The following is a 57,437-nucleotide window of genomic DNA, read 5'->3' as shown; positions in this document are numbered from 1 at the left end:
GTCTCCTTCATTTCAACCGTTTTGTTGTTTCCGAAAATTGCGGAGGTCGCGGCACCAGGAGCAGATGTCTTGTCTCTCATCAAGCCGCAGTTTGAAGCCGGGAGGGATTCCGTTGGAAAAGGCGGAATTGTGCGTGACCCGGAGGTTCATTTTAGGGTTCTCTTGGACATGCTGGAATATGTGCGACAAGCAGGTTGGTCGGTGTTGGGACTTGACGTATCGCCGGTGACGGGTGGGGACGGGAACATCGAATTTTTGGGGTGGTGGCGGCTTTCTGGAGAGGTCGACCGTGGGTTTGACGACCTATCGGTTCGGTCACTGGTTCAACGTGCTTGGAAAGAGCACCGGTTCCAGAACGTGCTTGAAAACTGAGGTCAGGCGACGTTCCTTGTCAACGAAGTGAGGTCGATGACAGTGGTGATTGGCTTTCTCGGAGTGATGGGAAGCACACTAGTCTTCTGGTACGTTGCTCGAAACATCCGACTGCGACGCACTTTACGTCTGGCGTGGAGCGGGATGGATGGGCATCGTACCGCAGCCCGCCGATTTCTGGAGGCACAGGGATATGAGTTAATTCGGCAAACGGAGACGGCTGGTTGGATTGGTTATGCGGATATGCAGTCTCATGAGGAAAAATTTTTTGTTGATTTTATTGTAAGGAAAGACGGAGCGTACTATGCTGTGAAAGTAATCTGTGCCGAGGGTGAATCTGAGTCTACAGCCCATACGTTGTTGGCAAATTGTTTTCCTCTGTATTCCTTGCTCGATGTGAAGGGCATTCTTGTAGTCAATCTGCATCGAGAGACGCTCCATATCCTCGACTACGACGTATTCATTCCAAAATTCGTGCGGTGGCGCAGACGATTTCGACTGTCTGGTGTTTTTGCAGTCGGTGTGATGATTGGAATGGTACTTTTAAATCATCATTAATCTTGTCTAGCGTGGGAAGGAGACAAGAGGTGCGAAAGGCAGTTCTATTGTTCAATCCGGATAAGCCGAAAGCCTGTGCAGTCTTAGGCCGCGTGCAGGAGCTTCTCCAAGCACATGGATTTGATGTTTCCAGTTATCGGGCAGATGCAGACGCTCTCTACAACGCAACGTGGGATGAAGCTGAGTTGCGAAGTGCTGAAGTGGTTGTGGTTTTGGGCGGGGACGGCACGTTACTTGCCGTCGCTCGACAGCTGGCTGTTTACCAAGTTCCTCTGCTCGGAATCAATGTAGGTCACATGGGCTTTCTGACAGAGTCTCATCCTGATGAATTGCAGGAAGCAATTCGCCGCCTTGCGGACAAAGATTACGTCTTGGAAACGCGCATTATGTTTGAAGCGGTTGTTCGTCGGAGCGGCAAGTTGTTGACTTCTTTCAGTGGACTGAACGATATCGGGATCGCCAAAGGTACTTTTGGTCGCATGGCTACCATTGACGTGTATGTGGACAGCGTATTTGTAGACACATATCGCGGAGACGGGGTGCTGGTTTCAACACCAACGGGATCGACCGCATATTCTCTGTCGTGTGGGGGCCCCATCGTCGCACCCCATTTAGAGATTTTGTTAGTCACGCCGATTTGTCCACATACCTTGTCCGCCCGACCCTTCGTGATTGACAGTCGGCAGCAAATTCGGCTCATGGTGCATGCTGCTCACAAAGAAATTGGTCTCACGGTAGACGGTCAAGTAGGCTTTAATCTGGAACCCGAAGATGAAGTCCTGATTCGTCGCGCTCCACAAAGTACGACCCTAGTTAAATGGAGAGACCGCGAATTTTTTTCGGTGCTGCGTAAAAAGTTGAGAAATCCTAAGGATGATGCGGCAAGTCAAGAGGTGTGAAAACATGTTGGTCGAGTTGACCGTAGAACATATCGGCTTAATGGAGCGCGTGGAGTGGGTCATTGGTTCTAGACTTTCCGTCATCACCGGAGAGACGGGTGCCGGAAAGTCCGTATTGCTGGACTCGATTGGCTTTTTATTAGGCGAGCGCTTTTCTCCAGAAATGATTCAAACTGGCTACGATGAAGGTTTGGTCGAGGGAACGTTCCACTTGCCCGTCATGCCGGTTCTTCTTTCCTCGAAGTTGACTGAGTGGGGTATTGAAGTCGAGGCTGATCTCATCCTACATAGAAGGGTATCGAGAAATGGGCGGTCTATCTGCAAGCTCAATGGTCGGTCCGTGAACGTCCGAATGTTGCGGGAAATTGGCAGTTTGTTAGTCCAGCAGCACAGTCAGCACGAGCAACATGGTCTGCTGCAGCCAAGCGTTCAAATGCTCTTGTTGGACAGTTACGGTCACTTAGAAGACTTGGTAAATCGCGTTCGAAATTGCTATACAGAATGGCAGGAAGCCGATGAATTGGTCACATCCTTACATACCAGTAGTCGTGAGCGTCTCATGAAAATGGACATGCTTGCGTTTCAGCGTGATGAAATTGACCAAGCCGCACTCTCGGTCGGGGAAGACGATGCGTTACGTTTGGAGAGAAAACGGCTGCAGGCAGCAGACAAAATTCGCCATGCCTTTGATGAAGCGATGGTTGGTTTAGACGGAGGCACTGACTCGGGTGGAATTGTCGCCGAGTTGGCGCACGCCGAAACGACATTGTCCTCCGTGTGCGAATTTCATCCAGAATTGAATGAAGTCGTGGCGCTGTTGAATACGGCGCGTGTCCATGCAGAAGAGGCGGAAGTGACCTTGCAAAAGTTCGGAAGAACCCTGGAATTTCAGCCGGAGAGATTCCAAGAGGTCGAAGATAGACTCGCCGTGATACGTTCCTTGTTGAGGAAATACGGAAGCACTATCGAAGAGGTACTAGCCTATCGGGAACGTATCGTCGCCGAATTGGATGTCTTCAGCAATTTGGAGGATCGCATGGAGGAGGCTCAAAGACGCGCCTCTGAGCGCAAGCAAGCACTTCTTGAAGCGGCTGCACACTTGACGGAAGAAAGAAAGAAGATTGCCCATAAGCTGTCTGCCGAGACCGTTCGCGTCTTAAAGCAGTTGGACATGGACCACGCTGATTTTCAAGTACACTTTGTGCCCCGGGAGATAAGCCCCATGGGTGCGGAGCAGATTGAATATATTTTCACATCCAATGTTGGAGAAGAACTGCGACCGTTGGCGAAAACTGCTTCGGGAGGCGAGTTGTCAAGGACTTTGTTGGCACTCAAAGTGGTATTAGCCGAAGTCGATGAAGTCGATACACTGATTTTTGACGAGATTGATACTGGTGTAAGCGGGGTTGCGGCCCAGCGGATTGCCGAACAATTACGCATACTTTCTGAACATCGTCAGGTACTGTGTGTCACGCATTCAGCGCAGATTGCTGCTTCTGGACACGACCACTACATAGTCCGCAAAGAAGTCTTAGAAAACTCCATGCGGTCCACGGTGCAGTATCTGCATGAGACGGAGCGCATTGACGAAGTGGCACGTCTCTTAGGTTCGTCTGTGGCGGATTCCACAGCGCTAGAACACGCTCGAGCCCTTTTGAAAAGTTATTGTCAACTTTAGCGGCTGATTGCCGTGGCAGGCTCATTTTGAACGTCATATTGCCGGCTTCGTCGGGTACCTTAAGACCACGCAAAAGACGTGGAGGTGTCTGTCGAAGGGAGATGCTGCAATGTGTAGGTGGCTCAAGAAATGGGCGTACCTTGTTGCGCTGAGTTCATCTGTTGGAATTGGCAGTTCATTGTGGGCAAGCAGCTTACATGGCCTGGCTGTGCCCATGCACGGCCACGGTCAAGAGACAAACGCAGCATTACCTGTTCAATATAGTTCTGAATGGCTTCCTCACCATGTCGACGATAGTGCTTCCAGTACTCATCATCCACTGCTAGGTGTTCAGAGCATGTCATGGGAGTCCATGTTTTCTTCTGGGTGGTTGACGCATTTCATCGCTTCTGGAAATCGCCATGTGCATCCAGCAGATGCCGCGCCCCGTCAATACGTTCATATTGGTGGACAGTCGGTAGGCATTCGCCTGCAAGCAGATGGCGCTATGGTCGTAGGCTTTCAATCCCTCGGAGACGTTCCCTCACCCGCGAAGTCGTCGTCGATTCGGATCGGGGACATGATTGTTGGTATCAACGGTCACAAAATTCATTCGGCAGCAGACTTGGCATTACGCGTGGCGCACGCGACCCATGCGGTTCAAATTCAAGTTGACAGCCTCGGACGAGAAAAAATGTTGACCGTCAGACCCAAACTTGACGATCACGGCATATCTCATTTGGGACTGTATGTGCGAGACCGTGCTTCTGGTGTGGGGACTTTGACTTACTTCAATCCGACGACGCACCGATTCGGCGCTTTAGGTCATGTTGTGACGGACCTAGATACCGGACAACCCATCCACGGGCGGGGTTTCGTATATCCTGCGCACATTGTCAGTATTATTCGGGGACAGTCCGGAGAACCGGGCGAAAAGAGAGGACAGTTTTCCTCGCGAGGACGCCCGATGGGAGACATTGATAGCAACAATGATTTTGGAGTCTTTGGCAACGATGATGTTGACAGTGAGACTGGCCCGTTGATGCCCGTCGCTAAGCCTTCCGAAGTGCATGTTGGACCTGCCATCGTGTTTACAGTGTTGCATCAGCAGCGAGTGGAGTCGTTTCGGGTCAATATTGAGAGATTGGGTGACATTCGGCGGATCGAACCCAAGAGCTTTGTCATTCGCGTGGCAGATGCACGACTGTTAAAACAGGCAGGTGGCATCGTTCAAGGAATGAGCGGCAGCCCCATTGTCCAGGACGGGCGTTTGGTAGGAGCCGTGACGCATGTCTTTGTGTCCGATCCGACGCGAGGCTACGGAGTGTTTGCAGAATGGATGTTGGCAACAGACAAGAGCCATCCTGGGATGCGACTCGAGCATCGTACGGCACACGTCCATCGCTGACGACGTACGAGCGAATCGACGGAAGTGTGTCGAAATATGTCGAATAGCCTATGAACACGGCGAAAAGTATTGCATAGTATTTGGCAGGACTCCCCCCCGATTTGTCGAAAATGATTCACAGTGAATGCAGGGGGGTTTTCTGGTGGTCTTAGATGTGTTAATTGCGGATGACAACAAGGAATTTGCGGATGTGTTGGCGGAATTTATCTCAGCACAAGGCGATATGAATGTTTCTGGTGTCGCCTACAACGGTACGGAAGTGTTGGAACTGGTGCGCGAAAGAGTTCCCGATGTCATTGTGTTGGACATCATCATGCCTGTTTTAGATGGAATTGGGACTCTGGAACGACTGACTGAGATGTGCTCAAAGCTGCCTAAAGTTGTCATGCTCACGGCATTCGGTCAAGAACATGTCACTCGCCGTGCCGCAGAATTGGGTGTGTCCTATTTCATCTTAAAGCCGTTTGATATGTCGACGCTGGCCGAACGAATTCGGCAAATTGTCTATTCCTCGAATGCCCCAGTTGCGGCGACTTCTTCAAACAATCTGGCCTTATATTCAATGTCATCACAGGTGCCGGGAAGAAAAACGGTCGATGCACAAATTACGCAAATCATTCACGAAATTGGAGTTCCCGCGCACATTAAAGGGTATCATTATTTGCGCGAAGCTATCGGCATTGTGTTTCAGGATGTTGAAATTTTGGGCTCCATTACAAAGGTATTGTATCCGCGCATTGCGGAACGTTATAAGACAACGCCAAGCCGCGTGGAACGCGCCATTCGGCATTCCATTGAGGTTGCTTGGGGAAGAGGAAACATGGATGCCATTCGCACCATGTTTGGGTATACCGTGAGCGCCTCGAAAACAAAACCAACGAATTCTGAGTTTATCGCAATGATTGCAGACAAACTTCGAATGGAGCACAGAGTCGGTTAAATACGCCCTTATACGGGTAACACATGCTGGAGAGCGCAGAGGGTCAAGAAGACTGTAGCACGTAAATCGTCAAATCGCGTCGGCCAAAGTCGATGGCCTCCGTATAAGTGCTCACACAGATGTCAATTCGGTCACCGACAATGTCGCCGCCCGTGTCCGCAGCCACAAGCGTTCCAAAACCCGGGACGTAAACTCGGGACCCCAGAGGAATCACGGAGGGGTCAACGGCAATGACTCCAGGCTCTGCAGGTACTCCTGTCGCCGTGGTTCCTCCTGCCACATAGGCAGTGGCCAGAACCGAAATCGCTTCGGAATGTTCAAGCGGGGTCTCTGAACGAGAAGTCAGAGAGCGAGCGGTTGGCACATTGGTTGTGACGGACTTTATCCGTGTTTGTTTTTGTCCGACAAGAGTGATTTCCGGAATAGCTGGGATAACATGGACGGTCTCGCGAGTTGCGATTCGTTTGCCGGACAGATATACGATTTTCATCGACGTGATCTTTTGCCCCGGGCGACCTTTTTGAATCACCTTAATTTGCCCGGCTGGCATGGACACGGTAGGGCGTTGAATGCGCGGATAGGGTACATTTTTGCGAAGCAAAAAAGTCTCTACATGTTCTTCTGGATGGCTTGGCCCGTTGGAAATTCCGTAAACTGGGTGTGACTCGAGCTGGCTCCTAGCCCCGGATGGCCGATTTGCTCGCCGTTGGTGTCGGTGATAAGACACTTTCATGGTTAGATTTCGGGGGTGGGATGGGTCGGCTCTGTAGGGATTCATCGCGTGAATGGTCTGGACAGACTCAAGCAGATTGATTTGAGAAAAAACCAGCCGTTGGCCGAATGTTACCGGCGGCAACGGAGCCAGGTAGTCTGCGGTAAACGCAACGAGCGCCGCAGATGCCAATAACGGAGCTGTTTTTTGAGTACGCAAAGACTCACCCCTATCCTCTTTCTCATCCTCCAAATGTGTCCATGCAACTAAAATATGGAATTTTCATGAAAGAGAAGTGTCATGTCTTAATGCTCTGTATGTAAGCCCCCAACCGATTATTCTCCCAAAACTGCCACTAGCGTCACGCTCGTATGACGGAGTACACTCATGAATGGAGTCTTGCTCAAGGCGACTTGCAGGGAAGTGCTTGTTTGCCGTCAGGTGGTCTTTTGCAATCGATGATAAAGGAGAAAATCTTTATGCATCAAAGAGGGATGGTCTTGTTGCTTCTATTCGTGACGCTCGTTTGGGGAGCGACCTTCACGCTGACGAAGTCTGCCTTGCCTTACATATCACCTTTTGCGTTCTTGGCGGTTCGGTTTACAATGGCTGCTGTTTTACTGACGTTTCCAGTAGTACTCCAAAAATCGGCCAGAGCTGGTCTGACGCGTCGCAACGTGCTTGTGGGATTGGGCGTTGGTGTCGTTTTGTACCTGGGATATGCATTTCAGACTTTTGGCTTGGAGACAACATCCGCCGCGACCAGCGCTTTTTTAACGGGATTGTCCGTGGTGTTAGTTCCCATGTTGTCGCTTTTGTTGCGCCGTGCAAAAAAACCCGGTATGCGCCTATGGGGTGGTTCTCTATTCGCCCTCCTGGGACTGTTCTTACTGTGTGGGACACAGTTGTTCGGACTCAATGTTGGCGTTTGGTATGGATTGGCTTGTGCACTGTTCATGGCACTCCAGGTTCTCTTGATTGACCGATTTTCTCCCGACATACACCCGCTGACTTTGGCGTGGCTTGAGATTGGTGTGATGGCGCTGTTATCCTTTTTTTCGACGGAAGTTATTTCGGGAAATCATACGTGGTCTACAATTCCCTTCAGTCAACCACAGGTCATGATAGCGCTCTTAGTTAACGGGGTATTGGCTACAGCGTTTGCTTATTACATTCAAAATATCGGCCAACGAGCCATATCGGCATCGCAAATAGCTATTATTTTTACTATGGAACCAGTATTTGCTGCCGTGTTGTCCTGGTGGTGGGCTCATCAACGAATGTCCCTCGATGCTATGCTGGGCGCGGCGTTCATCCTTCTTGGTATGTGGTTTAGTGACTCCTCGATTCGCCTAAAATACCCCCGCAAGAACAATTATTCGTAAAATAATATAGTACGACTGTCAGAAATTGATTCGTTACAATTCACGGGTTTCATGATACTGTTCTAGCACGCCACTTCAGCCGAATCGTCTATGTTATAGATGTACGGGGGATTTTTGTTGCTGAGCGAAGCACTTGGCAAAGTTCAGCACTTGGGGTGAATTTGGTTCTTACCAAACAGGCGTTCTCGACCGCCTGAACCCGACAACTAACCTCGGAGGCAAACTGTGAGAGGGAGACGTGTTTAATCCATATGTTGAAGCGAAAACTTTCCGTTGCTATCGCCTCTGCATCCGCCGTTTTGCTGACCGGAGTCGTCACAGCTCAGGCAGCTACTTTGTCGACCGTGACCGTTCAATCCGGGCAGACTTTCTGGACTATCTCGCAGCAATATGGCGTGAGTCTGAATGCGCTCGAAGCAGCAAATCCTCAGGTACCTGCACTGGACATCTTGGTTGGCACGCAATTGAAACTCCCGAGCGCGACTGTAAACAATTTACCTGTCATGAACTCGATGGAGGCCAGTGTGTCTTCCCCTTATGATACCAGTGCGAATCTCTATTGGATGGCTCACCTCATTTCTGCTGAAGCACAGGGAACCAGTATGAGTGCGCAAATTGCGGTTGGCGACGTTGTTCTCCATCGACTTGAGAGTTTCGGATATGGAAGTAATGTGTATGACGTTGTCTTTCAACAAAGTGATGGATATGCTCAGTTCTCTTGTACGACAAACGGGTTCATTTATAATACCCCCGTTTCCTCTGCCTATACCGCCGCCGAGGATGTATTGGCGAAGCAGGTCGATCTCGTCCCTGGAGCGATGGTCTTCTTCAACCCGGCGCAAACGCCGTCAGGAAGTTGGGTATGGTCTCAGCCTCGAACGAACGAAATTGGTCCATTCATCTTCGCGAAGTGACATGACGTTGGCACAAGTTCGTTGACCGTAGTCATAGGGTTGCCATGAGAGGACTCCACTCCTGAGAGGATGATGACTTTGCGTTTCAAGCGATTGTCGCGATTTGGAAGTGCCGCAGCTATCTGCTTATTGGGTGTGCCTGGTGTGGGCACGGTTGCCGAAGCGGCTACGAATCCACTTTCCGTCCAGACCATTCACGGATATGTCGACTTTCATACTGCAGCCAGTCTTCAGTCGCCGCTCTACGGACGTTTGTTGCTGGGAGAAGACGCTCCGCTTGTCAGCAAAGTCAATCGCTATTGGTATGAGGTGGAATGGCAGCACCACACTCTCTATATCACGACGAATCCACACTTCACGCATTTAGTGGAGACTCAATCGAGCGCGCCGAGCACGAATGAAGTACCGAGCAAACATGCTCAAGCGGTCACTCATCCGACTCACGCTCATGCACAAGGGAGTAGTTTGGGAAATGGCACCACGTTATCGGCAACCGAACAACACGAGGCTGAGAAAGTCATTCAAGTAGCTAAAACTCAGTTGGGCGTACCCTATTGGTGGGGCCATCAGGTGCCAGGTGTCGGGTTTGATTGCTCTAATTTTACGGCGTGGGTCTATCGAACAGCGTTGGGAATCTCATTTTCCGGGTCGTCCGTCTATCAACGCTATCACGTGGGAACCCCAGTACCGCTATCAGACCTTCAAATGGGCGATTTGCTCTTCTTCCGCACATCCACCAATGCCACTGGCGGAGGGCACGTGGGTATTTATGCGGGTCACGGCATGGTCATTGAAGAAGGCGGCGGATATCGGAAGGTCGTCGAAGTTCCGTTGGCCACGACTTGGATGGGACGAGCCCTGGTTTTTGCTCGACAAGTCATACAATAGCGTGGACGCGGCGCGTTGTGACTCCATATGCGACAAGTAGCAACGAAATACGGTCGACGGAGCACCTTGAGTGACACCAACACTCAGGGTGCCTGTCTGTTCGACTGGACCGAATTCTGTCTATTTTGCATAGCCCAGAGGACCGTTATCTAGAGAACCAATTTAGACCAAGATTCATCAGTGTGCCTCCGAAAATCGCCATAGCGAAAGAAAAGACCGCTCGAAGTATGGTGAATCGAACCCCAAGAAAAGGAAACTCTGCAGGTACGCGGGGCAAAGAGACCAACTGCCAGGAAGTGAGAAACGCGAACACCGCCCCAGGGGACGCATCGGCCCCCAACAGTCCTGCAGCTAACGGATATACGGCCCAGCGAGATCCCGTTCCAACAAGTCCAAACAACGCACCGGTGACAATACCCATGAAGCCACTCTGTGGCCCTAAATATCGTGCGATGACGTGCGTGTCCAGTATTTGTGAGATTAAGCCTGCAGCGAGCATGGACACAATAATCCAGGGCGCTGCCTGCATGAGCATGGAGGCCGTCGACGCGATGCCCTCTTGTGCTGTGTGTGGTCGATAAATGCTATAACCGATGTAAGCCGCTGTGGTGACGGCGGCAACGCCGACGAGTACTTTGTCCATACAGACAGCAACTCCTTTCAGGCAATCGACTGACGCAGTTGATCGACGAGAGTCTTCCACGTGGATGGTGCAGACAGGGGAAGAGACCAGACGGCTACTCCGGCCAATCCGTCATTGTTCACCATTTGGAGTTTTGTCTGTAACGTCTTTTTTGAAGCAAACCAGACCTGCTCATAACCGCTGGCCACGGGATAGCGAGCATACATCAGACCTAGGGACGAGTCATAAGACGCTTTTGCGTGATGTGCAGTTAGGATATTCGGAACCATGTCGAGTGCGACGGCTTCACTCGTGATATATCCTTGTGGATGCATATGCCAAAAACGCGTGTAAAACGGTACGCCGAGAACTAATTTATCGGCAGGTACCCCGGTGTCCAATAAGTCTTGAACGGACTGCCGAACCCAAGGCAGCGATGCCACAGGACCGGCAACTGAATCCCCGCCCCAGTGCTCGTCGTAGGCCATGAGAATGAGTTGATGACAGTTTGCGGCCAGACCAGCATGAAAATATGCTGAGTTGTCGACAAGCGGCACAATGTCGGGGGTCACGTCTACGGACAGGTCGGCATGGATTGAGGTCAATGTTCGGTCGAGTTTACCTACAAACGATGTGTAAGCTGCCTGGTCAGCGCTGTCCATGTTTTCGAAATCCAAATTAATGCCATTCAGTCGGTCTTCAACGACAAGCGTCTTCAATTGTTTTATAAAGTGATTCTCAGCGGCGGACGACGAGAGAAACCGGGATGTCAAGTTGGAACGAAATTGGTTGGTGATGAGAACCCAAACTTGCACATGATGCTGATGAGCGAACCGAACGACACTGTTTTGAATTCGGCCTGTGATATCTCCCCGACTCGACCCGAGTTCCAGCCACGTTGGAGAGACCACATTCATACCGGGATTATCCAGAATCAATTGGTCACTTTCTGCGGCGGACTCTTGCGGCATCCAACCAAGGGCAATTTTGTGCGAGCTCGGTTGCCACTGGAAAATTGAGCTTAGGAGACTGGATTGGGAGCCATCTTGGGGTAAACGCCGAGCATTGGCGCTGGGTAATTGATATTCTAGCAATCGCCAAGGATGTATGAACGGCAAGTGGAGCGTCTCGGCAACCCATTGCAGTGGACTGTGCCTGGGCCCAGTTGAGCCTGGGTCGGTCGTCGCAGACAGAGCAATTTGAGAGACGCCGGCTAACTCGTTTAGCTCAATATCCGACAGACTCGTTGACTTCCAACCACTCCAAGCTGCTGAATCAGACTGGCCAAAGACCAAATCCATTCCCAATCGCGTCAATCCGACGAAGCAAGCGAGGCAAAACGTCCACAAGACTATTTTCTTTTTCAGACCATTCCATCCGGTATGTCGCATCGGTCCAAATCCTCACTTCCGAACAGGCTGTTCACGTCTTTGTGAGACACTGTCAGTCTATGAATCCTAGTGGACGTTTAGAAGTATTGTAGAATATAAGTTTGCCGATACAGCCGGAGCACAGTATGATGAAGAGGAAGTCATGACATTCGAAAAGTGGAACGCGAGGTGGATGAAATGAAGAACGACATCACAGCTGTTTCGGAGCGTCTCGATAGGACGGTTCATTGCATCAGCGTACCCACTGGACTGCCGGTCGGAGCTGTTAATGCATATCTCATCAAACAGGACGGGCAGGCAGTTCTATTGGACTGCGGACCGAATCGCAAGGAGTCGGAAACAGCACTAATCCAAGGATTAAGAACTCAGGGAGTTTACCATTATGGCGATTTGTCGGCGCTGATATTGACTCATGGGCATGTCGATCACGTTGGATTGGCGGGGAAAATTCAGTCCGAAGGAGTTCCTGTGTACAGTCATCCTGATGTTGCTTACTGGGTGGACGCCGCACTGCAGGGAGACCGATATCGCATGGACTTTTATCAGGCGTTGTATACCTTGTGTGACATGCCAGAGCATTTGCAGCAGAAAGCCATGAGCGAGTTTTTATTTTTGCAACAATTGAACGACCAGTCGGTAGTTAATGGCTCATTGATAGATGGCGACCGACCCGATTGTTTACCGACGATGAATGTTGTAGAAGTTCCAGGACATGCACAGGCAGCCATTGGGCTTTGGGAGGAAGCCACTGGTACTTTCTTCGGAGGAGACCAGTTGATTGGGCGCATCTCATCGAACGCTCTCGTCGAACCCGAACTTGGAGCTGCCTCAGGGGCGCAAGCAAAACGCACTCGAAGTCTCCTTGACTATCGCAACAACTTGCGCCGGTTACTGGAGCTTCCGATAAACGTCGTATTGGCCGGACACGGTTCACCCGTCGAGCATCCGCACGACCTCATCAAACAACGTCTGTTGGACCAAGAACGCAGACGCGACAAAGTTTGGGAGTTGGTGAGAACGTCACCTGGAGAAAGTGCTTGGTTTTATACTGCTCAGTACTTTCCGCATCGAATGGACCAACCGTCGCTCATCCTGTCGGAGATATTAGGATTTCTCGACTGGCTGGAAGCAGACGGGGCCATATGTTCCAAGACCGTGGATGGAGTTCTGCGATTCTTCATCGAGTAGTTGTCTATATTTTCCGGCTGCGGCGCGAGAAATAACGTTCTGTCATTCGTTCTCGCGCCACTCTGGTTGACCATCCACGTAGAATTCTTTTTTCCAAATAGGAACTTCCTTCTTTAATCGCTCAATCAAAGTGCGTGCTGCCAAAAATGCTGCGTCCCGGTGCGGAGAAGCAGCCGCACAAATGACGGCAATATCGGTCAGTTCTAGGCGGCCCAAGCGATGCCACATCAAAGTGCGCACTCCTGGATAATCCGCCTCCACTTGCCTTTGCAAATCTTGCATTTGTTGAATAGCCATGGAGCGGTACGCTTCGTACGTCAAATGAGACGTTTGCTTTTCTCCCGTCCACTCCCGCACTGTCCCGCAAAAGAGCACCGTTCCGCCCCAGTTTGGGTGGATGAGTGCGTCATACGCACGTTGCACCGAGAGCTCCTTTTCCGTGAGAACGCAGTAGACGTTGTCCGTCGACTCTGCATCTAAGGAGTCCGTGCAGCCGCCGCCGACAGGCGGAAGAACGGCAACTTCCGCATGGATGGACAGCATGTCATCTTCACTGACAATTTGTTGATTTACAGCAAACACACATTTGGGAAGAATACTTCTCATACCGGGAAAATGCTCTGCCAGAACAGAACGAAGTGTGGCAATACTTGTAACGTCCGGCAGAGACACAACAACCTCGTCTTGGCCCACGGCTTCCTTCAAGTTTGCAAACAATTTTACGCGGACATCCATGACTCCGCCTCCCATCCTATGACGCGGCTGTTCAGTGAGTCTCGCCACAATTTGTAGTATGCTGTTTCTGCACCGTGGACGCAATCACTGAAAGCACGAGGTGCAAGAGACGCCCTGTATTTTAACATGTCGCACAACCCATCGCGAAGTTCATGGCCCATGATGACCGCGAAAGACAGTGCATCATGTTACATTCTACTTTTAAATTGTGCTTTTACATTGTACATAGAAGGAGACGAATTCTTTGAATCAAAACGGCGACACGTCAGTCAATCAAGGTCAACTTACCCATTTTGATGAACACGGCCGGGCAACGATGGTCGATATATCCAACAAAGAGGTGACTTACCGCGTTGCGACTGCGCGTGTGCTGATTGACATGTTGCAGAGTACTCGCGAGCAAGTAGAACAGAGATTGCTTAAAAAAGGGGATGTTTTGCTAGTCGCCGAATTAGCCGCCTCGATGGGAGCCAAAAAAACGCCGGATCTCATTCCACTGTGCCATCCGATACCTTTGACCAGTGTTCAGGTTGCGCATCATTTTCTCGACAGACAAGGCGAACGTGCGACACTCGAATTTCAGGTGACTGTTTCGGCACACTATCGAACTGGTATTGAAATGGAGGCGTTGACTGCGTGTTCGGTCGCCGCTTTGACGGTCTATGACATGTGCAAGGCGATTGACCGAGGTATGGTCATTCGAGATTTGCAGGTAGTACACAAGTCTGGTGGAAAAAGCGGCACCTTTAACGTGCCTATGGCATCGACCGACTGACGAGGAGGTATGTGATGAACCTGATTCTCATTGGAGCGGGTAAAGGCGGAGCCAAGGTACTCCATACACTGGCAGACTACCGAGAAGTTTCTATTGCTTGCGTGGTAGACATCGATGGGTCAGCGCCAGGCATCGCAGTGGCCAAGGAGAAAGGGATCCCAGTTGCAAACGATATCGACGCTGCCTTGCAGGTTGTTCGTTCTCAGATTGATGTCATTTTGGAGGTGACTGGAGACACTGCGGTCTACATGAGCCTGTTGCGCCGATTTCCTGTGGAGCCGATTGTCGTTCCGGCGTCTGCGTTAAAGTTCTTTCTCCTTCTTATGGGAGAAAAAGAGCGGTTGATTGGAGCAGCAAGGACACGTCAGCGAGATCTGCAGCGGATTTTGGACGCTACCCATGATGGCATGATTGGTATCGACTTAGGGACGCGTGTCACCTTCTGCAATGCGGCAGCTTCCAGACTGCTCGGCACACCAGAGCATGAAATTCGAGGCCGTAAGTCGACGAATTGGATTCCGGATGAAACGGTACGGCCTGTTCTCTCTGGGCATGACGGTCGCGTTTTGCAAATGACCTCCGACACGGGGACAGACTTAGTCGTGCACTGCCTGCCAATCGATGATGAAAATGGGAGTCGCATTGGAGCTATGGTCGTTCTTCGAGATGTCACGGAAGTTCGGCGATTGGCTGAAGAAGTCACCAATTTAAGGGAACTGCAACAGTGGCTTGAAGCGGTTATTCAAAGTACACAGGATGCCATTTCGGTCGTTGACAAGAATGGGATGGGACTTCTCATCAATCCGGCTTACACAAGATTGACGGGACTGTCCCCTGAAGAGGTCATCGGCCATCCGGCAGAAGTGGACATAGCGGAGGGCGAAAGTATGCACCTTCAAGTCCTGCGTACGGGCAAACCCGTTAAGAGCGTGCCTCTTAAGGTTGGTTTGCAGCGTCGCGAAGTGATTGTCGATGTTGCTCCGATTTGGGTAGAGGGGGAGTTGCGCGGTGCCGTTGGCGTGATTCACGACATTTCGGAGATTGCCCGGTTGAATGCTGAATTGAACAAGGCGAATCGACTCCTTCGCTCATTGTCTGCACGGTACAGTTTTGCTGACATTGTCGGTGGTAGCCAGTCGATGGTCGTCGCCATTGAACAAGCCAAACGCGCGGCGGCTACGCCAGCGACAGTTTTGCTGCGCGGAGAGTCGGGAACGGGGAAAGAATTGTTCGCGCACGCCATTCATCAGGAGAGTGACCGCGCTGGAAAACCTTTTTTGCGCGTCAACTGTGCCTCTCTCGGCGAGGGTTTACTCGAAGTTGAGTTGTTTGGTCAGGAACCAAGCACTTGGGAAATGAGTGCGCAAAAGCGCGTCGGATTGATGGAAGATGCATCCGGCGGTACGTTGTTTTTGGACGAAATTGGAGAGTTGAGCTTGGCTACGCAAGCCAAATTGCTTCGCGCCATTCAAGAGAGGGAGATTGTCCGGGTCGGCGGAAGTCGACCGGTGCCAGTGGATGTGCGTTTCATCTGTGCAACGCACGTGAATTTAGAACAGGCGGTGGCTCGTGGCACCTTTCGCGAGGATTTATACTATCGTCTGAATGTCATACCTATCTTTATTCCACCGCTGCGATACCGCAAAGAAGACTTGGCGCAGTTGGCGATAGCCATTGTTTCGCGCCATAATCAAACTTATGGTCGAAACGTCACAGAGGTTGATCCCGATGCAATTGCTGCCCTTTCACGATGGGACTGGCCTGGTAACGTCCGAGAATTGGAGAATGTGTTAGGACGGGCCATGATGGCGGTCGGATATGCGGAGACGAAACTTCGTGCGCATCATCTTCCGCCGCTCGGATTTCCGAATTTGGAGCAGACAACGACGGCCGAGGCGTTGCCGTCCATGCTCCCATTACATGGAACGCTTGCAGATAGAATGAAATCCATAGAAAAGCTTCTCATTCAGCAAACGCTCTCGGAGACGGGCGGAAATAAGACGGAGACTGCGAGGAGACTCGGCATTTCGGTGCGGTCGTTATACTACAAAATGGGTAGTGACGGACCGTGACTCAAAGTTTATATGAAAACGCTTGCTTGCAATATTTTGCACGGTGCGCAAAAAACTTCACACTGTTCTCTGGGAGAAAATACTGCGTTTTCTGTCTTTGGTAGTGGTCGTTTCAATTCGACTATACTCGGAAGTACGGTAGCGCTTTCTTCTCCGATAGCGAACTACGTAGATTCCTATGAGAAAGACGGGGGGACTATTAAATGGAATTATTTGATTATCTATCGGAATATGACTATGAGCAAGTGATATATTGTCACGACAAAGCGTCTGGTCTCAAGGCGATTATTGCCATTCATGACACGACGTTAGGCCCAGCTCTTGGAGGATGCCGGATGTGGCCATATGCTTCTGAAGAAGAGGCACTTCTGGATGCGCTTCGACTCTCTCGCGGAATGACATACAAGGCAGCCGCAGCCGGGCTCAACCTGGGTGGCGGTAAGACGGTAGTGATCGGAGACGCGAAGAAAGATAAAAGTGAAGCGTTGTTCCGCTCCCTCGGACGATATATCCAAAGCCTCGGCGGGCGTTATATCACGGCAGAAGATGTGGGCACCACGGTGTCTGATATGGACATGATTCATACGGAAACCACCTTTGTCACCGGCGTGTCGAAGGCCTATGGTTCCGGTGGTAATCCTAGTCCGATGACTGCTTTTGGCGTGTTTCGTGGGATGCAGGCCACTGCCAAAGTTGCACTTGGAAGCGACGACTTGAGCGGTAAGACGGTCGCCATTCAGGGCTTGGGTAGTGTGGGTTATGCCTTGGCGCAACAAATTCATGATGCCGGTGGCAAGCTGGTGGTGACCGACATTAATCCAGACGCGGTGATGCGCGCGAAGGAAGAATTCGGGGCTGAGGCAGTCGGCATTCAAGAGATATTTGATGTACGCTGCGATATTCTCGCTCCCTGTGCGCTAGGCGCAGTTTTGAACGACCAGACTCTGCCTAAATTGAAGTGCAAGGCGATTGCCGGTTCCGCAAACAATCAGTTGGGAGAAGCTCGGCATGGTGACTGGCTTCATAGCCATGGGATTCTCTACGCCCCCGATTACGTCATTAACTCTGGCGGACTTATTAATGTGGCGGATGAATTAGAAGGATATCAGGCTGACCGAGCGATGAAGAAAGTGGACAATATTTACAATATCATGCTCGAATTGTACGCTGTTTCAGAGCGTGAAAGTATCCCATCCTATGCGGCCGCCGACCACATGGCGGAGGAACGTATACAATTGATGCAACAAGTTCGTAGCACATTCGTTCAGGGAAGTCGCACGGTACTTCAGAAATAGCATCGCTTTACAGAGATAGGCCCTGTCGGTCTAAGAGAAAGGAGGCGCTAAGATGCCGGAAACAGAATTGGACTTGGTTGTATTGGGTGGTGGCACTGGTGGATATGTTGCTGCCATTCGGGCCTCGCAACTGGGCTTACGGGTGGCGGTGGTGGAGAAAGACAAGCTGGGAGGCACGTGTCTCCACAGGGGATGTATTCCCAGTAAAGCCTTGTTACGCAGTGCGGAATTGATGGCACAGATGAAAGAGTCTGCAGATTTTGGCATTGAAGTGACGGGCTTGGAATTTCAACTCACGACGGCCATGGCACGAAAGGAAAAGGTCGTCGCGCAGTTGCACCGTGGTGTTGAATTCCTCATGAAAAAACATGAGATACGCGTGATTCGAGGTATTGGTCGAGTTATGGGGCCGTCCATTTTTTCTCCACAGTCAGGAGCCGTTTCCGTCGAATATTCGGATGGGGAAACGGAAATTTTGTCTCCGCGGTTCACATTAATTGCGACTGGCTCTAAGCCTAATACGTTGCCCGGTCTGACCCTCGACGGAGTGCGGGTGGTTTCTTCTGACGATGCACTAGAATGGGCGGAATTACCATCGTCGCTTGCGATTATCGGCGGTGGTGCTATTGGCATTGAGTGGGCTTCGATGCTCTCCGACTTCGGAGTGGATGTGACGGTGCTGGAATTTATGCCGCGCATTTTGCCGCTTGAAGATGAGGAGATTAGCCGTGAGGTCCATCGTGCACTCAGTTCACGAGGTGTACACGTGGTGACCGGGGCCAAGGTACTCCCGGAGCAAATGCGGACTTCGGAGGTTGTTACTCTGGCCTATGAACAAAACGGTCAGACGGTGGAATTGAGTGTCGACAAAGTCTTGGTTGCCGTAGGAAGAACACCGGTTGTAGAGAACATCGGAATTGAAGCGACCGAGATCAAGCTCGAACGCGGCGCTATTCAGGTGGACACTGATTACCGAACTGCTGAGGAAAATATTTTTGCCATCGGCGATGTCATCGGCGGTATCCAATTAGCACATGTAGCAGCGCATGAAGGCATTCATGCCGTCGAAGTGATGAGCGGAAGAAGTCCTCGACCGCTCCTTTCGGAACACATCCCCCGCTGTACATACAGTCGGCCGGAGGTAGCCTCGATTGGATGGACGGAAGCCGAAGCGACCAAACGAGGTCACCGCGTCAAAGTGGGCAAGTTTCCCTTTCAGGCGATTGGCAAAGCGCTTGTTCACGGCGATGGTTCGGGATTCGCAAAAGTGGTTGCAGATGCAGAAACAGAAGACATTCTTGGCGTCCATCTGGTGGGACCCCATGCGACGGACCTTATTTCTGAGGCGAGCTTGGCGATGGTCTTAAACGCCACGCCGTGGGAGATTGCTCACACCATTCATCCTCATCCTACATTGGCGGAAGTTCTCGGCGAAGCTGCTTTGGCAGTCGATGGCCGCGCAATTCACGCCTGAACTTTCGTTGGCGAGTTGATTTGAACTTTTGTCTGAAGGAGGAGAGACAGATTGTCCAGTGAACTACCGCGACATCGAGAAGTTGGTTTGACGGACGAAGACGTTCTGGCAATGTATGAAAAGATGTTGCTCGCGCGGACCGTGGACGAGCGAATGTGGGTCTTGAATCGGGCTGGGAAAATTCCTTTTGTCATATCGTGTCAAGGCCAGGAAGCAGCGCAGGCAGGTGCAGGATTTGCGTTAGACCCCGCGATGGACCTGATTGCTCCCTACTATCGGGACCTTTGTTTGGTTCTTATTTACGGACACAGTGCGCGCGATGAGCTGCTGTCGGCATTCGCCAAAGCAGAAGACCCGAATAGTGGTGGGCGTCAAATGCCGGGCCATTTTGGAGACCGCCAGCGCAACATTCTCACAGGCAGCAGCCCCGTGGGAACGCAGATTCCTCACGCCGTCGGCATGGCTTTGGCTAGTAAAATGCGCGGAGAAAAGTCTGTGTCTCTGGTCTCCTTCGGAGAAGGTACAAGCAATCAAGGAGACTTTCATGAAGCTGCTAATTTTGCCGGAATTCACAAGCTTCCAGTGATCTTCTTTTGCGAAAATAATCAGTACGCGATATCTATTCCAGTAAAAAAGCAAATTGCTTGCGAGAATGTGGCCGATCGCGCTGCATCCTACGGATTTCCTGGTGTCGTTGTCGATGGAATGGACGCCGTTGAAGTCTATGCCGTGGTCAAGGCGGCGGTGGAACGAGCCCGACGCGGAGAGGGACCGACCTTGGTCGAGGCGAAGACATATCGCCTTGTTCCTCATTCCAGTGACGACGATGACAGGTCCTATCGCTCCCGAGAAGAAGTTGCCGAAGCCAGAAGAGGCGAGCCTATTGAGAGAATGCGCAGCTATCTTACGTCGGTTGGATTGATGGATGAGACCAAAGATGCGGAGTTGCGCGCGAAAATTTTGGCACAGGTCAATGAAGCAACAGAGTATGCAGACAAGGCGGCTCCTCCAGACGTCTCGACGCTCATGAAACACGTCTTTGCGGAAGGGGGGACTGAGACTAATGGCCGTTCGACAATTCATTGAAGCGATTCACGACGCATTGGCAGAAGAGATGAAGCGCGACGACCGCGTGTTTGTTCTTGGTGAAGATGTGGGAGTCCGAGGTGGAGTTTTCCGAGTAACAGCAGGCTTGATTGAGCAATTTGGAGAAGAGCGAGTTTTGGACACACCGCTCGCAGAATCGGCGATCGTTGGGGTGTCCATTGGTGCCGCCGCGCGAGGATTGCGGCCGGTAGCAGAAATTCAGTTTGCCGACTTCATCATGCCTGCTGTCAATCAAATTCTGTCGGAAGCAGCGCGTATGCGGTACCGGTCAAACGGGGATTGGTCTTGTCCCATCGTGATTCGAGCGCCGTTTGGCGGCGGCGTGCACGGCGCGTTGTATCATTCGCAAAGCGTCGAGACTCTGTTCACCCATTTTCCGGGACTGAAAGTCGTCGTGCCCTCGTCTCCTGCAGATGCCAAGGGCCTGCTGGTGTCTGCCATCCGTGACCCAGACCCTGTGCTGTTTTTTGAACATAAACGTCTCTATCGGCTCATCAAAGAAGAAATTCCTGAAGGAGAGTACAGTGTGCCCATCGGGTCCGCGAAGGTTCGCCGTGAAGGGGATGACGTGACAGTGATCGCCTACGGACTCGCCGTGCAATTTGCATTAGAGGCTGCTGCAAAACTTTCTGAAGAGGGAATTAGCACCCACGTACTCGATTTGCGTACCTTGCGACCTTTGGACGAACATGCGATTTGGGAGTCCGCGAGAAAGACTGGTAAGGTGCTCGTCGTGCACGAAGATAATAAAGTCTGCGGAGTGGGTGCGGAAGTGTCAGCAACCATCGCCGAACACTGTCTCTTTGACCTTGATGCACCCATTCAGCGACTCTGTGGGCCAGAAGTCCCAGCCATGCCGTTTTCCTCAGTGTTGGAAAAAGAGTACATGCTCTCGGCCGACAAAATCGCAAACGCGATTCGAACGTTGGCTCGTTACTAAACAGTTTTGCAAGGAGGTGATGGTCGATGGATATCAAAATGCCGCAATTGGGAGAAAGCGTAACCGAAGGCACCATTGGACGTTGGCTGAAACAAGTGGGAGATCCGGTGGCGAAATACGAACCATTGGCGGAAGTTGTGACCGATAAGGTGACGGCAGAGGTGCCTTCCGATGTCTCCGGAATCGTCGCGGAATTGCTGGTGGCTGAGGGCGACACGGTTGCCGTCGGCACGCTCATCTGCCGAGTGCAGGAAGCAGGTTCTGTGCCTTCTGAAAGTCTTAAGGAGGAAGCAGCGGATTCGCCTAAGAGCGTGTCCGCTACGACGGCAGAGGTGCCAGCCGAATCGAAGCCGCCGATGCCCGATAAATCTATGCGCGGGCGCTATTCTCCTGCAGTACTTCGATTAGCAGAAGAACATGATCTCGATTTGAACGAAGTCAGCGGATCGGGAGAAGGGGGACGCATTACGCGCAAGGACGTTCTTGCGCATATCGCGAATCCACCCCAGTCCACCTCATCCGTGGCATCATCGAGCCCTGTTGACGAGACGGTGGCAGCGCCAACAGACACAGAGTCAAAGCCAGCGGAGCGACTTTCACATACAGCGCCGAGTGGCGATTTTGAGGTAGTGAAACCATCTCCGATTCGGCGGACGATTGCCAAGAGGATGGTGGAAAGCAAACGTAATGCTCCTCACGCCTGGACCATGGTGGAGGCTGATGTCACCGGGTTGGCAACCTACCGCGACGCTCACAAGAGCAACTTCGAGCGTACTGAAGGTATCAAGTTGACGTTTCTTCCTTTCTTTATCAAAGTCATCGCGGAGTCTCTGAAGAAGTTCCCCATGCTTAATTCAGCGTGGGTCGGCGACGAGATTCGAGTGATGAAACATGTTCATCTGTCGATTGCCATTGCTACAGACGACGTTCTCGTCGTACCCGTCATCCATGATGCTGACCGGCTCAGTGTACGTGGTATCGCTCATGAGTTGAATCGCTTGGCGAGCGATGCGCGCACTGGCAAACTGACGGTGCAAGATATGGAGGGTGGCACGTTCACCGTGAACAATACTGGGGCATTTGGTTCTATCTTGTCTCAACCAATCCTCAATGCGCCGCAAGCGGCCATTCTTTCCGTGGAGTCCGTCGTCAAGCGCCCTGTGGTCGTGCAGGACATGTTGGCTATTCGGAGCATGGTGAATCTTTGCTTGTCTCTAGATCACCGTGTACTCGATGGATGGGTGGCGGGCCAATTTTTGAAGGAAGTTAAACATCGTCTTGAAACCACGGTAGACTGGTCTCAGTACTAGCATAGTCGAACACACCCGGTCGCTTGGACGTTGGAGCGGCTGGGCTTTTGAATTTATGGTTCAAACGGCTAAACTATGTACAGAGGGGCGTGAGAGGTGACATGGTGAAGTCACAATTTGCGGAGAAGCAGGCGGAAAAGGCGCGTATCATGCGCGAGCAAGCACTGTCACGGCCAGAGTGGCTTAAAATTAAACTCAATACGGGCGAAGAGTATCAAGAACTCAAACAACTGATGCGCTCTAAGTCGTTGCACACCGTTTGTGAAGAGGCAAAGTGCCCCAACATATATGAATGTTGGCAAAATCGGACTGCGACGTTTATGATTTTGGGAGAAACCTGTACGCGTGCCTGCAGGTTCTGTGCGGTTCATACTGGGCGTCCCACTGAGTTGGACTTGGCTGAACCCGAGCATGTAGCCGAGGCTGTAGAGCAGATGAACTTGCAGCATGTGGTCGTCACTTCCGTTGCACGCGATGATTTGAAAGACGGCGGTTCCTCAATTTTTGCCGCTACTATTGAGGCGATTCGCAAACGTGTACCAAGTTGCGGGGTAGAAGTCTTGATACCGGACTTCCAGGGCGACTGGAATGCGTTGAAAGTGGTGTTGGATGCTTCACCGGATATTCTCAATCACAACGTGGAGACTGTGCGGCGCCTGTCCGACAAGGTCCGGTCACGCGCCAAGTATGAGCGAACACTGGCGCTGTTGGAGAAGTCTAAGCAACTCCGGCCGGACATTCGAACCAAATCCAGCCTAATGGTTGGAGTAGGAGAAGACATCGATGAAATTTTAGAAACGATGGACGACCTCCGTTCTGTTCACGTGGATATTTTGACGATTGGACAATATCTGCAGCCAACCAAACGCCACTTGTTAGTGGAGAAATTTTACACTCCAACCGAATTTCTGCGCCTGCGTGGAGAAGGGCTTTCCAGGGGATTCGCACATGTTGAGTCTGGTCCGATGGTTCGAAGTTCTTACCACGCTCACGAACAGGTCTTGAGAGCAGATGGGCTGCCTCTGCAGTCGGCACAGTCGTCGATTTGACAGGGTGGCAGAGTGCATCGTTCTGGCGAAGAGGCTTGGGACAAGATGGGGGATTTCGCCGCAGATCGCATAGAGTCGAATATGGGGTGGTTAGATGCCAGAAGAATTTTCTGAACATGTGCGCTTTGTGGCGCTGAATCGCATGAACTACCGAAAGGCGTTGCAGATTCAGCAACAACGCGCAGAGTCGCTGTTGGCGGAGCAGGACGACTTGCAGACGGTCTACACTGTGGAGCATCCGCGGACCATCACGATTGGCCGGAACGGGTCGTCCGAACATATTTTGGCCTCGCCCAGCGATTTGAACGCGAGAGGCTTCGATGTGTTAGAGGTCGACCGCGGCGGAGATGTCACTTACCATGGTCCGGGACAGTTGGTTGTGTATCCCATTTTGCATTTGGGACCATTCGGAAACGACGTGGCGAAGTATGTTCGAAACCTAGAAGAAATGGTCATTCGCGCTCTCTCGGAAGTCGGAATTGTTGCCACACGGAATGAGGATTATCCAGGAGTCTGGGTTGGAGATGGGAAAATTTGCGCGGTCGGGGCGCGTATGAAGCGCCGCCCATCGGGTGAATTTGTCTCCTCGCATGGCATCGCACTCAATGTGACCACCAATCTAGAGGATTTTAAAACCATTGTGCCCTGTGGAATAACGGATCGAAGCGTGACGTCTGTGGCAAACGAATTGGGCACGGATGCGTCTTACGACGAGTGGGAAGAACGTCTCTACCGTCGCTTCGCAGAAGTGTTTGACGTCGCTGTTGAACGCGTTCCGAGCGACGCTTTGGAGGGAAGCTCACTGTGACGATGCGAGACGACTATGAGCGCTGGTTGGATTCAACGGAAGCCCAGGTAGCAAAACGCCCAGAACGCCAGACCGAATTTCGCACGACGTCGGAGATACCCGTAGAGCGTCTATATCTTCCAGAGCACGGAGTCGCAGACGATGAGTATGCGACAAAGCTCGGCCTTCCGGGTGAATTTCCGTATACGCGGGGCATACAGCCAACTATGTACCGCACGCGTTTTTGGACCATGCGGCAATATGCTGGCTTTGGCTCCGCCGAGGAGACGAATGCTCGCTTCCGCTACTTATTGGAACAAGGTCAAACTGGTCTGAGCACCGCGTTTGACCTTCCGACGCAAATTGGCTACGATGCGGACCATCCCTTTTCTAAAGGAGAAGTCGGGAAGGTCGGTGTGTCTATTTCTTCGCGTCTCGACATGGAATTGTTACTGCGGGACATTCCACTTGCCGATGTGAGTACGTCCATGACCATCAATGCACCTGCCTCCGTCCTGCTGGCGATGTACCTCGTGGTGGCCGAGAGTACTGGCGTTCCATGGAGCAAGTTGTCGGGGACCATTCAAAATGACATTTTGAAGGAGTATGTGGCTCGAGGGACTTACATTTATCCACCTAAGCCTTCGATGCGATTGATTACGGACATTTTTTCTTACTGCGCGTCCGAGGTCCCTAATTGGAACACGATTTCCATTTCCGGATACCATATACGCGAAGCGGGATCGACTGCGGTACAAGAAATTGCATTCACGCTGTCGAATGCCATCGCTTACGTTCAGGCAGCATTGGATAAAGGATTGAAAATTGACGACTTTGCGCCGAGGCTTTCCTTTTTCTTTAATGCCCATAACGATTTCTTTGAAGAAATTGCCAAGTTTCGGGCGGCTCGTCGCATGTGGGCGCACATCATGAAAGAGCGGTTTGGAGCGAAAAACCCAAAATCGCTGCAACTGCGATTCCATACCCAAACAGGGGGTAGCACCCTCACCGCTCAACAGCCTGACAACAATGTGGTGCGTGTCACAGTCCAGGCGCTGGCCGCGGTCCTGGGAGGAACGCAGAGCTTACATACCAATAGTCGCGACGAGGCACTGGCCTTGCCGACCGAGTCTTCGGCGCGAATTGCGCTACGCACTCAGCAGATTCTGGCATATGAGAATCATGTTGGAGATACGGTCGATCCGCTGGGAGGGAGTTACTTCCTGGAGTCGCTCACGAGTGATCTTGAAGCTCGGGCAACACAATACATTGAACACATTGATGCACTCGGCGGTGCGGTGGCGGCCATTGAACAGGGGTATATGCAAAAGGAGATTCATCATGCCGCTTATCGTACGCAATTAGAGATTGAGAATGGAACGCAGACAGTCGTCGGAGTGAACAAGTTCACGAGCGAAGAAGAGGAGGCGCCGGAGATTCTTCGCGTCAATCCTGAACTTGGTCGCATTCAGACAGAGCGTTTGGCGAAACTTCGCGGGGAGAGGGCGGTGGAACCTTGGCGCCAGTCGCTGGATGAGCTCCACAGAGCGGCTACTGCTACGGACAACCTGATGCCGTTCATCGTGCAAGCGGTTCGCAATTACGCGACGGTCGGAGAAATCTGTGACACACTGCGCGATGTTTTTGGCGAATATCGTCCCCCGCTTTATTGACTGGGAAACGCGAATGGAGGTGACAAGTTGGCAAATCCAATACGAGTATTGGTGGCAAAACCGGGTCTTGATGGTCACGACCGAGGAGCCTTGGTTGTGGCTCAAGGGTTACGGGATGAAGGCATGGAGGTTATTTATACGGGACTGCGACAGACGCCAGACCAAATTGCGGCGGTCGCAGTGCAAGAAGATGTTGCCTGCGTCGGCCTCTCGTCGCTGTCTGGAGCGCACATGGATTTATTTCCAGAGGTCGTGCAGGCTTTGCGCGCAAGAGGAGCCGGAGACATTCTCGTGATCGGCGGCGGAGTCATTCCCGAACAAGACATTCCTCTGCTTAAGCAGTCTGGTATTGCTGAGATATTTACACCGGGTTCGAGCATACACGGCATGGCAGAATACATTCGGCAGCACGTGGCGAAGGCATCAGTCTTGCCGCCCTTGACGGGGCGCATTGACCACATTGGCATCGCCGTAGACTCTATCGCCAAGTCCATTGCATTCTATACTGAACATCTCGGTCTTCCGCTGGTTCACGAGGAGACGATTCCAGACGATCACGTTAAGGTCGCATTTCTTCAAGCCGGCGAGACGTTTTTGGAGCTTTTGGAACCTCTGTCAGAAGCGAGCGCGGTGGCTACGTTTCTCAAGAAACGTGGGCCAGGAATGCATCACATCGCTTACGAAGTGGATAGTGTCGAAGAGGCACTCCTGCGCGCCCAGAACGCTGGCTACCGGCTGTTGGACGAAAAACCGAGGCGAGGTGGGCATGGCAAGCTCATCGGATTTGTCCATCCTGCAGCTTCAAACGGGGTGTTGACAGAGTACTGTCAAAGGATAAAGGAGCATGCACAATGATGGAGCGAAAGTTGACAGAGTTGGATGACAAACGCCGGAAAATTCAGCTTGGAGGCGGCGACAAACGCATCCTTCAGCAACACGAGAAAGGCAAATATACGGCCCGCGAACGCATCGAGATGCTTTTAGACGAAGGGTCCTTCCGAGAGTTGTTCGCTTTTGCTCACACGCGAGCGCCGTATCTGGGGATGGACTCCATCGATGCTCCAGGGGAGGGAGTAGTCACTGGCTACGGAACCGTCGACGGACGCAAAGTATACATCTTTGCGCAAGACTTTACGGTCTTTGGCGGAGCGCTCGGTGAGGTGCATGCACGAAAAATCGCCAACGTGATGGACATGGCGGTAGCAACGGGATCGCCCATTATCGGTTTGAATGACTCTGGAGGGGCGCGTATTCAGGAAGGCGTAGTGTCACTCGACGGGTATGGTCATGTATTTTATCGAAATGCGATTTATTCTGGGGTTATTCCGCAAATCTCTATTATTATGGGACCGTGTGCTGGTGGAGCAGTCTACTCTCCGGCGATTACCGACTTCATTTTCATGGTTGAAGGGACCAGTCAAATGTTTATCACTGGTCCGAAAGTCATTGAAACGGTCACCGGTGAAAAAATCACAAGCGAAGAACTGGGTGGCGCACGCGTGCAAGAAGCCGTCAGCGGGGTGGCACATTTTTCTTCTCCTTCGGAAGAAGAGGCGTTGGCGGAAGTGCGACGTTTGCTCAGCTTCTTGCCGTCATCGCACTCGGAAAAGCCGCCGACGGTGCCTTATGCGGGCTCATGGGAACCGGATGAGTCGATTCTCGAACTCATTCCAGATGAAGGGTCGAAAGTCTACGATGTCAAAGACATCATTGGCCGACTCGTCGATGATGGAGATTTTTTCGAGGTACAAAAGCTCTTTGCACGAAATGCTGTGGTCGGCTTTGGACGAATTGGTGGGCGTGTGGTTGGGCTCATAGCCAATCAACCCAAATTCATGGCGGGTGGACTGGACATTGACTCGTCCGACAAAGTGGCGCGGTTTATTCGGTTTTGTGATTCCTTTCAAATTCCACTCATCACCCTGGAAGATGTTACCGGATTTATTCCTGGAGTAAAACAGGAACTCGGTGGCATCATTCGCCACGGCGCGAAAATTCTCTACGCGTACTCGGAGGCCACGGTCCCGAAAATTACGGTGATTCTTCGCAAGGCGTACGGCGGTGCGTATGTCGCGATGAACAGTAAAGCGATTGGCGCCGACTTAGTGTATGCATGGCCAGCATCCGAAATTGCGGTCATGGGACCCGAAGGAGCAGCCAATATCATTTATGCCAAAGAAATTGCCGCGGCAGAGAATCCGGAACAAGCTCGGTCTCTGCGAATTCAAGAATATCGCGAAAAGGTTGCGAATCCTTACGTCGCCGCAGGGGCGGGAATGGTAGACGATGTCATCGACCCACGCGAAACAAGGCGACTTCTCTTTGAAGGGCTCGAGTTACTAGAACACAAGCAAGAAGCGCGCCCGCAGCGAAAACACGGAAACATTCCGTTGTAAGTGCGCCCTTTCTTCGACGACCGAATGGCTAACAAGACGAGTGTCGGGCGTCAACGTGCCAGTCAGTGCATCGCTTGTTTACAAAGGAGTGTGGACGGTTCATGGACATGAATGCGGAGTGGATTGAAAGAACGTTTCTGGAATTGGTGCAAATATCGAGCCACTCTCTCGAAGAAGGTCGGATGGCGCAGCGTTGCCAAAAAGAGTTGGCTGAACTGGGGTTTTCTATAACGTTTGACCAAGCGGGAGAACAACTTGGAGGCGAGACGGGAAATTTGATTGCCACGTTGCCGGGAGATTCGTCCCTTCCTAAAGTGCTGCTGGCAGCGCATATGGACACCGTTCAACCCGGTCGGGGGGTCAGCCCCCGCGTAGACGCTGGAGTCGTGCATAGTGACGGATCGACCGTTTTAGGTGCCGACGACAAGGCGGGCGTGACTGCAATTTTGTCTGCCGTGCGATACATTGTTCAGAATCGCGTGCCGCATGGACAAATTCAGGTTGTGCTGACCATCGCCGAGGAGATTGGGCTGCAGGGAGCCCGCCATTTGGATATGAGTCTAATCCACTCGGACGTAGGGCTGTCGCTGGACTCGGGTGGAGCGATTGGCACCATTCCTGTTGCCGGACCTACTCAGGTCAAGTGGGAAGCGACCTTTGTTGGCAAGTCGGCGCATGCGGGTGTAGCTCCGGAACGAGGCATCTCGGCCATTCGGGTTGCCGCGCGTGCGGTCGCGCAGATGCCGCACGGGCGGATTGATGAAGAGACGACCGTCAACATTGGCAGTTTTGTCGGAGAGAGCCCGACCAACGTCGTCGCCGAACGCGCTCGCTTGCTCGGGGAAATTCGCAGCCGAAATGCTGAGAAACTGGAGAAAATCATTCATCAGATGCAACAAGTCTTTGAGGCGACAGCTGCCGAGAACGCGGCACGCGTGGAATTTCGTCACCAGAAAATGTATGATGGCTTTCGATATGGTTCCGACTCTCCGGCGCGCCAGCGGATTGAAGCCGCGATGCAGAGGTTGGGGCATCAACCAGTGCCTGTAGAAGTTGGTGGTGGTAGCGATGCAAATATTTTGTCGGCCGCAGGTCTGCCCATTTTGAACATTGGCATCGGGTATGAAGAGATACACTCGACATCAGAGATGATTCGTCTTGAGGATATTGTGGAGGCTGCGAAAATCGCCACGACTTTCTGTACCTTAGAGGCCGGAGAGAAGTTGAGTTCTGATGGACAGTAACAGATGCGGCGGTCCTTCGCACCCAGAAGGAGAGACGTTGCTTCATACAGACCGCCTCTATTCGGGGCGAATCATCGACTTGGACCGCCTTCAGGTACAATTACCGAACGGCCGGGTGACCGACCGAGAAGTCGTGCGGCATCCAGGAGCCGTCGCCGTTTTAGCAGAGCCCAGCCCCGACCACTTGCTTCTTGTCCGACAATACCGCACGGCGCCCAATTGCTTTCTATGGGAACTGCCCGCCGGCAAATTAGAGGCAGGCGAAGACCCGACATCAGCCGCGATGCGTGAACTGCTGGAAGAGACCGGGTACGCCGCGCAATCGGTACACTTAATCCATGACTTTTACACGTCTCCTGGTTTTGCTGATGAACGGATTTGGTTGTTTCGAGCAGATTCGCTTCTACCATCTCAGCAGAAACTAGACGAGGATGAATTTCTCGCGGTCTCTATTTTTCCGCGGGAAGAAATCTTGCGTTTTCTTGAGCACGGGGAACTTCAAGATGCAAAAACTCTTGTTGGTATCTATGCTTGGCTGGCTATGCGCCGAGACGAATAAGCCCTTGATTCAGATGGGTCAAAGGGATGCATAGGTACTCTATACAAGCCTCTTCGGGCATAAAGTCTATCACCATCTCATAGATTGTGTCATGTACCTTCGAACGAGGTTCGTAGGAATGCAGACCTCTCTGTGAAAGGATGGTCGATCCCGATGACGCGTGATTGGCATTCGACTCGACTCATGGCCGTTGATTCTAAAGCCAATCCGGCTGCGAGACTCCACTTGTGGGGGAAATTTCTGCAGCGCGAGTGGAATGTGACCGTATTCTTGATGGCAGTGTCTGTGTGTGGTCTTCTTTTTGGAGGAATTGTTGCAGGGCAACTGTCTCCGGCAGAATCGTTTGTCTTAGTCAATCGGGTTCAAAGTCTCCTATCGGCCATACACACCCATCAGTTTCCGCCGAGCCAAGACGTTCTGTGGCAACGGTTGATTTCTGATGGTCGATTGCTGGCCTTGTTGTGGGTCTTGGGTCTTTCCGTGATTGGAATACCCTTTATTCTGGTGACGCTGTTTCTTCGAGCCTTTTCCATCGGATTCGCAATTGGATTCACAGTTCTCCATTTTGGGTGGAATGGGTTGTGGATTTCAATTTTGGGAATATTTACTCATCAATTTCTCGCTTATACCACCCTTCTCATCGCAGCTCTCATCGCTATTCGCTTCTCTATGCACATTCTTCGGCAGTCTTTCGCCCTACCAAGTTTATTGTTGCGCGTCTTCCGCTATACAGGTGCTTTTGTGGCATGCTTGGGCGGACTCGCTGTCGCCGACTTTGTCCAAATTTTTATTGCGCCACATCTTCTCGTAGGGCTGCTCCATTGAATACAATAAAAGAGAATACCGTTAAATCATCATCAAATCGTCCGTTGCCACTGTACCCCATATCAAAGGGCCCCGCGGTCGTTTAGGAGAGAATCATGGCGTGGTGAGTTCTAGATTTACCGATATCAATGAAAGTTTTGTTTGCGTTCAGTGCGGAGAAGCCGTGCTCCCATCCCATAAGTCCTGCCGAAATCATTGCCCGCACTGCTTACATTCGGTGCATTTAGATGTCTATCCGGGAGACCGCTCTGCCGACTGCGGTGGATTGATGAAGCCTATCGAAATTGTCTATCACTCGAAAAAAGGATACCAAGTGGTGCATCAATGCGAACGATGCAATGCTCTTTCAAAAAACATTCTCGATTTTGACGATCCGCTCCAGCCAGATTCTCTGGAAGCGGCTATGGACATCTTTCGGCGCAAGGGATAATATGGGTCTTTTCCCGACGAGAAGTAGGGGGCCCGATTGACCGGGCAAAGTGCCGAAACGGAGGAGGAATTCGAGTGCGGCCCCATTCGTTCTTTCGAGAGTTTCTGGACATGATTCTGTTTTTCTCGTTTCTGACTGTGCTGATTCTCCTCATCGTGCACCTGTCCAGAGTGTTTCAAAAACTGCCTCTACTGCCTCGGAATCGCCTTCCATCGCCACCCTACATTGCGGTCTTTGCATCTCATGCGGCACATGGGTATTCTGTAGATTGGACAGCCATTGGGGAAAATATCCTCAACACCATTCGCTTTGGACTTTTCATTCATTAATGGAAAAGATTCTAACGGGAATGACTTCAAGGCGTCGATTGAATGGATGGGAGGTCTTTTCATGACAGAACGTCGCTTTGTCTGGATTGTTCTGGACAGTGTCGGTTGTGGGGCAGCCCCGGACGCCGCTCATTATGGAAAAGCGGACGTGGCGTCGAATACGTTAAAGCATGTGGCACAAGCTGTGCACGGACTGCACGTTCCCAATTTACAGCGGATCGGACTTGGAAACATTGAGGACATTCCGGGCGTGGCGCCCAATCAAGCCACTCCCTGTGCTTATGGGAAAATGCGGGAGCAATCGCACGGGAAAGACACGACCAACGGTCACTGGGAATTCGTTGGCGTCGTCTTAGAGAAGGACTTGCCCGTCTACCCGCATGGATTCCCGGCAGAGGTCATGGATGCGTTCGAGCGTTCCATCGGTCGCAAAGCGCTCTGTAACAAACCGATGTCAGGAACGGCAGTCATCGAATTGTATGGGCCGGAACACGAGCTGACAAAATGTCCGATTGTGTATACTTCCGCTGACAGCGTATTTCAGATTGCGGCCCATGAGGATATTGTTCCGCTCACGCTTCTGTATGAGTGGTGTGAGAAGGCTAGAAGCATTTTGGTTGGAGAACACGGTGTGGGTAGGGTCATTGCCCGGCCGTTTCAGGGTCAGTCTGGACATTATGTGCGTACGACCCATCGGAGAGACTACTCTTTGAATTTTGGAAGAACCGTGCTGAACGAGCTTGCGGACCGTGACATCAAGGTAGTCGGTCTTGGTAAAATTCACGATATCTACGGTGGTTCAGGCATCACGGACGCGATTCATACAGAGGGTAATGTGGACGGCATGCACCGCTTAATCGAGACGTTGGGTAACGTGCGGTCTGGTCTTGTCTATATCAACCTAGTGGATTTCGATTCTCTCTATGGCCATCGTAACGACCCAGTCGGGTTTGCTCGGGCCATTGAACAATTCGACGTACAGTTGCGGGAAGTTCTGGACACTTTGACAGAACACGATTTACTTTGCATTACCGCAGACCATGGCTGTGACCCGACCACAGAAGGAACGGATCACACGCGCGAATGGGTTCCTCTCCTGTTGTGGTCGAAATTGTTGACAGGTATCGTCCCTCTCGGCGATAGGTCTACATTTGCCGATCTCGGTGCCACGCTTGCAGAATATTTTTCTGTCCCGCCCATTGGACCGGGGACAAGCATGTTGCCTCTGTTGGCAGATTGTTTGCCTTCTCTTCGCGCATGAGACATACCGCTACACCCCCATACTGAGCATGGGGGTGATACAAGATGCCAAAAGGGGTTCGCTGTTTGGTCGAAGAATGTAAGTATCACGAACGCGATGCATGTATGGCGCCCGAGATTGAAATCGGTACTACGGGCAATGCCATTGTTGGGACGTCGCGCGGGACGATGTGTGCCACTTATGTGTACCGAGACTTTAAGCCTCAAGACAAAACACATTCTCCGGACGCTCTACTTCCCATCCATTAACCCATAAGAATGGCGTAGCAAGCTGTGTTGCGGAGCAAAGACGAGGGACCTACGCCTCGTCTTTTTGCGTCGAAATTATTTTCATATTCCCATGGCCTTAGCGCACACTACTTCTTGATACGAGGGACAGGTCTTGTTGAGGGAGGGGCATTAAACCGATGAACTCAGGGAAGCGCATGATGCCAATAGCTTTTGCGGGAATTCTGTTATCCGGTGTGACAGTCGACCTTATCGGTAAACCGACTGCATTTGCAGATGTCTCCCAGCCGACGGTTTCAGAGACAGCCCATTTGGGACCACTGCAGAGGATGAGCGTCGAGAAGGTGGAACCACAATCCCCTGCATTGGCGAAACAAGCACGCTCGGCGGTGATTATGGAACCTGCCACTGGCAAAGTTCTGTTTGCTAAGAACGAACACACGCGGATGCCAATGGCGAGTATTACCAAAATCATGACTATGCTACTCGTCATGGAGGCTGTCGATAGTGGTAAATTAAAGTTGACAGACCGCGTTCGTGCCAGTGACTATGCGGCTAGCATGGGAGGGTCTCAAATCTTTCTCGAATCTGGGGAAGAGATGACCGTTCAAGATCTTATGAAAGGTATTGCCATGGCTTCTGCGAACGATGCTTGCGTCGCTTTGGCTGAGCATTTGTCAGGGACCGTCGACAATTTTGTCATGCGCATGAACGCGCGAGCTGCGAGTCTAGGTATGAAAGACACACATTTTGCGAATTGTAACGGGCTGCCTGCCGCCAACCACTACTCTTCCGCTTACGATATAGCCTTGATGACAAGAGCTTTGCTTGAGCACCCGCAAATCACGACATGGACATCCATATACAGTGATTACCTCCGCAAAGAGTCGGCACGGCCGCTGTGGTTGGTCAATACAAACAAGTTAGTGCGTTTCTATGACGGCTTGGATGGGATGAAAACCGGATATACGTCCGAAGCAAAATACTGCTTGTCCGCTACTGCGAAAAAACACGGGATGAGAATGATTGCGGTCGTCCTCGGGGAACCAAAGCCGACCGTGCGAAATGGTGAAGTGACGTCCATGTTGAACTGGGCGTTTGCGCAGTACGAGTTTCGTTCGCTCTATAAACGCGGAGACATTGTTGGTCAATGTCCAGTGAAAGGAGGCAGAGAGAGGGTCGTTGCAGGCATGGTCAATGCCCCCGTGGGGGCCATCCTTGAAAGGGGCCAAAATGCTGCGATTGAAAAGACGGTTGTCTGGAACGAAGTGCGTAGCCCTATCAAAAAAGGTGATCGCATCGGCACGCTGAATGTGAAGGTGTCCGACAGATGGGTTGGACATTATCCAATCTTTGCTGTACGAGATGTCGAGAAGGCGACCCTGATGTATCGAGTGGGGCGCGCTTTTCAATCATTTTTCAGTTTCGGTAAGACACCTTAGCCCTGTTGTCGAACAGCAGAGATTTCTGGCGATTCAAAAAGAAAAATCTTATTTCACCGGAAATGGTCTGTGACCATCCATCGAGAAAAACACCCATCGAGAAAACCACCAAACGAGCGAACAGGGGACCGTCGATGCGTCCCCATGCCCAGCTCCTAAAGTTCTCGTCTTATTTCAATTCAATGGCTAGTCTCGCCCGTCACTTTGCGACCCGTGGTTGGATGGACTCAGGAGACTGTTCGCATGGCTAATTGGATGACCGGAGCGGTGATTAAATCTGTGTCCGGACCATAGGCTTCTCTCAGCCATTGGAGCTGGTAGTGTACTAATTCTCCATATAACTCATCTCGGTCTGGTCCGAGGCAATCCATTGACTTGGTCAACTCTTCGAATGCAGAGGGCATGTTGCCAGTCTCTTTGTAAATTTGTGCTTGGAGGAAGTGTAGTTGGCAGAGAATGGTCGAATTGCTTCCGACCAGTTCGCGAGCTGCGGCTACATCTGCCGCTGCCTGTTCAATTTGCCCTAAGGCCAGATAGACTTCGGCTCTTTCGGTACGAGCATTCGCCAGCCGCATCGGATCGCGCATCGTCTCCTTAGCATCGACGATACCAGACAAGTAGAGCAGAGCGGCATCAAACCTCTTTGCGGAGCGCAGGGTGTAGGCATGATTGACCTGGCATTGGCGAAGTCCGCGTTCTTGATTCGACGCTTCATACATCTGCATCGCCAATTGGTTGTATTTTAGCGCTTCGTCAAATTTGCCCATCTCAGTGAGACAGTAGGCCAAACCATGGTAAGCTTTAGCCAAATCAGAAGACACTCCAAACTCCTTCGCCAGTACTTCGACGAGTTTGTACTCGTGATAGGCATTTGTGTAATCCATATGGTCAAGATAGAGGCGGGAAAGATTCGCGTGTAACTTGAGACTGACGGGCATTTTCAAGTCTGGATAATTTTGCAGAAGGAAGCAGCCTCTCGTCCAATACATTTGAGCCACAGACATGCGCTTGCGTCGGCGCTCTAGATTGCCCATGTTGTAGTATGCGTGAACGGCAGATGCGATATCTTCACGCTCAATGGATACCTGGACCACCATTTCGTAGGCTTCACAGGCTTTCTCAATTTGATTGAGCTTTGCATAGCAATCTGCGAGTAGCTGGTGCACGTTGTCTGCCTTGACTTGGCCGTCTCCGTGCTCAATCAATTGTTCTAAAATTTCTATGGCTTGCTCGTACTTCTCTTGGTCTATCAGCATTCGCGCTTTGCGCAAATATTGCATAAAATCGGTTAATGGATGGACGGTTGCATGCAAATCCTCCACGCGAACCCCTAACCGCTCTGCTAATTGTTCTACCAATTTTCCGCTTGGCAGTGCTCGATTGGATTCAATTTGGCTAATCATGCTCGAAGTGACGAGGCCTTCCGCCAATTCTTGCTGCGTCATCCCTTTCGAACGACGATGGTATCTCAAAGCATCCCCGATATTAGTCATGATTTTCCTCCTAGCGTGTTTCCTAGATTGTACTATAAATTCTCATTCTTTGCTGCGGAATTTTTGTCGGATGCTCGTGACTTTCAGGAGCTTTTGTCGACGAGCAGGAACCGTCTCTCGCGATTCGAATACGTAGACTTGAAACCTGCTGGCGAAAGGAAGAGTTCAATTGAGTGTAGAAACATTGGTGCATCAGGAAGTGTTGGTGGTAAGGCTGCACGGAGACTTAGACCATCATTCCGTTGAAAGCATCCGAAGCGAAGTAGAGAAAGCCCTCACCCTGGGGGGATACCGAGCACTCGTCATGTCTTTTGCGAGCATCGATTTCATGGATAGCAGCGGGATCGGATTGATTCTAGGAAGATACAAGAAGCTAAAAGAGATGCGCGGCGCGATGGCCTTGTGTGAAATCAATCCATCGTTAGAGAAAATTTTGAAAATGTCGGGCGTATACAGAGTTCTTCCCGTGTTTCCATCCGAACGAGAAGCTTTGGCGCACGTGAAAGGGGTGTTGTGACTTGTCAAGCCGGGTGAGTCCGTCCGTTGCTGTGGAAAATTATATTCGCCTGCAGTTTCCGAGCAAGTCTGAGAATGAATCATTTGCACGAGTTGCCGTGGCCTCTTTTGTCGCACAGTTGGACCCAACTTTGGAGGAATTGACGGAGATTAAGACCGCAGTTTCGGAAGCTGTTACCAACGCCATCATTCACGGCTACGAAAATTCGTTTGGAGAAGTACGTATAGAGTGTTCCATTCTCGACCATACCGTAAAAATCACCATAGAAGATGATGGTGCAGGAATCGAAGATATTTCTGTGGCTCGCCAGCCTCTTTATACGTCCAGACCGGATTTGGAACGTAGTGGAATGGGGATGACCATCATGGAAACATTCATGGATTTGATGGAGCTCGAATCGTCCCCAGGCTGTGGTACACGCGTGACACTGGTGAAAACTGTGGGAGATGACCCTTCCCAGCAACCGTCATAGGGGAATAGACATGATGGAACAGTCGAAGGATACATCTCAAAAGAGAGTGAAACTGTCTGACGAAGAGGTTCGTCACCTCATTCATTGCAGTCAGTCCGGAGACACAGCGTCTCGAGACACGCTGGTGCTCGGTAATCAGCGTTTGGTGTGGGCTGTGGTTCAACGTTTTCTCAATCGGGGGTATGACCCAGAAGACTTATTCCAGATTGGATGCATTGGACTCATGAAGGCCATCGACAAGTTTGATTTGAGCTACGACGTGAAATTTTCGACCTATGCTGTGCCGATGATTATTGGTGAAATCCAGCGCTTTCTGCGTGACGACAGTACCGTCAAAGTGAGCCGAAGCTTAAAGGAAACTGCAAAAAAAATCCGGCATGTACGCGATGAATTGGCAAAAACTTTGGGCAGGCAACCGCATATTGCGGAATTGGCCAAAGAGATGGACTTAGAGCCGTCGGAAGTCGTCTTTGCGCAAGAGGCGCTTCGGACTCCAGCCTCGATTCATGAGACGGTCTTCGAAAACGATGGCGATCCGATTTATCTCATGGACCAAATTGCAGACGAGGAGAACTCCGAATGGTTTGACCGCCTGGCGTTACATGAAGTCTTGAATCGATTGCCGGAACGCGAACGATTTATCGTTTATATGCGCTTTTTCCGAGACAAGACACAATCGGATGTGGCGAGTCTTCTCGGAATTTCCCAAGTTCAGGTGTCGCGATTGGAAAAGCGCATTCTGCAACAAATTCGTCAGCAACTCGAGTAAACACATCGCATCCACAACCAATCCGTCAGCAACTGGAGTAAACAGCGCCGGATCGACCGATGAAATACTCGCTGAAGTGAAAACACTTCAGCGAGTATTTTTTTACCACGACAAAGATGCGTGTCGGGCTGACAAACCGGACACAATACGTACAGGGAATGACAGGGGAGGTATGTGCGTGACGACCGCAACTCGAGACGAGCGAACTCAGTACCAAGCAAAAATCAAGAATCACCGACCAGCGAGACCGATTTTCCTCAATACGGTTCGCGCCTTTTTGATTGGAGGACTAATTTGTGAAATCGGACAAGTGGTGCAATGGTGTTTTTATCGATTTGCACACTTCTCCATTCAAGATTCGGGTAACCCAACGGTAGCCGTACTCATCTTTGCATCGGCCACTCTGACGGCTCTGGGAGTGTACGATAAATTCGCGAGTTGGGCGGGTGCCGGTTCAGCCGTTCCGGTGACTGGTTTTGCCAATACCATTGCATCTGCTGCCATGGAACATCGCTCCGAGGGTCTTGTCTCGGGAATTGGTGGGAACATGTTTAAATTAGCTGGCCCCGTCATCACTTATGGCGTGGTAGCTGCATTTTTCGTGTCCCTGATACACTACCTGGTGGTTCATGTGGCATGAGGAGAGATTCGTGGTGACAAAGTTAGGCCGACAATCTTGGTCCTTTGAACGTCCTATTGCACTTCGCGCCGTTGGAACTGTGGCTGGTCAATTGGAAAGTGAGGGACCACTGCAGAGTTTCTTTGATGTGAAACATACTAATGACCGCCTAAACGGAGAGACATGGGAAAAGAGCGAGCAACTGTTCTTTCAGCAGGCTACTGAAGTTGCGTTGCAAAAAGCAGACCTGCGACCGGAACAAGTCGGGATGGTCGTCGGAGGCGACTTGAGCGCACAGTTGACTTCCTTTTACATGGGCTTGAAAGAAATGCCAATTCCGATGTTGGGTGTCTATAGTGCATGCGCGACCATTTGTGAAGCACTGATTATCGCTGGTATGTTGGTGGAACATGGCTACGCGGAGTATGCCGTTGCAGGAACGTCTAGCCACACGAGCGCTGCCGAGCGTCAATTTCGATATCCGACCGAATATGGGGTGCAAAAACCGCCAACTGCTCAGCGGACGGTTTCCGGTTCGGGAGTGGCCGTGCTTGGTGGAAGTCCTCAGGACATCGTGATGACGCATGCGACCATCGGTCGAATTGTCGACTTCGGAGTGACCAGTCCATGGGAAATGGGTGCGGCCATGGCACCTGCAGCGTTGGATACACTGGTTAGGCATTTCGCCGATACGGGTCGATCTCCAGCCGATTACGACTGCATAGCCACCGGAGATCTCGGCCACATTGGTCATCAGATTTTACGCGAAATGCTCGAAGAGCGCGGGTTTTCTCATTTAACTCAACTGACGGACTGCGGTATGCTCATCTATTCGCCACACCAATCCGAAGTATTTTCCGGCGGAAGTGGCGGCGCCTGTTGTTCACTCGTCACGTTCGGTTATCTGCTGCACGAGTTAAAGCAAGGCAAATATCGACGAATTCTCGTCAGTGCCACCGGTGCTCTCCTTTCCTCCGTCAGCGCACAACAAGGCCAATCGATTCCTGGCATATCCCACGCCATCGTCCTCGAGCGAAAGGAGGCAAGCTCCTGATGAGTCCGTGGATATTCTTATTCGCATTCTTGGTGGGAGGTGGAATTTGCGCCGTTGGTCAACTCATTTTAGACTTCACAAAACTCACGCCTGGTCACATTATGGTGATTCTCGTCGTGAGCGGAGCGATTTTGGATGGTTTAGGGTTGTACGATCCACTCATCCGCTTTGCTGGTGCAGGTGCCACCGTTCCCATCACATCCTTTGGCAATGCGCTCGTACATGGCGCTCTGTTGGAAGCGAAAACGCACGGTTTGATTGGGATCATCACGGGAATTTTTGAGGTGACGAGTGCAGGCATTTCGGCAGCCATCGTCTTCGGTTTCTTGGCGGCGGCATTGTCCAGGCCACGCGGATGACAGCGGATCGTAAAAACGATGGTGGCGGTCGGCGCAGGGTGATTGTCGTGACGGACGGAGACAGTTTGGCACGGCGGGCGCTCCAAATGGCAGCGCGAAGAACCGGGTGCCGCCTCATTTCACGCAGTGCCGGCAATCCCACGCCACTGGGTGGTGTGGAGTTAGTCGAACTGATTCAGAGCGCCCGGTACGACCCGGTTATCGTCATGTTTGACGACAATGGGGATGCTTCTCAGAGTCACGCCGAACAAGCACTGAGTGTTTTGCTGACGCATCCTCAAATGGACGTCATCGGTGTTGTGGCAGTTGCTTCCCACACCGAGGGCGCCGTCGGAACCGCTGTCGATTTTTCTATTACGGCTGGTGGACAGTTGGTGCAGACAGCGGTCGACAAAGAGGGAGAGCCCGTTGCTGGCTATATCTTGTGCGGAGACACCGTGGACATTTTGGAGCGGTACACCATCCCGGTCATTGTTGGAGTCGGTGACATCGGGAAAATGAATGGGCGGGATGCGCCAGAGCGTGGTAGCCCCATATCGACGGCAGCCATTCAGGCCATTTTAAAGCGCGGCAAAGTTGGATTACAGGAGTCGCGTTAAAAGAGCCCACAACCCCAGGGAAACGGAGGCATATGTTGTAGCAAGGATTCTAGGAGGTGAACCGATGATCTCTATGTTGATGTTCCTTCCTCGCCTGTTTCGATACTTTGGCATGTTTCAAACGTTCATTGGCGTGGTGCGCCCGGTCTGGCCACACTTAAGCCGTTTTTGGCGTCGGCAGCCCAGCGCCGCATTGTCTTGATGAGGCGACGAGTGCTGTATCTGCTTTGCGAGCATCCTCTCTCCAGCCTATACTGGTCTTCAGGGCTGGAAGAGAGGGGGAGTGTCGCGTGGATCAAAATAATGTGCGGCCGCCATCTTTATACATACCGAGTCCAGATGTGGTGGAGCGACGACATATACGATACTTGCGCTTTGGGGATCACGGTGGTTGGCAAGGTGCCCTTAATTTGAAACATCCCTTGAGTCCCGTGTTTGCCTATCAGCGCGCTTTTCAATTCATACTTGAGTCGCTGGACCGACCTGTTACGGATTTCTTGTCACTGGGTGTGGGGACTGGCACAGCGCTCAGAAGTGTTCAACATCAGTTTCCGTTCGCAACGTTGACTGGGGTGGATATTCGACAAGACGTGATTCAGAAAGCCATCACTTTATTTGGAGCACCGACACAAGAGCAAGCTGCCTATTTTGTGAACGATGCTTTTGTCTTTCTTCAACAATCGAAATCAGTGTATGATTTGACGTTTGTCGATGTGTATCTTGCCAATTCCATGCACCCAACGATTCTCCGCCACTCTTTCCTAACTGCTTTGCGGGAACGACTTACTCCGAATGGTTACGCGATTTTCAATCTCATCGGTTATTTTCCGCCGCGAGGGCCACTGCGCCGATTTGTGGAAGATTCCTCGCGACTTTTTTCTTACGTGCACGTTCTGCCTGTAGGCGCGCCGCTCATAGAACAAAACACGCTCTACATTCTATCATGCGCGAATCATCCGCTGACCCTGACTGCTCTTCACACGCGCAATGGCTCGTGCCGCTGGAAGAGCGCCGTCGAACGAAAGATATGGTCTCTGCGCGGCCGTGTCTATACGAAAACTCACCCTTTTTCGCAACGACGATGAAGGTCTATGTACCGTCCAGTATTCCTTTTCTTGACCAATTTTTCATCCATTCGGTATAATCAACCGCGTAGGGGGACAGCTATGTGTTTGGGAATTTTACGGACCCACTATACATCATTCAAATTTTCGTCATTCTCGCCAGCTTGGTGATTCACGAATTTAGCCATGCTCTTGCTGCAGATTTGTTAGGGGACAAGACGGCTCGCAGAAACGGTCGTTTGACGCTCAATCCTCTCTCTCATCTTCAGCTTCTTGGCATATTGCTCATCTTATTCGGCCCCATCGGCTTTGCAAAACCTGTTCCTTTCAATCCGACGGCACTTCGCTGGCGGCGGGCAGGCATCATTGCGGTTGCTGCGGCAGGTCCCATCTCTAACTTTATTTTGGCGGTGCTCTGCTTGTTGGTTTTGCGTTTTACACCGCTCAGCCCGTATTCGTTTGGCGGTGAAGTGGTCTACATCGGCGTTTATATCAACGTCAGTCTATTCCTCTTTAATTTGATTCCTATTCCACCGCTGGATGGCTCAAGAATCTTGAGAAATATCTTTCCTCCTTCTGCGGAGCGTTTTTTCACTCCTATGGATGTCTACGGGCCCTTTATCTTGTTGTTACTGGTCTTGATTCCGGGCGTGATGAGTTCCATCTACATTCCCTGGATTCAAGCAGTTACGGGAAGTTTGTCTCGCTTGTTTGGTATAGCACCGTAGTCTTGAGAATCACATTGTACCTGCGAGGTGCTGAACACGTTGGACGAGCCAGACTATGCGATTCAATTGCCACATTTCACGGGTCCGCTCGACCTGTTGCTTCACCTCATTCGCAAGCAAGAAATGGACATACATGATATTCCAATTGCAGAAGTTACGCATCAATACATGGCTTATCTGTCGACGATGCAGGAGACCTACTTAGAGGTTGCGAGCGATTTTGTGGTCATGGCCGCGACGCTACTCTCTATCAAGAGCAGAATGTTGTTGCCCCAAAAGGCAACCGATGTCGATACGACGGAGGAAGATCCTCGAACGGACTTAGTCAAGCAGTTGTTGGAATACGAGCAGATAAAGGTCAGTGCAGAGGTTCTGCGTGAGCGAGCGATGGAACGTGCTTTGCTGTTCACGCGCCAGCCGATGGATTTATCTCCGTATGCGTCCGTCGGTCCAACCCCTTTAGTGGCTGTTAGTGTATGGAATTTGGTGGATGCTTTTCGTGCGATATACCGGCGTTTGCCTAAAGAGACTACCGCGGCGGAAATTCGAACGGCGGTTTTGCGAATGGAGGATGTTTCTCGAAATTTGCTGGAACGCCTTCGTCGCTATGGACGCTGTTTCTTTTTTGACTTGCTGCAGAGTGCCAACACGAGGTCAGAACTGGTCGCAACGTTTCTTGTCTTGTTGGAGCTTATGAAAGACCAAATCGTCCAGTGCATCCAGCCACATCCGCTGTCAGATATTGAAGTTATCTATACCGAGAAAGATGTCGTGTCAGAATCGATGCCCGCGGAGCATCATGATAAAGGGTGAGACAAGTCATGTTGTTGCAGATTGTACCCGCTCTAGAGGCTGTCCTGTTTGCTGCTGGGACAGACGGACTGTCGACTCAAGAATTAGCCGGAATACTGCAGGTTCCGCCGCATGAAGTCGTGGCTCTCTGCGATGAACTACGACAGCATCTGTCAACCCGCGAGTCTGGCATTCAGCTGCTTGAAGTTGCGGGAGTTTGGCAATTGAGCACCCGAGCGGAACACGCACACTACTTGCATCGAATGACGGAATCCTCGACCTCGACCACGCTGTCTCCAGCTGCATTAGAAACACTGGCGATTGTTGCGTATCGACAACCGATTACGCGCAGCAAAATTGAGTCGATACGCGGTGTGCACTCGGACCGTGCGTTACAGACACTTCTTTATCGGCAGCTCATCGCCGAAGTCGGGCGCGAGAATGCTCCGGGGCGCCCAATTTTATACGGGACGACCGACCATTTTTTGCAGACCTTTGGATTGCTGTCTCTAGCAGACCTGCCCGAATTGCCGGAAGAACCGCAAGCGGAAAAGCTGGTGCTCTTCGAACAGGAATCCGCATTGCCTCGAGATTGAATAGACACGAAGGATACTGGAGACAGTAGGGGGGAAAAGCGGTCTGTCGGGCGGAGGGACCAGGGCATGCTACAGACGATAGTCATTTCCTTTGCAGGACTGTGTTTGCTGGCGCTTCTCCTCTCTATGCCAGTGGTAGGCAGCATTCAGTTTCAGCGCATGGGTCGGGATGACTCGGCCAATTATACGCTGACCTACCTGTTCGGGCTCGTAAAGTTACATGGAGAGCTACTGGCTGTTCGGCCGGCCGTCACGGAGAGCGGCCCGAGCGTACAACTTGAGCATCAAGGCCGTTCGGACGAACAATCGAACAACAAGACGGTCACCACCAAAGACATTTGGTCATTCTTTCAACATCTTACCGACTGGTACGACTTGGCGATGAACTTTCGTCCACTCTTCGCGTTTACGCGTCAGCACTTGCGAATTCGTACCGTTCGCTGTCAGATTTTGATTGGAACTGGTGACGCTGCCAGCACGGCTGTGTTGTCTGGTGGACTGTGGATTGCTCTAGGAACGGGTGTAGGAATGCTGACGCATGTGTTCACTTTTGGGAATATGCCTGAATTAGAAGTCACACCGACCTATCAGCAGAAGGTATTCGAGGTTAAGGCGGACAGCATATTTTCTATCACAGCCGGACACGCTATCATTGCGGTAATTCGCTTTTTACGCGTGTGGCGAAGGAGGAACCTCTAGATGGAGCATCCGATTCAAGGCCTGATGCAGACAGCCATGGCCAATATCCGGGAGATGGTGGATGTCAACACCATAATTGGCGATCCCGTTGAAACCCCGGACGGCACCGTGATACTCCCCATCTCTAAGGTGGGTTTTGGGTTTGCAGCGGGTGGAAGTGAGTTTTCCATAGCTGGGGGCCATTCTGGGTCTGGCGAAGACACCCATCCTTTTGGCGGTGGCTCGGGCGGAGGAGTATCGATAACTCCGATTGGGTTTCTCATTGTTCACGGCAATCAAGTCCGACTACTTTCAACAGATAACGAAAATCAGTTGTACGATCGTCTGATGGACATGGCGCCGATGGTCATGGACAAGATTCAATCTCTCTTTAAAGGCAATGGACACAAAGGTTCGAGTGCGGAGTCCTCACCCGGGCCCAACTGAAGAAAATCTGGATTCTTCGGAATGTAAGGTTGCGTTCTTCGGAATGTACGCATGGTTGGATTCGTCGAAAGATAAGGTTGCGTTCTTCGGAATGTAAGGCTGCATTCTTGGGAATGTACGTTCACGTAACAGCATACCTTCAAAAGCAGGACATGCTTTTGTGGGAGGTGCTAGCGTGATCGACCTGATCTGGCTGTTGTTGTTTGTCACGGGGATTGCAACTGCCCTCTTTACAGGAAGAATGCCGCAAGTCTCCGAAGGGATTTTGTCGGGCGCGGCGACAGGTGTCGAACTTTGTATTGGACTCATCAGTGTCATTGTCTTGTGGATGGGACTGATGAACATAGCTGAGAAATCTGGCGCCATTTCGCTCCTGTCGCGGGTGTTGCGTCCGGTGGCGCGCCGCCTGTTTCCTTCAGTGCCCGTAGATCACCCCGCCATGGGTGCCATTCTTGCGAATATGAGTGCCAATATCCTTGGTATTGGCAATGCTGCAACTCCTTTAGGGCTGCGGGCTATGAAAGAACTTCAGACACTCAATCCAAACAAAGACGTGGCCTCTGACGCCATGTGCACATTTTTGGCGGTCAACACGGCGAGCATTACTCTCATTCCTACCACGGTCATTGCTGTTCGAATGCAGATGCACTCTGCCCATCCGACTTCAGTCATTGGACCGACCATTTTAGCGACGGCCATCGGGACGGTGGCTGCGCTTTGTTTTGATCGGCTATTCCGAGCGTTCTCGAAACGGAGGAGAGTCTGATGCAATCCACTCTGATCCATGTGTCGGAGTGGTTGTTGCCGATTCTCGTAGCCACCATCCTTATTACGGGCTTCGTGCGCCGCATTCCACTCTACAACACATTTATCGACGGCGCAAAATCGGGTTTCGGGACTGCCGTGCGGTTGATTCCGCATTTAGTGGCGATGATGGTGGCGGTGCAAGTGTTTCGTGTCTCTGGTGCCATGGCTGCCGTCATTCACTGGATGACTCCGGTGCTCCATCTGTTTCATATCCCTCCAGAAGTAGCTCCTCTTGGTTTACTGCGACCCATCAGCGGTCAAGGCAGTTTGGCATTGATGATTGATGTTTTTAAAAAACATGGACCCGACAGTGCTTTGGGACTACTGGCTTCGACCATGCAAGCGAGCACAGATACCACGCTCTATATTTTGACCGTATATTTTGGCAGCGTAGGCATCCGGAATTTCCGCTACGCTTTGTCTGTCGGACTCTTGGCGGATTTGGTCGCTGTCTTGGCGAGTGTCTTAGCCGTGTATGTATTCATGGGCCATGGTCTCTAACATCTCCGAACTCGTTCGCGACCATGCAAACTGGACAAACCCTGTCAAGGAGATATAATGGGCGCATGTCTCGATGAACTGGAGCGGTTTGTATGGAACGTCTTCAAAAAGTAATGGCATCTGCGGGAATCGCTTCGCGAAGAAAATGCGAAGAGCTGATAACTGATGGTCGAGTTCGCGTTGATGGAGTTGTAGTCCGTGAACTTGGTGTCAAAGTGGACATCGAAAACCAAGTCATTGAAGTCGATGGTCAACCGATTCAACGGGAAGACAAGGTGTGCCTTATACTGCACAAACCAACTTCTCGTATTTCGTCGGTCACAGATCCAGAGGGCCGAAAGACCGTCATGGATTCCTTGGAGGGACTTTCTTGTCGTGTATACCCGGTCGGGCGGTTGGATTATGACACTAGTGGCCTTCTTCTATTGACGAATGATGGTGAATTAACCAATCGTCTTTTGCATCCGAGTCAACATGTGGGAAAATTATATAGAGCTACGGTGCTCGGCATGGTGGATAAGCCCATTTTGCGCCAACTTTCTGAAGGTATTGATTTAGAAGACGGTCGAACTGCGCCAGCAGAGGTTTCCGCCCTTCGCCAACACCCGCGTGAGTCTGTCGTTGATCTCCGGATTTACGAAGGCCGCAATCGCCAAGTCAGGCGAATGTTTGAAGCGCTTGACCTTCCAGTGAAACGCTTGAAGCGTATTGAGTTTGGCCCGCTATCTCTAGAAGGTCTCGCCGTGGGGCAATGGCGTTTTCTTTCTCTAGAAGAATGGAAGACCTTATATCAGACGGCCAAGATGGAGGTCCCACCATACCCGAGCAGAATGACCGTGTCCAAACATTCACGCGAAGAAGAGATTGCAAAGAAGAACCCATTGAGTGACGACACAGGCACGCTGCCGTCCAACTCGCGGAATCTTCGCCAACGTACGCGCCCACGAAGCAAATTTTGATCTGTGGAAGAGCGGAGAATAATGGTTGATGCGTGCCACGCATCACGGCATAATGAAACTAGAAAAGAGACGCACCACGGAGGAGATGAGAATCGAAAGTGCCTCATAAGCCGCGAATTCTAATAGTGGATGACGAAGAGCGAATCCGACGTCTTGTAAGAATGTACATGGAGAGAAGCGGATTTGAAGTATTAGAAGCAGAGAACGGAAAAGATGCTTTAGACATTGCGCTCATAGAACCCCTCTCTCTCATTATCCTGGATTTGATGCTTCCGGAAATGGACGGGAGGGACGTCTGTGCGCAAATTCGTCAGCATGCAGAGACACCGATTATGATGTTGACGGCTGCTGGCGATGAAATGAGTCGCGTTCACGGTTTTGAGCTGGGTGCAGACGACTATGTGGTCAAGCCTTTCTCTCCGAGGGAATTGGTCATGCGCGTAAAGGCTCTTCTCAAGCGCTCTGGAGAGACTGAATTCTTTCGTGCAGACATGCAACAATCCCTCGCGTTTCCTGGACTGGTCATTCACATTGAATCGCGACGGGTAGAAGTCGATAAAGAAGACGTCAGTCTGACGCCTAAAGAGTTTGATTTGCTCGTTTACATGGCACAGCGCCCAGACAAAGTGTTCAGTCGCGAAGAGTTGCTGAGAGATGTCTGGAATTATCAGTTTTACGGAGACCAGAGGACCGTTGATACGCACGTGAAGCGCTTGCGAGAAAAACTTGGCCAAATCTCTGAACCAGTAAGTCATTATATTGTAACGGTGTGGGGCGTAGGCTACAAATTTGAGGTCACCAATTGATTCGGAATAGCATTGTATCCAAGCTTTGGATAACTATCGTAGGTATGGTTGTGGTGGTACTTGCGCTACTGGCAATTCTTTTACAACAGTTTTTTGCGAATTTTGTTCAACAACAACAGACTTCGACTCTGACCAAATGGGCGGTCGTGTTGTCTCAGTCCTATCAGACAAAGCGAGAGTCGTTAACACCAGAACTTATGCAACTGTTTCTAAAAAAGGTTCAAGATGCAGATGTTTCATATGCCCCTAATTTAGACACTCGTCTTACCGAAAGAAGTGCCTACGAATCCTTTAACCCCGTTCAGCGCCGAGAATTCGCGACGGGTCTCCCCGTGTCTCTGCATCAGACGATCCATGGCACTCCTGAGATAGCGGTCTACATCCGTTTAAAAAGTAACGGAACGTCTTTGGGAATGCTCGCCATTCGGCAAAAGACGAGCGTGTTGGACAGTCCTTTGACCAACATGAGAAATTTGATTCTCTTTGACATGTTGCTCGGCGTGGTTCTCACGACAGGGTTGGCTTTTGTTGTCTCAAAAAACTTGTCAAGACCTCTGATTGAAATGAACCAAGCGGCAGAGCGAATGGCCGACGGAAATTTCGAATCGCGGGTCAATGTTGTAACAAGCGATGAAGTGGGGAGGCTCGGCACTACATTTAATGCTCTGGCAGGCGAACTCAGTAAAACAATCCATGCGCTCTCCGTTGAGCGAGACCAACTAACCAGCATCTTAGAGTCTCTACAGGATGGGGTACTAGCGACCAATGCTGATGGCGGGCTGACCTTGGCGAATCTACCGGCACTTCGCATCCTGCGCCAAATGTCTTTATCGGAGAGGGGGGTTATCGACACCTCCCAGCTCCCAGAATACTTGCAAAGCCTGCTCTACACCGTGCAAGACCGAGGCGAATCGATGGCTCGGGAGATGGTTTGGCAAAATCGCAACATAACGGTTGTCGTTACACCCCTTCGGGAACCCGGTGGCAATACCATTCGCGGAGTCCTCATTGTCTTGCGCGATGTCACGGATGAGCGGCAGATGGACCGATTGAGAAAAGACTTTCTGGCCAATGTTTCGCACGAATTGAGAACACCGCTCAGCATGTTGCAAGGTTATTCTGAGGCACTCTTAGACGACATTGACGAAGACCCTCAGTCGCGTCGAGAATTAATGAATATCATTCACGAAGAGACATTGCGCATGAAGCGACTGGTCAATGACTTGCTAAATCTCGCCTCTTTGGAGTCCGGGCAGTTTCAAATGAATTTTGCGCCGGTAGAAGCTAATGCGTTCATACGGAGAATTTCTCGCAAGTTTTATGCCATCGCCGCAGACAAAAGCATTGAGTTTGTAGTTCAAGTCGAAAAACATCCCATTTTGTTTGAAGCGGATGAGGATAGATTGGAGCAAGTGTTTACGAACTTGTTGGACAATGCGTTTCGTCACACTCATGCTGGACGTGTGGCACTTTCTGTCGCGCAGGGTGCTCAGCACGTCCACTTCGAGGTGAGCGATACTGGGACGGGCGTTCCGGCAGAGGACCTACCGTTTATCTTTGAGCGTTTCTATAAGGCAGACAAGGCCAGAACGCGCGGTTCGAGCGGGACCGGACTAGGATTGGCCATCGCCAGACACATCGTCATGGCTCACGGCGGAGACATCGTAGCCGACAGTGTTCCCGAAAGGGGCACGAGTTTTACCATTGTCATTCCACTCAGAAAGCAGCTTTAATGCCGAATGAGAAGACACGAATAGACAGAAAGCATATCAAACAGGATAAGAACTCGAAAGGGTGGAGACCTTATTTATGGCTTGGGTATACGTGTTGAAATTAATGGACAGTCGATTTCAAGCCAGTTGTTTGGCCGCTCGTCTAGAGGATGGTTATCCTTACGCTGTGGTACCAGTAAAACCTCCTCGCTACGTGGGAGTGTTTCGAACGCAGCGAGGTCGCTATGGCGTTAAAATACTGTGGTGAGAGATGTGTCACATAGACCGAGAGTTGTACTTATACTTTTGTGTCAACAACTCGATAATGAGAGACACGAAGTCAGATTCTTGTTTCGGTAGATTGCTGAGTTGCTGAGCTGCCTCTAAGTATGGCTCTGCCTCTTCATTGAGAATGAAGTTTTGCATAGACAAGGGCCATTCTTCTGGTGAGCGTTTGAGCTTCGGTGTGCGCAAATCTTTAGAGTCGTCGCTGAGTGCTGTGAGCGGCACTCCTAGTGCATCTGCCATGCGTTTGGCGTACTCCAACGAGGGTTGTCGTTTGTTGCGCTCGATGGACGAGATGTGAGGTGTGGATATCCCGGCCCTCATAGACAATTCCTGTTGAGACCAGTGGCGGTCTTGACGTAACCTTCTGATTCTTGTGCCAAGGCAATCTTGCAATTTCATTCCTCCAATGGTTTGATTTCTACAATGCACAAACAATATATTAAATTCCCGGCCTCTTGTAAAGTATCAATCAAAAATAAAATTAAAGTTATGAGTGAGTGAGACGAGACAATGATCTACGAAATAAACCGAAGTAACTGGAGAGCTAATTTGAAATCTGTGCACAAAATGATTGCCACGGCGCGGTTTCCTATTGTTATCTCCGGAGCTGGTATCAGCGCGGCGAGTGGACTTCCAATGAATTTCGATAAAATCAGAAAAACTAGTATTCACAAATTGTTCGAATATAAATTCTGGCGTAACTGCCCGACAGAATTTTTTGAGGATTACTGGATGATACTAGACTGGTGGCGGCGGGCGATTCCCAATCCCGCTCACGACGCAATTGCCAGAGCACGGTTTACGGTCATCACCCAAAACGTTGACGAGTTGCATAGAGACGCCGGTACGTCACACCTGATTGAACTGCACGGCAACTTGAGTCGTCTGTTCTGTAATGACTGTCATACCACCTTTCCTGCATCCTTCGCTCAACCTACAATACCCCTGTGCCCGCGATGTTCCACTATTCTTCGGCCTGGATATGTTTTTGTAGGAGAGCCCGTACGTCATTTTGCTTGGGCAGTAGACGAAGTCGGCCGAGCTGACTTATTGTTGGTTGTCGGCACAGAACTAGACGCAGCGCCTCTGCGTTCGCTCCCTCATCTGGCTCACCAAAACACTGCCAACGTGATTTGGGTGAACGAAAGAAGTGAGACCATTATACCCCAACTATTCCAAACACTTTTAGAATAATTTCGACAAATTTTTAACAATCGATAATTATTTTGGAGTCTTTCATTCTAGTGAAAACTAGGATTTACCTATTTCATATCAGCGTCAACTTGGTTATAATGATTTCAGACTTTCCCATATCCTCTTTTCCTGTCGCCCCCTAATCCGGTTGGTTTACCAAAGGGGGCGATGGTACATATTGGTGTGTTTTTTTGAATGTGGTCGCATCTGTTTGATATGGAGGACGGATATTGTCGAACTACGGATATGTGAGTGAACAGAGTCGCAAATCGAAAACCATTCGAGCACTCTACGAGTTTCTAAAAGCCAATGTTTCGCGAAACTTGTGGAAGTCGCGGTCGGATAGACAGGATTTTGAGGGTCACAATGGGATTCCTGTTCCCTTACAAGAACGTCATCGAGTGCTGGCATTGCGCCTTCACGATGAACACCTCAGCCCATATTTCAAAACGGATATGAACTTGTTTCACCTATTGATGATGGATGAATCTATTGAGGTGGTAGTATTTGAGTCAGGTTCCGGTTGGTTATTGGAATTTGAGGGGTTGCCCTCTGGGCCACAGCCATTCGGGCAGCAGGGCCACGATACTCGGTAATGGGAAGAAGGCAGCAGATTGGCTCAGACAATCATTGGTGTATTAAACGGACTGAATCATGAGCCGTCCGTTCCTGTATCCTATCAGCTATCGCTCGACGGACACACGATAGGTTTAAATACATACCTCTCGACACACCTGACTATGGCGCACACGGGCCGTAAATTCTGTGTTGCTTGTGGACGTTCCGTCAATAAACTATACCAAAATGGGTACTGCTTTCCTTGTGTGCAAACTTTGGCCGAATGTGACCTCTGCATCGTGAAACCAGAAATATGTCACCATCACTTGGGAACTTGTCGAGACAACGCTTATGCAGACACGCATTGTTTCATCCCTCACTATGTCTATCTTTCCTACACGAGTTCCGTGAAAGTGGGGGTGACGCGCGCTGGTCGAGAGTTGACACGCTGGGTTGACCAAGGTGCCATGGCTGCCGTCTTGCTGGCGAAGACCCAAACAAGGCGGAATGCAGGTATCATCGAGCATTCGCTTACAACAGCGATTGCCGATAAAACAAATTGGCGAGGCATGTTGAAGTCGCGAGAAGCTGATTATGCGGAACTGGAGAAGATGCGCCACTATGCATTGGAGCGCATTTCCACAGAAATGTCAGAATACGGGATGGCGCTACCTGAGTCTCCGGTGCACACCTTCACGTATCCATCCGCAGAATATTCACTGGAGAAAGTCGTCTCCTTATCTTTAGACAAAAACCCCGGCCCCGAAGGAACTTTAGTGGGATTGAAAGGTCAATATCTCATTTTCGACAGCGGTGTTTTTAATCTGAAGAAGTTTTCGGGGTATGAAGTGACTCTTACGCTATAAATTTTTTGAGCGTTCATTAGCGCGAGCCTTGTCGGTAGAACTCGACAAGGCAGTTCATCTATGTTCGCAGTAGTAAGTCCAGTTGCTCCAACAAACTCTTTAACGTGGGGGCGCTGATCATCTCCCCGTCGAGCAACATATAAGCTTCGTCTCGGCATGTTAGACAGTGCCCCATGCAGTCGTAGCGTAACAATGTGATTTTCCCCCCTGCCTCCATCGCCTCCAGCAACGCATCATTGGCGCGATTAGATTCGCAGATTTCTACGAGTGGTGCATTGAACATAAACATGCCTCCTCCGTATGAGTGTATCATGGTGCCGTTTGCAGTTTCCAAACCACAACGCTTTGTGTGCGTTCATAACATTCTGCTCTCCAGGACATCTTAAGCCCGGAGGGATTAGAATGTCGTGGATTTACCAACCTCACTTGTTCCGGTCTAAGTCTGTTGCAACGTTTGTAGCGAATCAGGTCCGAGACGATTCCATCTTGTTTGGTGCACCTTCGTGCACCGTGCAAGTCTTGCGAACAAGACGCGGCCGTTTCGTCGTCCGATATCATTTTCCACACTAAATTCCACCCATGCCTATAGCCTTTGAGCACGAGATGTGCTTATCACAGTGCCATGCGTCATCTCATACGATCCGTTAGCGACTCGCTACCGACGAGTGAGGTGATTTACCATGCAGAGACGCCGTTCAGCCGTGGGTTCCAGACAACCTAAAACCAGCCATGTCATCCCAGATTTTGTTCCTCTCATTAAACGCTACCAAAAAGCTGTTTATGGGATAGAGGTTATTCAAAACGAGCCCACCCGTGGATTTCCACTGTTCGGACCCTTCAACGTTCAACCGGATCGCCCCTACCGAAGCGTCAATATTGGAACGGGTTTCATGATTCATCCGCGTGGATACATCGTGACGAACGAACATGTCATTCAGGGAGCATCTCGTGTCATGCTGCGACCGATGAATTCAAAATCGTCGGTTCCAGCGTATGTAGTTGCAGCGGATTCCGAAAAGGACATTGCCATCCTCCGCAGTCGTGAATTGAAGGGGCCCTACACGATTCTCAGCTTGACGGACGATGGTGAAGTGGACGTAGGCCAGTGGGTCATCGCGATGGGCTCACCTCTTGGCTTGGACAATACTGTGACTGTTGGAATTGTCAGTGCAAAAGATCGACCTTTGACGATTGGTAGTAGGAAATATGAAAGTCTCATCCAAACCGATGCCGCGATTAATCGAGGAAACAGTGGAGGACCACTTGTTGACTTGAATGGGCGTGTGGTGGGAATGAACACTGCAGTATCACAAAGTTCACAGGGCATTGGTTTCGCAATCTCGGCCAACATTATCCGAAAGACGCTAAAGAACCTATTGCCTGACTGAACATGGTCTCTTTTACAGCCAGTTAGTTTCGTGTCGCGTCCTTGTCTATCATCGCTAGTGCTTTTCTGCTACGTCGGCAAACAAAGGGAGAAGACTATGACCGTGAGCTATCAAGATACCTTGGCGGCCCTCAATGTGTCGAACGCACATCCGGGCGGACAGCAGATGACTCAGTTGTGGCTGGATACTGTCCGTCCCGACTCAACCTGGAGTGTGCTCGACGTGGGTTGTGGGACAGGATGGACTGCCTGCCAACTGCGCGAGCAATTTGGCTGTCAGGTGACCGCCGTGGACGTTCGCCGTGACATGGTGGACCGGTGCCAAAATCGAGCGCAGAGTAGAGGACTAGACATACAAATGGAAGTCGCGGATATTGAGAAACTTCCGTTTAAGTCCCGCCAATTTGACTTGGTGGTGTGTGAAAGTGTGTTGGCGTTCGTCAATCCAGTTTCCGCATTACGCGAGGTGGGTCGAGTACTCAGGAGGCCGGGACGCTTTGTCGACGTGGAGATGGTACTCGGTGCACCAGTCGACGCGGCTTGGCGTGCCGAAGTACGGCGCGTCTATGGGGCAGTTTCTGTACTCGATAAGAAGGCGTGGTTGAAGCAATTTTACGCGGCTGGTTTTGACACGGTGCAGGTCATCCGAATGCAGCCACTCCATCGTGCCATGGTCGATATGGCACAAATTCAGAGCGGATCGAACCAACCAAATTCGGACAACGCTGTGCTCACTCCAGACATTCTAAAAGTAGTTCAGGAAAATGGGAAATGGATGCAAGAGAATGCTCATTTGATGAACTGTGCAGTATTCTGCTGCGAATTGTCTCGAGACGCAGGTTAAATGGGAAGTAACATAGGGTGAAAATTGACATAATCGGCGCTGACAAGTTGATATTGTATGCCGTGAAGGCGACCGACATATGCGTGGCGATGTGCATGTGCGTGAAGGTGGCCATAGACGCAAAGAGACACCCCGTATTGTTCCAACAATCTTGTCATCGCCGTTTCATTCCCGTCAGCAGACAGCGGAGGATAGTGCAGCAACACGACTTTTGTCTTGTGGGGAAGAGAGTCGGCATAGACCAGAGACAGTCGCAGTCGTTCCAGTTCCCGGGAGTAGAGACGTTCGTCTTCTCCCGTAAAGCTGGGATGACTCGGCAACTGCCAGCCACGGGAACCGCAAACAACCACATCTCCAAAACCGATGGCATCGTTTTGCAAGGCGTGAACTCCGGGCGGTAACAACGAGCGCATTTTGCTAATACCGCTCCACCAATAGTCGTGATTGCCGCGAATGATCACTTTTTGTCCAGGCAATTGAGCAATCCATTCTATATCCCTCATAGCGTCTGACAGAGTCATCGCCCAAGAAATGTCTCCAGCTATAAAAACGACATCCTCCTCACGCACCATATCAGTCCACGTGTGTTTGATTTTTAGTTCGTGATTGTCCCAGAGCTCACCGAACAAATTCATAGGTTTGGGATTTGAAAAAGATAAATGAAGGTCGGCAATTGCAAAGTAACGCACGTCTCGCTTCCTTCCTGATATCGCGTGATGTAAGTGATGCAAGATCGCCTTATTTCAATTATTTTACGCATTGTCGTACAACTTCTCCAGTGCGTATTCGACGTGACATCGCATCTAGGCGATGCTCAGTGTGAATCTTTTTCATGAGGAGGTTCGTCGATGTGGACCGAGGAACAACTGCGTGTGCTCGAGGAACCGATTCGAGACATGGTTGTGTTTGCAGGACCTGGAAGCGGGAAAACGACGGTTTTAACGGAGTACATGGCTAGGCAACTTGTAACGCGCGACATCGAGCCGGAGCACATCATGTCACTGACGTTTACACGCAAATCGGCAACCCAACTCGGAAAAAGGTTGTTGGAACAGCACCCAGAGTTAGGGACCCAATTGGACAAGCTTCACCTCGGCACTTTTCACAGCCAGTTATTTCATTCGTTACTGCGGAAAATGCCAGACATTCCTGTGCTACTGAAGTCCAGTGAGCAGTACCAACTTGCAAAACAAGCAGTGTCCGAAGCATTCTCGGAGAATTCCACGGGTCCACGGGTAATCCAGAACTTTTTAGCCGAGGTGACTCGTCTTAAGAGTACCTTTCCCGTTGCTGTCGATGATTCACCCTACGTCCGTGCGTTTCACCGATATGAGCAACTGAAGGTCGCAGAAAAGAGGTGGGACTTTGATGACATTGTGCTGGAATTCCTCCGCATCCTCGAAAGCCACGGCCTGCCTTTAGAGTTCCAAAACGTCCGATTGATGTTGGTGGATGAATTTCAAGATACGAACGCACTGCAGTGGAGAATATTCGAGCGAATTCGCTCGAATTCATCTGCGCGGATGTATGTTGTAGGGGATGATGACCAGTCTATTTACTCGTTTCGCGGGGCATCCAGTGAATGGTTAGTGAACTTCGAGTCCTATGTACCTCTAGCGACTCGACATTATCTACAAACAAATTTCCGGTCTGCCAGAACGATTTGCGAGGTGGCATCAACCCTTATTCAGTACAATGTCGACCGCGCGCCAAAAACCATGCGTCCGGTTCGTTTGGAGACAGGAGTCGCCCAGGCGATTCGAGTTCGGGATGAAGCAGATGAAATTGAAACAATCAGGTTCCTCGTGGAATACTATTTGCGTGGGACTGAAACGTCCATCGCCGTACTAGCTCGTACTCGCCAACAATTGCTTCCGATACTTCAGATATACCTGAGACACACATCATTTCGGAAGGCATATGACGGTCGCGTTCATTCACTTGAATTTCGAACTTTTCACGAAGCGAAAGGTCAAGAATGGGATGTTGTCATTATTCTTGGTGCCGTAGCTAATAGCCCTTATTTGCGAGATCGAAGCACCGAGAGTACAGAAAGTTCGGAAGAGCGGCGGTTATTCTTTGTCGCTTGTACGAGGGCCAGAGTCTGTCTCTACATTCTCGTTCCCAAGTTCTATAAGACACTCTGCGTTCGCAGCCTCTGTTTTTTGTCCGAATCGAAGATAGAGTTCACAAGAAAGTCGCAACTGTCGTCCAATCTACGCGGATAGGCGTGACTCCTAGCGCGTGTCAATGAGAGACTGCGTCCCCGGCTAGCGCCTGATGTTGATTTTGTCTTTAAGTGTATTGGCGCGCTTTGCGCCGTTGGCTTTGACGAGCGAGAGAAGGCGTTTACCAGTTTGTTTGCCCCAAAATCCGTGACAGAGCAAAAAAGTCGGGAGAAAGACTTGCAAAAGGAGCGAGGGCGAGGTAAGATAGTCGCTGTCGCTTCACCACGGAGCGGGGC

General features: G+C 51.0%; 64 protein-coding genes and 1 riboswitch (1 of these 65 running past the window's edge). Of the genes, 56 read left to right on the top strand and 8 right to left on the bottom strand.

Translation table 11 applies throughout. The features are described from left to right. The 6 genes from M4I36_RS02260 to spo0A form a co-directional block, all read left to right on the top strand. On the top strand, positions 1-372 hold the final stretch of the coding sequence (locus tag M4I36_RS02260; protein ID WP_258110022.1) for a TlyA family RNA methyltransferase. It extends 465 nt beyond the left edge of the window; 372 of the gene's 837 nt are visible here — the last part of the coding sequence; the start codon falls outside the window, past its left edge; its stop codon occupies positions 370-372. Between the two features lie 36 nt (positions 373-408). Continuing rightward, complete coding sequence (locus M4I36_RS02255; RefSeq protein WP_258110020.1) at positions 409-930, top strand: hypothetical protein; 522 nt, start codon at positions 409-411, stop codon at positions 928-930. A gap of 29 nt (positions 931-959) precedes the next feature. Further along, positions 960-1,829 (top strand): NAD(+)/NADH kinase, encoded by an 870-nt coding sequence (locus M4I36_RS02250; protein WP_258110018.1) that lies wholly within the window; start codon positions 960-962, stop codon positions 1,827-1,829. Between the two features lie 4 nt (positions 1,830-1,833). Further along, entirely contained in the window at positions 1,834-3,507 is a 1,674-nt protein-coding gene (gene recN / locus M4I36_RS02245; RefSeq protein WP_258110016.1) for a DNA repair protein RecN, read from the top strand. Positions 3,508-3,616: 109 nt separating this feature from the next. Next, a complete protein-coding gene (spoIVB, locus tag M4I36_RS02240) occupies positions 3,617-4,894 on the top strand; it encodes a SpoIVB peptidase (RefSeq protein WP_258110014.1) in 1,278 nt (425 codons plus the stop codon). A 124-nt stretch (positions 4,895-5,018) separates the two neighbouring features. Then, complete coding sequence (gene spo0A, locus M4I36_RS02235) at positions 5,019-5,834, top strand: sporulation transcription factor Spo0A (protein ID WP_374985221.1); 816 nt, start codon at positions 5,019-5,021, stop codon at positions 5,832-5,834. Between the two features lie 43 nt (positions 5,835-5,877). Here spo0A and M4I36_RS02230 read toward each other — a convergent pair whose 3' ends face one another. Next, positions 5,878-6,765 (bottom strand): G5 and 3D domain-containing protein, encoded by an 888-nt coding sequence (locus tag M4I36_RS02230; RefSeq protein ID WP_258110013.1) that lies wholly within the window; start codon positions 6,763-6,765, stop codon positions 5,878-5,880. A 260-nt stretch (positions 6,766-7,025) separates the two neighbouring features. On the opposite strand from M4I36_RS02230, the gene M4I36_RS02225 reads away from it, so the two are divergent. The 3 genes from M4I36_RS02225 (at position 7,026) to M4I36_RS02215 (ending at position 9,733) form a co-directional block, all read left to right on the top strand. Beyond that, positions 7,026-7,931, top strand: a complete 906-nt coding sequence (locus M4I36_RS02225; RefSeq protein WP_258110012.1) for a DMT family transporter — start codon at positions 7,026-7,028, stop codon at positions 7,929-7,931. 67 nt (positions 7,932-7,998) lie between these two features. Then, positions 7,999-8,168: riboswitch (cyclic di-AMP (ydaO/yuaA leader) on the top strand. Positions 8,169-8,182: 14 nt separating this feature from the next. Beyond that, the gene (locus M4I36_RS02220) at positions 8,183-8,845 is read left to right on the top strand and encodes a cell wall hydrolase (RefSeq protein ID WP_258110010.1); all 663 of its coding nucleotides are present in this window, start codon (positions 8,183-8,185) and stop codon (positions 8,843-8,845) included. 69 nt (positions 8,846-8,914) lie between these two features. Further along, a complete protein-coding gene (locus tag M4I36_RS02215) occupies positions 8,915-9,733 on the top strand; it encodes a C40 family peptidase (RefSeq protein ID WP_258110009.1) in 819 nt (272 codons plus the stop codon). 145 nt (positions 9,734-9,878) lie between these two features. Here M4I36_RS02215 and M4I36_RS02210 read toward each other — a convergent pair whose 3' ends face one another. Together M4I36_RS02210 and M4I36_RS02205 are read right to left on the bottom strand one after the other, a co-directional pair. Continuing rightward, positions 9,879-10,376, bottom strand: a complete 498-nt coding sequence (locus M4I36_RS02210) for a permease (RefSeq protein WP_258110007.1) — start codon at positions 10,374-10,376, stop codon at positions 9,879-9,881. A gap of 17 nt (positions 10,377-10,393) precedes the next feature. Beyond that, entirely contained in the window at positions 10,394-11,746 is a 1,353-nt protein-coding gene (locus M4I36_RS02205; RefSeq protein WP_258110006.1) for a glycosyl hydrolase family 18 protein, read from the bottom strand. Between the two features lie 177 nt (positions 11,747-11,923). Between M4I36_RS02205 and M4I36_RS02200 the strand changes: the two genes are divergently transcribed. Beyond that, positions 11,924-12,934, top strand: coding sequence for an MBL fold metallo-hydrolase (locus tag M4I36_RS02200; protein WP_258110005.1), 1,011 nt, complete (start codon positions 11,924-11,926; stop codon positions 12,932-12,934). A gap of 42 nt (positions 12,935-12,976) precedes the next feature. Here M4I36_RS02200 and M4I36_RS02195 read toward each other — a convergent pair whose 3' ends face one another. Further along, the gene (locus M4I36_RS02195; protein WP_258110004.1) at positions 12,977-13,669 is read right to left on the bottom strand and encodes a molybdenum cofactor biosynthesis protein; all 693 of its coding nucleotides are present in this window, start codon (positions 13,667-13,669) and stop codon (positions 12,977-12,979) included. Positions 13,670-13,913: 244 nt separating this feature from the next. Between M4I36_RS02195 and moaC the strand changes: the two genes are divergently transcribed. From moaC to M4I36_RS02095, 20 genes are all read left to right on the top strand, one after another. After that, positions 13,914-14,444 (top strand): cyclic pyranopterin monophosphate synthase MoaC, encoded by a 531-nt coding sequence (moaC, locus tag M4I36_RS02190; protein ID WP_258110003.1) that lies wholly within the window; start codon positions 13,914-13,916, stop codon positions 14,442-14,444. 14 nt (positions 14,445-14,458) lie between these two features. Next, positions 14,459-16,516 (top strand): sigma 54-interacting transcriptional regulator, encoded by a 2,058-nt coding sequence (locus M4I36_RS02185; protein WP_258110001.1) that lies wholly within the window; start codon positions 14,459-14,461, stop codon positions 16,514-16,516. A gap of 203 nt (positions 16,517-16,719) precedes the next feature. Then, positions 16,720-17,811: a Glu/Leu/Phe/Val dehydrogenase dimerization domain-containing protein gene (locus tag M4I36_RS02180; protein ID WP_258110000.1), complete on the top strand. Its 1,092-nt coding sequence runs from the start codon at positions 16,720-16,722 to the stop codon at positions 17,809-17,811. Positions 17,812-17,863: 52 nt separating this feature from the next. Beyond that, positions 17,864-19,285, top strand: coding sequence for a dihydrolipoyl dehydrogenase (lpdA, locus tag M4I36_RS02175; RefSeq protein ID WP_258109999.1), 1,422 nt, complete (start codon positions 17,864-17,866; stop codon positions 19,283-19,285). Positions 19,286-19,396: 111 nt separating this feature from the next. After that, positions 19,397-20,371 carry a thiamine pyrophosphate-dependent dehydrogenase E1 component subunit alpha gene (locus M4I36_RS02170; protein ID WP_258110072.1) on the top strand — a complete coding sequence of 325 codons (975 nt, stop codon included), beginning with the start codon at positions 19,397-19,399 and terminating at the stop codon, positions 20,369-20,371. Next, on the top strand, positions 20,349-21,332 hold the full coding sequence (locus M4I36_RS02165) for an alpha-ketoacid dehydrogenase subunit beta (RefSeq protein WP_258109998.1): 984 nt from the start codon (positions 20,349-20,351) through the stop codon (positions 21,330-21,332). Before M4I36_RS02170 ends, M4I36_RS02165 begins: the two co-directional genes overlap by 23 nt. A 26-nt stretch (positions 21,333-21,358) precedes the next feature. After that, positions 21,359-22,642 carry a dihydrolipoamide acetyltransferase family protein gene (locus M4I36_RS02160; RefSeq protein WP_258109996.1) on the top strand — a complete coding sequence of 428 codons (1,284 nt, stop codon included), beginning with the start codon at positions 21,359-21,361 and terminating at the stop codon, positions 22,640-22,642. 101 nt (positions 22,643-22,743) lie between these two features. Next, positions 22,744-23,691, top strand: coding sequence for a lipoyl synthase (gene lipA, locus M4I36_RS02155; RefSeq protein ID WP_258109994.1), 948 nt, complete (start codon positions 22,744-22,746; stop codon positions 23,689-23,691). A gap of 94 nt (positions 23,692-23,785) precedes the next feature. Continuing rightward, on the top strand, positions 23,786-24,499 hold the full coding sequence (gene lipB / locus M4I36_RS02150) for a lipoyl(octanoyl) transferase LipB (RefSeq protein ID WP_258109992.1): 714 nt from the start codon (positions 23,786-23,788) through the stop codon (positions 24,497-24,499). Positions 24,500-24,501: 2 nt separating this feature from the next. Beyond that, entirely contained in the window at positions 24,502-26,151 is a 1,650-nt protein-coding gene (locus M4I36_RS02145; protein WP_258110071.1) for an acyl-CoA mutase large subunit family protein, read from the top strand. A gap of 27 nt (positions 26,152-26,178) precedes the next feature. After that, positions 26,179-27,006, top strand: coding sequence for a methylmalonyl-CoA epimerase (gene mce, locus M4I36_RS02140; protein ID WP_258109990.1), 828 nt, complete (start codon positions 26,179-26,181; stop codon positions 27,004-27,006). Continuing rightward, a complete protein-coding gene (locus tag M4I36_RS02135) occupies positions 27,006-28,547 on the top strand; it encodes an acyl-CoA carboxylase subunit beta (protein ID WP_258110070.1) in 1,542 nt (513 codons plus the stop codon). The genes mce and M4I36_RS02135 overlap by 1 nt, the downstream gene beginning before the upstream one ends. 101 nt (positions 28,548-28,648) lie before the next feature. After that, the gene (locus M4I36_RS02130) at positions 28,649-29,791 is read left to right on the top strand and encodes a M20/M25/M40 family metallo-hydrolase (RefSeq protein WP_258109989.1); all 1,143 of its coding nucleotides are present in this window, start codon (positions 28,649-28,651) and stop codon (positions 29,789-29,791) included. Further along, complete coding sequence (locus M4I36_RS02125; RefSeq protein WP_258109988.1) at positions 29,781-30,350, top strand: NUDIX hydrolase; 570 nt, start codon at positions 29,781-29,783, stop codon at positions 30,348-30,350. The genes M4I36_RS02130 and M4I36_RS02125 overlap by 11 nt, the downstream gene beginning before the upstream one ends. Before the next feature lie 153 nt (positions 30,351-30,503). Beyond that, positions 30,504-31,175, top strand: coding sequence for a stage II sporulation protein M (gene spoIIM / locus M4I36_RS02120; RefSeq protein ID WP_258109986.1), 672 nt, complete (start codon positions 30,504-30,506; stop codon positions 31,173-31,175). Positions 31,176-31,278: 103 nt separating this feature from the next. Beyond that, positions 31,279-31,605 carry an RNHCP domain-containing protein gene (locus M4I36_RS02115; RefSeq protein WP_258109985.1) on the top strand — a complete coding sequence of 109 codons (327 nt, stop codon included), beginning with the start codon at positions 31,279-31,281 and terminating at the stop codon, positions 31,603-31,605. Between the two features lie 74 nt (positions 31,606-31,679). Then, entirely contained in the window at positions 31,680-31,934 is a 255-nt protein-coding gene (locus M4I36_RS02110) for a hypothetical protein (protein ID WP_258109984.1), read from the top strand. Positions 31,935-31,995: 61 nt separating this feature from the next. Beyond that, positions 31,996-33,195: a phosphopentomutase gene (locus tag M4I36_RS02105; protein WP_258109983.1), complete on the top strand. Its 1,200-nt coding sequence runs from the start codon at positions 31,996-31,998 to the stop codon at positions 33,193-33,195. A gap of 44 nt (positions 33,196-33,239) precedes the next feature. Continuing rightward, positions 33,240-33,443 (top strand): DUF1540 domain-containing protein, encoded by a 204-nt coding sequence (locus M4I36_RS02100; protein WP_258109982.1) that lies wholly within the window; start codon positions 33,240-33,242, stop codon positions 33,441-33,443. Positions 33,444-33,601: 158 nt separating this feature from the next. Next, a complete protein-coding gene (locus M4I36_RS02095; protein ID WP_258109980.1) occupies positions 33,602-34,864 on the top strand; it encodes a D-alanyl-D-alanine carboxypeptidase family protein in 1,263 nt (420 codons plus the stop codon). A gap of 227 nt (positions 34,865-35,091) precedes the next feature. Here the strand turns inward: M4I36_RS02095 and M4I36_RS02090 are convergent, their stop codons facing one another. Continuing rightward, on the bottom strand, positions 35,092-36,357 hold the full coding sequence (locus M4I36_RS02090) for a tetratricopeptide repeat protein (RefSeq protein WP_258109978.1): 1,266 nt from the start codon (positions 36,355-36,357) through the stop codon (positions 35,092-35,094). Between the two features lie 169 nt (positions 36,358-36,526). Between M4I36_RS02090 and spoIIAA the strand changes: the two genes are divergently transcribed. From spoIIAA to M4I36_RS01990, 20 genes are all read left to right on the top strand, one after another. Further along, complete coding sequence (gene spoIIAA, locus M4I36_RS02085; RefSeq protein WP_258109977.1) at positions 36,527-36,874, top strand: anti-sigma F factor antagonist; 348 nt, start codon at positions 36,527-36,529, stop codon at positions 36,872-36,874. Position 36,875: 1 nt separating this feature from the next. After that, entirely contained in the window at positions 36,876-37,346 is a 471-nt protein-coding gene (spoIIAB, locus tag M4I36_RS02080) for an anti-sigma F factor (protein WP_308660959.1), read from the top strand. A 13-nt stretch (positions 37,347-37,359) separates the two neighbouring features. After that, a complete protein-coding gene (gene sigF, locus M4I36_RS02075) occupies positions 37,360-38,115 on the top strand; it encodes an RNA polymerase sporulation sigma factor SigF (protein WP_258110067.1) in 756 nt (251 codons plus the stop codon). Positions 38,116-38,287: 172 nt separating this feature from the next. Beyond that, entirely contained in the window at positions 38,288-38,755 is a 468-nt protein-coding gene (gene spoVAC, locus M4I36_RS02070; protein ID WP_374985206.1) for a stage V sporulation protein AC, read from the top strand. A gap of 13 nt (positions 38,756-38,768) precedes the next feature. Next, entirely contained in the window at positions 38,769-39,788 is a 1,020-nt protein-coding gene (gene spoVAD, locus M4I36_RS02065) for a stage V sporulation protein AD (protein WP_258109975.1), read from the top strand. Beyond that, positions 39,788-40,147 (top strand): stage V sporulation protein AE, encoded by a 360-nt coding sequence (gene spoVAE, locus M4I36_RS02060; RefSeq protein ID WP_258109974.1) that lies wholly within the window; start codon positions 39,788-39,790, stop codon positions 40,145-40,147. The genes spoVAD and spoVAE overlap by 1 nt, the downstream gene beginning before the upstream one ends. After that, positions 40,144-40,746: a stage V sporulation protein AE gene (locus tag M4I36_RS02055; RefSeq protein WP_258109973.1), complete on the top strand. Its 603-nt coding sequence runs from the start codon at positions 40,144-40,146 to the stop codon at positions 40,744-40,746. The genes spoVAE and M4I36_RS02055 overlap by 4 nt, the downstream gene beginning before the upstream one ends. A gap of 64 nt (positions 40,747-40,810) precedes the next feature. Beyond that, entirely contained in the window at positions 40,811-40,948 is a 138-nt protein-coding gene (locus M4I36_RS02050) for a hypothetical protein (protein ID WP_258109972.1), read from the top strand. A gap of 88 nt (positions 40,949-41,036) precedes the next feature. After that, positions 41,037-41,831, top strand: a complete 795-nt coding sequence (locus tag M4I36_RS02045) for a spermidine synthase (protein ID WP_258109970.1) — start codon at positions 41,037-41,039, stop codon at positions 41,829-41,831. Positions 41,832-41,914: 83 nt separating this feature from the next. After that, positions 41,915-42,538, top strand: coding sequence for a site-2 protease family protein (locus M4I36_RS02040; protein ID WP_258109969.1), 624 nt, complete (start codon positions 41,915-41,917; stop codon positions 42,536-42,538). Between the two features lie 39 nt (positions 42,539-42,577). After that, a complete protein-coding gene (locus M4I36_RS02035) occupies positions 42,578-43,351 on the top strand; it encodes a segregation and condensation protein A (protein ID WP_258109968.1) in 774 nt (257 codons plus the stop codon). 8 nt (positions 43,352-43,359) lie between these two features. Beyond that, entirely contained in the window at positions 43,360-43,926 is a 567-nt protein-coding gene (gene scpB / locus M4I36_RS02030; RefSeq protein WP_258109967.1) for an SMC-Scp complex subunit ScpB, read from the top strand. 66 nt (positions 43,927-43,992) lie between these two features. Continuing rightward, on the top strand, positions 43,993-44,625 hold the full coding sequence (locus M4I36_RS02025) for a DUF2953 domain-containing protein (RefSeq protein ID WP_258109966.1): 633 nt from the start codon (positions 43,993-43,995) through the stop codon (positions 44,623-44,625). Then, positions 44,626-45,051 carry a GerW family sporulation protein gene (gene ytfJ, locus M4I36_RS02020; protein ID WP_258109965.1) on the top strand — a complete coding sequence of 142 codons (426 nt, stop codon included), beginning with the start codon at positions 44,626-44,628 and terminating at the stop codon, positions 45,049-45,051. A gap of 175 nt (positions 45,052-45,226) precedes the next feature. After that, positions 45,227-45,817, top strand: coding sequence for a nucleoside recognition domain-containing protein (locus M4I36_RS02015; protein ID WP_258109964.1), 591 nt, complete (start codon positions 45,227-45,229; stop codon positions 45,815-45,817). Further along, positions 45,817-46,359 (top strand): spore maturation protein, encoded by a 543-nt coding sequence (locus tag M4I36_RS02010; protein WP_258109963.1) that lies wholly within the window; start codon positions 45,817-45,819, stop codon positions 46,357-46,359. Before M4I36_RS02015 ends, M4I36_RS02010 begins: the two co-directional genes overlap by 1 nt. A gap of 92 nt (positions 46,360-46,451) precedes the next feature. Then, on the top strand, positions 46,452-47,318 hold the full coding sequence (locus M4I36_RS02005; RefSeq protein WP_258109962.1) for a pseudouridine synthase: 867 nt from the start codon (positions 46,452-46,454) through the stop codon (positions 47,316-47,318). 98 nt (positions 47,319-47,416) lie between these two features. Then, complete coding sequence (locus tag M4I36_RS02000; protein WP_258109961.1) at positions 47,417-48,124, top strand: response regulator transcription factor; 708 nt, start codon at positions 47,417-47,419, stop codon at positions 48,122-48,124. Further along, complete coding sequence (locus tag M4I36_RS01995) at positions 48,121-49,857, top strand: cell wall metabolism sensor histidine kinase WalK (RefSeq protein WP_258109960.1); 1,737 nt, start codon at positions 48,121-48,123, stop codon at positions 49,855-49,857. The genes M4I36_RS02000 and M4I36_RS01995 overlap by 4 nt, the downstream gene beginning before the upstream one ends. 76 nt (positions 49,858-49,933) lie before the next feature. Next, complete coding sequence (locus M4I36_RS01990; protein ID WP_258109959.1) at positions 49,934-50,104, top strand: hypothetical protein; 171 nt, start codon at positions 49,934-49,936, stop codon at positions 50,102-50,104. Between the two features lie 8 nt (positions 50,105-50,112). Here M4I36_RS01990 and M4I36_RS01985 read toward each other — a convergent pair whose 3' ends face one another. After that, on the bottom strand, positions 50,113-50,523 hold the full coding sequence (locus tag M4I36_RS01985) for a helix-turn-helix domain-containing protein (RefSeq protein WP_258109958.1): 411 nt from the start codon (positions 50,521-50,523) through the stop codon (positions 50,113-50,115). A 111-nt stretch (positions 50,524-50,634) separates the two neighbouring features. Between M4I36_RS01985 and M4I36_RS01980 the strand changes: the two genes are divergently transcribed. The 3 genes from M4I36_RS01980 (at position 50,635) to M4I36_RS01970 (ending at position 52,742) form a co-directional block, all read left to right on the top strand. Next, the gene (locus tag M4I36_RS01980; RefSeq protein WP_308660957.1) at positions 50,635-51,318 is read left to right on the top strand and encodes a Sir2 family NAD-dependent protein deacetylase; all 684 of its coding nucleotides are present in this window, start codon (positions 50,635-50,637) and stop codon (positions 51,316-51,318) included. Between the two features lie 230 nt (positions 51,319-51,548). Then, positions 51,549-51,914 carry a hypothetical protein gene (locus M4I36_RS01975; RefSeq protein ID WP_258109957.1) on the top strand — a complete coding sequence of 122 codons (366 nt, stop codon included), beginning with the start codon at positions 51,549-51,551 and terminating at the stop codon, positions 51,912-51,914. 18 nt (positions 51,915-51,932) lie between these two features. Next, positions 51,933-52,742 carry a DUF2797 domain-containing protein gene (locus M4I36_RS01970; protein WP_258109956.1) on the top strand — a complete coding sequence of 270 codons (810 nt, stop codon included), beginning with the start codon at positions 51,933-51,935 and terminating at the stop codon, positions 52,740-52,742. Between the two features lie 58 nt (positions 52,743-52,800). Here the strand turns inward: M4I36_RS01970 and M4I36_RS01965 are convergent, their stop codons facing one another. Beyond that, positions 52,801-53,025, bottom strand: a complete 225-nt coding sequence (locus tag M4I36_RS01965) for a YuzB family protein (RefSeq protein WP_258109955.1) — start codon at positions 53,023-53,025, stop codon at positions 52,801-52,803. A 397-nt stretch (positions 53,026-53,422) separates the two neighbouring features. Between M4I36_RS01965 and M4I36_RS01960 the strand changes: the two genes are divergently transcribed. After that, complete coding sequence (locus M4I36_RS01960; protein WP_258109954.1) at positions 53,423-54,130, top strand: S1C family serine protease; 708 nt, start codon at positions 53,423-53,425, stop codon at positions 54,128-54,130. A gap of 102 nt (positions 54,131-54,232) precedes the next feature. Next, positions 54,233-54,973 (top strand): class I SAM-dependent methyltransferase, encoded by a 741-nt coding sequence (locus M4I36_RS01955; protein ID WP_258109952.1) that lies wholly within the window; start codon positions 54,233-54,235, stop codon positions 54,971-54,973. Here the strand turns inward: M4I36_RS01955 and M4I36_RS01950 are convergent. Continuing rightward, entirely contained in the window at positions 54,970-55,662 is a 693-nt protein-coding gene (locus M4I36_RS01950) for a metallophosphoesterase (protein WP_258109951.1), read from the bottom strand. The two genes, M4I36_RS01955 and M4I36_RS01950, sit on opposite strands and share 4 nt — an antisense overlap. A gap of 159 nt (positions 55,663-55,821) precedes the next feature. Between M4I36_RS01950 and M4I36_RS01945 the strand changes: the two genes are divergently transcribed. After that, positions 55,822-57,201, top strand: coding sequence for a UvrD-helicase domain-containing protein (locus tag M4I36_RS01945; RefSeq protein ID WP_258109950.1), 1,380 nt, complete (start codon positions 55,822-55,824; stop codon positions 57,199-57,201). Positions 57,202-57,437 lie beyond the last annotated feature (236 nt).

The sequence above is a fragment of the Alicyclobacillus sp. SP_1 genome (assembly GCF_024706985.1).
Classification (GTDB): Bacteria; Bacillota; Bacilli; order Alicyclobacillales; family Alicyclobacillaceae; genus Alicyclobacillus_I.
This window is presented reverse-complemented; position numbering and strand designations above follow the sequence as displayed.

Bases quoted from the DNA above. Each gene is read 5' to 3' on its own strand.
- M4I36_RS02215 (WP_258110009.1), top strand. From the start codon at position 8,915: ATGATGACTTTGCGTTTCAAGCGATTGTCGCGATTTGGAAGTGCCGCA.
- spoVAE (WP_258109974.1), top strand. From the start codon at position 39,788: ATGAGTCCGTGGATATTCTTATTCGCATTCTTGGTGGGAGGTGGAATT.
- M4I36_RS02185 (WP_258110001.1), top strand. From the start codon at position 14,459: ATGAACCTGATTCTCATTGGAGCGGGTAAAGGCGGAGCCAAGGTACTC.
- M4I36_RS01985 (WP_258109958.1), bottom strand. From the start codon at position 50,523: ATGAAATTGCAAGATTGCCTTGGCACAAGAATCAGAAGGTTACGTCAA.
- M4I36_RS01980 (WP_308660957.1), top strand. From the start codon at position 50,635: ATGATCTACGAAATAAACCGAAGTAACTGGAGAGCTAATTTGAAATCT.
- M4I36_RS02090 (WP_258109978.1), bottom strand. From the start codon at position 36,357: ATGACTAATATCGGGGATGCTTTGAGATACCATCGTCGTTCGAAAGGG.
- M4I36_RS02100 (WP_258109982.1), top strand. From the start codon at position 33,240: ATGCCAAAAGGGGTTCGCTGTTTGGTCGAAGAATGTAAGTATCACGAA.
- scpB (WP_258109967.1), top strand. From the start codon at position 43,360: ATGTTGTTGCAGATTGTACCCGCTCTAGAGGCTGTCCTGTTTGCTGCT.
- sigF (WP_258110067.1), top strand. From the start codon at position 37,360: ATGGAACAGTCGAAGGATACATCTCAAAAGAGAGTGAAACTGTCTGAC.
- M4I36_RS02055 (WP_258109973.1), top strand. From the start codon at position 40,144: ATGACAGCGGATCGTAAAAACGATGGTGGCGGTCGGCGCAGGGTGATT.
- M4I36_RS02005 (WP_258109962.1), top strand. From the start codon at position 46,452: ATGGAACGTCTTCAAAAAGTAATGGCATCTGCGGGAATCGCTTCGCGA.
- M4I36_RS02025 (WP_258109966.1), top strand. From the start codon at position 43,993: ATGCTACAGACGATAGTCATTTCCTTTGCAGGACTGTGTTTGCTGGCG.
- M4I36_RS02130 (WP_258109989.1), top strand. From the start codon at position 28,649: ATGGACATGAATGCGGAGTGGATTGAAAGAACGTTTCTGGAATTGGTG.
- M4I36_RS02160 (WP_258109996.1), top strand. From the start codon at position 21,359: ATGGATATCAAAATGCCGCAATTGGGAGAAAGCGTAACCGAAGGCACC.
- lpdA (WP_258109999.1), top strand. From the start codon at position 17,864: ATGCCGGAAACAGAATTGGACTTGGTTGTATTGGGTGGTGGCACTGGT.
- M4I36_RS02165 (WP_258109998.1), top strand. From the start codon at position 20,349: ATGGCCGTTCGACAATTCATTGAAGCGATTCACGACGCATTGGCAGAA.
- M4I36_RS01990 (WP_258109959.1), top strand. From the start codon at position 49,934: ATGGCTTGGGTATACGTGTTGAAATTAATGGACAGTCGATTTCAAGCC.
- M4I36_RS02195 (WP_258110004.1), bottom strand. From the start codon at position 13,669: ATGGATGTCCGCGTAAAATTGTTTGCAAACTTGAAGGAAGCCGTGGGC.
- M4I36_RS02255 (WP_258110020.1), top strand. From the start codon at position 409: ATGACAGTGGTGATTGGCTTTCTCGGAGTGATGGGAAGCACACTAGTC.
- M4I36_RS02125 (WP_258109988.1), top strand. From the start codon at position 29,781: ATGGACAGTAACAGATGCGGCGGTCCTTCGCACCCAGAAGGAGAGACG.
- spoIIM (WP_258109986.1), top strand. From the start codon at position 30,504: ATGACGCGTGATTGGCATTCGACTCGACTCATGGCCGTTGATTCTAAA.
- M4I36_RS02210 (WP_258110007.1), bottom strand. From the start codon at position 10,376: ATGGACAAAGTACTCGTCGGCGTTGCCGCCGTCACCACAGCGGCTTAC.
- M4I36_RS02095 (WP_258109980.1), top strand. From the start codon at position 33,602: ATGAACTCAGGGAAGCGCATGATGCCAATAGCTTTTGCGGGAATTCTG.
- M4I36_RS01945 (WP_258109950.1), top strand. From the start codon at position 55,822: ATGTGGACCGAGGAACAACTGCGTGTGCTCGAGGAACCGATTCGAGAC.
- M4I36_RS02050 (WP_258109972.1), top strand. From the start codon at position 40,811: ATGATCTCTATGTTGATGTTCCTTCCTCGCCTGTTTCGATACTTTGGC.
- spoVAC (WP_374985206.1), top strand. From the start codon at position 38,288: ATGTGCGTGACGACCGCAACTCGAGACGAGCGAACTCAGTACCAAGCA.
- M4I36_RS02010 (WP_258109963.1), top strand. From the start codon at position 45,817: ATGCAATCCACTCTGATCCATGTGTCGGAGTGGTTGTTGCCGATTCTC.
- M4I36_RS02220 (WP_258110010.1), top strand. From the start codon at position 8,183: ATGTTGAAGCGAAAACTTTCCGTTGCTATCGCCTCTGCATCCGCCGTT.
- recN (WP_258110016.1), top strand. From the start codon at position 1,834: ATGTTGGTCGAGTTGACCGTAGAACATATCGGCTTAATGGAGCGCGTG.
- lipB (WP_258109992.1), top strand. From the start codon at position 23,786: ATGCCAGAAGAATTTTCTGAACATGTGCGCTTTGTGGCGCTGAATCGC.
- spo0A (WP_374985221.1), top strand. From the start codon at position 5,019: ATGCAGGGGGGTTTTCTGGTGGTCTTAGATGTGTTAATTGCGGATGAC.
- lipA (WP_258109994.1), top strand. From the start codon at position 22,744: ATGGTGAAGTCACAATTTGCGGAGAAGCAGGCGGAAAAGGCGCGTATC.
- M4I36_RS02145 (WP_258110071.1), top strand. From the start codon at position 24,502: ATGCGAGACGACTATGAGCGCTGGTTGGATTCAACGGAAGCCCAGGTA.
- ytfJ (WP_258109965.1), top strand. From the start codon at position 44,626: ATGGAGCATCCGATTCAAGGCCTGATGCAGACAGCCATGGCCAATATC.
- M4I36_RS02135 (WP_258110070.1), top strand. From the start codon at position 27,006: ATGGAGCGAAAGTTGACAGAGTTGGATGACAAACGCCGGAAAATTCAG.
- M4I36_RS01960 (WP_258109954.1), top strand. From the start codon at position 53,423: ATGCAGAGACGCCGTTCAGCCGTGGGTTCCAGACAACCTAAAACCAGC.
- M4I36_RS02170 (WP_258110072.1), top strand. From the start codon at position 19,397: ATGTATGAAAAGATGTTGCTCGCGCGGACCGTGGACGAGCGAATGTGG.
- M4I36_RS02225 (WP_258110012.1), top strand. From the start codon at position 7,026: ATGCATCAAAGAGGGATGGTCTTGTTGCTTCTATTCGTGACGCTCGTT.
- M4I36_RS01965 (WP_258109955.1), bottom strand. From the start codon at position 53,025: ATGTTCAATGCACCACTCGTAGAAATCTGCGAATCTAATCGCGCCAAT.
- spoIVB (WP_258110014.1), top strand. From the start codon at position 3,617: ATGTGTAGGTGGCTCAAGAAATGGGCGTACCTTGTTGCGCTGAGTTCA.
- M4I36_RS02180 (WP_258110000.1), top strand. From the start codon at position 16,720: ATGGAATTATTTGATTATCTATCGGAATATGACTATGAGCAAGTGATA.
- M4I36_RS02105 (WP_258109983.1), top strand. From the start codon at position 31,996: ATGACAGAACGTCGCTTTGTCTGGATTGTTCTGGACAGTGTCGGTTGT.
- M4I36_RS02200 (WP_258110005.1), top strand. From the start codon at position 11,924: ATGAAGAACGACATCACAGCTGTTTCGGAGCGTCTCGATAGGACGGTT.
- M4I36_RS02205 (WP_258110006.1), bottom strand. From the start codon at position 11,746: ATGCGACATACCGGATGGAATGGTCTGAAAAAGAAAATAGTCTTGTGG.